Raw genomic sequence first — 48333 nt, 5'->3', positions numbered from 1 at the left:
AAACTAAATGTGTTACTTTCAATCTTTTGGTGCAAATTCCTAATAAATATCAGGAAAAATACTCAAAAGTAAAAACAAACAAGTTGAGGCTAGACATTGAAGAAATTATCTTTACTAATATTATTAATGTTATCTCCTATCTTATCTTTTTCAAAAGCACCAGATTGCCACAATTGGCCTATGAATATGACTAAAGGTTGGTTAAAAAATGCTAACATTACCAATATCTATAATTTAGATGTATCTAAAACAAAAATAACTTTATTAGCTTCAGAGAAAAAAGAAAAGGATTTATATACTCAAATTTACCATTTTGTTTTTTATGATAAAAAAGGAAAATCATATGAAGTAATCACCAAGAATGAAGCTTCAGATGAAGAATGTTCTATGAGTCAAGTAAATAGCTATCTAATTTCCAAAAGAGACATTAATTACTGAATTCAAATATTCAAAATCTACTTAGGCTCTAAGTATTATCATTTTGAATTAAGTTAAGGTGTTAGCTTACTAACAAATCAATTGGGATTATAGAAATTACAAAACTCTTTATAAAAATATTGCTAGCAATATTTTAAGAGGACTGCACAAAGATGAACATAAACAAATTAAGGTACATAATGGAAAAACTATTTACAATAATATTGTTGAGTATACTTCCTACCTTATCCTTTGCAAAAACACCTGATTGCTACAATTGGCCTATGAATATGACCAAAGCTTGGTTAAAAAATGCTAACATTACCGATATCTATAATTTAGATGAATCTAAAACAAAAATAACTTTATTGGCCTCTGAAAAAAAGAAAAAAGATTTATATATAGAAATTTACCATTTTGTTTTTTTTGATAAACAAGGAAATACTTACGAGGTAATTACTCAAAATGAAGCTTCACAGGAAGAATGTTCCATAAGTGATGTAAATAGTTATTTAATATCTAAAAGCCATACCCATTAGTAAATTTGATATGATTTTTCAGGCAAGATGTCCATTAGACGGTAACATAAACTTGTTACTTTCGATTTCTTTGATTAAAGAGGTGAGATAGTGAAATGAAAAATTTCCCTTTAATAATGTTATTAGCCATACTCCCTACCCTATCTTTTGCAAAAGCACCTAATTGTTACTCTTGGCCTATGAATATGACCAAAATGTGGATGAGAAATGCGAGAATAGTTGACTTCAAAAATTTAGAAGAATCAAAAACCAAAATAACTTTATTGGCCTCAGAGAAAAAAGGAAAGGATTTATATACTCAAATTTACCACTTTATTTTTTACGATAAAAAAGGAAATACTTACGAGGTAGTTACCAAAAGTGATTCTTCATATGAGGAATGTTCAATAAGTGATGTAAATATTTATTTAATATCAAAAAATTATACAAGCTTCTAAAATAAAAATAAATATTTTAAAAAACTTTCCAAGGGGCAGATATTTGTACAGTTCCTGATCATGGTTATTTACTGCAAGTTTAGGATTTATTTTTGGTAAAAACTAAATGTGTTACTTTCAATCTTTTGGTGCAAATTCCTAATAAATATCAGGAAAAATACTCAAAAGTAAAAACAAACAAGTTGAGGCTAGACATTGAAGAAATTATCTTTACTAATATTATTAGTGTTATCTCCTATCTTATCTTTTTCAAAAGCAACTGGTTGTCATTCTTGGCCTATGAATATGGCCGAAGCTTGGATGCAAAATGCTGAAATTGTTGATATCCCGAGTTTAGATGAATCAAAAACTAAAATAAAATTATTAGCCTTAGGAAAAAAGAAAAAGGGATTATATACACAAATTTATCATTTTGTTTTTTATGATAGAAAAGGAAACTCATACGAAGTAATTACAAAGAATGAAGCTTCAGATGACGAATGCTCAATGAGTGATGTAGATAGCTATTTAATATCTAAAAGCCATATCCATTAGTAGATTATACATAAATCTTTCAGGAAAGATGTACATTAGAAGGAATAGAACAGCCTCACATGGATGTATTATTTATTTTAGACTTGGAGTATCGTCTAAAAATATGGGACAATAATGATAGAAAATTGAGGTAATAGAATGAAAAAAATCACAACTATGATATTATTGGGAGTGTTTCCTATCTTTTCTCTTGCAAAAGCATTTGATTGTCACTCTTGGCCTATGAATATGGCTGAAGTTTGGATGAAAAATGCTGAGATTGTTAATATCCAAAGTTTAGATGAATCAAAAACTAAAATAACATTATTGGCCTCAGAGAAAAAGAAAAACGGACTATATACACAAATTTTTCATTTTATTTTTTATGACAAAAAAGGGAGATCATACGAAGTAATCACGAAAAATGAAGCTTCTGATGACGAATGTTCGATGAGTAGTGTAAATAGTTATTTAATATCAAAAAGTGATATTAATTACTAAAAAAGCCTTTCCAATAAACTGTATAAATAAATATCATTAAACCAGCGTTGCCTTAAACCTATGTATTGGAGAAAATCTGGAAAAATAATGATAGACTGCTTGAGGTGATAGAATGAAAAAAAACTTATTAGCAATATTATTAGGAGTTTTTCCTATAGTGTGTTTGGCAAAAGCACCTAATTGTTTTTCATGGCCCATGTCCATGACTGAAGTCTGGATGAAAAACACTGAAATAGTTGATATCAAAGATTTAGACGAATCTAAAACTAAAATAACATTAATGGCAACAGAAAAAAAGGGGAAGGATTTATATACTCAAATTTATCATTTTATTTTTTATGATAAATATAATAATTCTTATGAGATAATTACAAAGATGGATTCTTCACATGAAGAGTGCTCGATAAGTAGTGTTAATGGATACTTAATATCCAAAAACTTTATCATCTCATGACGATTATTTTTAAATAAAACGAATATGAATTAATTGTTTACAACTCTTTCTATAAAAGAAGCGAGATTATATAATGAAAAATTTTTTAATAATATCATTAGGATTTTTTCCTATCCTATCCTTTGCAAAAGCACCTGATTGCCACAATTGGCCTATGAATATGACTAAAGGTTGGTTAAAAAATGCAAATATCACTGATATCTATAATTTAGATGAATCTAAAACAAAAATAACTTTATTAGCTTCAGAGAAAAAAGAAAAGGATTTATATACTCAAATTTACCATTTTGTCTTTTTTGATAAACAAGGAAACACTTACGAGGTAATTACTCAAAATGAAGCTTCACACGAAGAATGTTCAATGAGCAGTGTCAATAGCTATTTAATATCCAATAGACGTATTCTGTACTAAAAATATAAATACCGATATTAATAGAGTTGAATAAGTTTTTAAAAATTATTTATAGCTAAGAGTGAAATTTTCCAGATCATTTTTCAGCTGTGGACGTTCCTGAGCATAGGAAGTTTCATAGCAAGAATGTTCCAATAAGTAGTATTGATAACTATTTAATATCTAAAAGCTATATTCATAAATAAATTCGATATTGATTCTTCAGATAAGATGAGTAGCTAGACAAAAATAAATTTTTTCGATTTCTTTATTAAAGAATTACGGTATAAAATGAAAAAACTTCTCTTAACAATATTACTAGGATTCTCTCCTATTCTATCATATGCAAAGGCACCAGATTGCCACTCTTGGCCGATGACTATGGCCGCGATGTGGATGAAAAATGCCAATATAGTTGACATAGCAGATATAGATGAACCCAAAAGTAAAATAACATTATTAGCCTCAGAGAAAAAGAAAAAAGGCTTATATACACAAATTTATCATTTTGTCTTTTATGACAAAAAAGGAAATACTTACGAAGTAATTACAAAAAATGACTCATCATATGAGGAATGCTCAATGAGTAGCGTAAGTAGCTATTTAATCTCAAAAACTGATATCAGCAATTAAAAGAAAAATTCGTCTTCTTGTAATTGCTGAGCTTTAATCGCCTTTTTAGAAAACAAGTTGATTGTATCTGATTTCTAAACATAGGAAGCTTCCACTAATAGGATTATCTAAGGCAGTATTTAACTATACAAACACACTGCAAATAAATTAATCCCTATATCAAATAACTATATATTCGATAATTTGGTTTTTAATGTGTGCCAATAAAATTTACAGATTTGTATAGCTTCTAATGGCTATATATTTTAGAATAATAGTTATAGAGAACAACTTTAGAAATCATCGATACGCAAGTAGAGATTATAAAATGAAAAATCTTTTCTTATTAATATTATTAGGTATATTCCCTACCCTATCTTTTGCCAAAGCGCCAAATTGCCACTCTTGGCCCATGAATATGACTGAAATGTGGATGAGAAATGCAGGAATAGTTGATTTCAAAAGTTTAGATATACCAAAAACAAAAATAACTTTATTAGCTTCTGAGAAAAAAAAGAAAGGATTATATACACAAATTTATCACTTTGTTTTTTATGACAAAAAAGGGAATACTTACGAAATAATTACAACAAATGAAGCTTCACATGATGAATGCTCTATGAGTCAGGTAAATAGTTATTTAATCACTAAAAAAGATATTAATTACTGAAATAAATTCAAATATTCAAAATCTGATAAGCTCTAAATATCATTATTATTTTGAATTAAACTAAAAGCATAGGCTGTATGGGCTTGTTAATATTCTCGGGTTGATACAAAACTTTCCCTTTTAACAAACTCGGCTTTAATGATTTTAAATGCCGCTTCTGACACTGCATTATCATACGGGGGCTTTGAATGTTGGTTATGCTGAAACACGTTTCTAACGACTAATTATCAAACTCCTTTCTTCTTCTGAATAAAATAAATTTAATCAGAATAGCGGCTGCTTAATTTGGCTTGATGCCGACATCACCAAAACTGCTGCTTTATATTGTCCGACACTATAGCTGGCTGTCTCTGAATTAGATAAATTCAGTAATTCACATAAATAATTTCAGCCGTAGTTAATACGGATATAAGCTATATCTGCCACTATAATCTACCTTATGGTATCCATATTAATTGACGCTACAATTGATTAGCCATTGCAGCACTATTGCTTGCCATCTGATGTACCCGATAACATTTAACCGTATACTTTGAAGTCAGTGATAGCGTCTTCATTACCCAGGCAATATAATAAGAAGAAACTCCGATGCCAGCTTAGTGTAAGGCAAAGCGGATTCATCTTATTTTATTTGATTAATAGCTGCCGTTAAAATAGTCAATATCTTAATAATATTATAATATGCGCCAATTTTTGCTTAGTTACTTTGCACTGCTAATATACAGAATGTCTGAATATCTTTAAGTAGCATCATAATTATGCTTCGACATAACGATGTCAGTTTGTTTTCAGGATGTTGATTTTGCCCCATCATCACGGAGGTAAGTAGCGGTATAGCAGCAGGCTACTTAAACAAAGATACCGGAAAAGTAGAGAATTACACCATAGTGGTGCCGTTTCGGTTTGTGGTACTGGATGTACCACAGAAGAAAATAATGATTATTTTTTCTGAAGATAACGCTTTTTGATCACTGCAATTTCAGTACCCTGTGAAGCATCAATACATTTCATTACAGTTAGCTGTACACCTTCAGTATAACTTTTATAAGAACGCTTCAGATAATCGTGTACAACCTGCACAGCTTCTTCATAGGCTTCAGCGGGATAGCGACCACGTTCAACATAAGCTCCTACGGCAGCTTTAGCTTCCCGCTGTAGAATTTCACCAAAGTCACTTTGTGCCAGACAATAGCTAAGAGTGAAATTTTCCAGATCATTTTTCAGCTGTGGACGTTCCTGAGCAGATGCCGCAGAAATACTGAGCATCAGTAAGCTACTTAATGCTATTAGTTTAAAATCCATAATTAGACCTCTTTTGCTACGTCATAATAACATTTATCGGAATAACCAGAATCATCCCATAGTGTGTTGTGACTTGTCGCATCGACCCAAGAAATACTGAAAACAACCAATCCATTTTCCTTTTATAACACACTCATATCAACTTTTGATTTTGCTGTGATGTAAGGTATTTACACCAATAAAATTTGGCTTAATCTACATTAAACTCTATCATAAAAATCTTGCTAAATCCTTCCCAGTTAGATAACATAAATTAACTATAAAAAGCAAAATTACTAGATTAATTTGCGATTAATAGTTAATAAATTAAATAAATTTAAACTTTATGGAATGTAGTGATGAAAGAATATAAAGTAATTATCTATCAGGAAAGCATGCTTTCTTCATTGTTTTTAGGTTCAGCCAAAGTTGATCCAATTAAATTTTCAGAATTTTTAAATAAACATGCTCAGCAGGGATGGCGCGTGGTAACAACTGAAAAAGATATGCGCCGTATGCTGCTCTTTTGGAGTCGAGAAGCATATGTAGTTATTATGGAGAAAGATCGTATGTAAATTCAGAGAAATTTTTTTGCTTCAGGTTCTATTGTTGTCATCAAAATATTAGGTTATATTAAACATATTAACTTCAGTGAAACAAACAGCCTGAGATTAAAATTTCTTTGCTGAAACATGGGCAACATGTAGTTATTCAGGAGTATGATTATGTTTATCTATGGCGTCTTACTTTTAATATTGATGCTTATGATTGCTGTTGTCGGCCTGATTTTATATTTGTTACGAAAAGATTATCTACAAGACAAAGAATTGAAGGAAAAAGGTTATTTAGAGTAATACAAAATCGAGAGTACGATTTTTTCGTGTGTACTCTCGATTTAATTGTTTTATTGACCTGGATAGATATTTGATCCCATCCCATATTTTGTGTATTTGCTAGTTAAAAGTGACGGTTAACTCTGGCACCAAATTCTATAATAAAAATATACTCAGATTGCCCCAACTTCTGCGCCAGAATTGGCTAATATAACGATAATTTTCATCCCTATACGATTCAAAGTAAGTTTGTAGCCACCCCCTAAAATAGTACAACCCAAAAATAGAAAATTCTCTTCATTAATCACAGAGGATTTAAATATGAAAAAATGACTGAACATCAAATCATATCTATTTTAAAAAAGCTGAAACCGGTATCCCTGACAAGAACTTTGCCGTAAATATAGCATCGGCAATTCGACTTTTTATAAATAGTAGATATTTGCTGAGGCAAGTTTAAAATCTCAGTTTCACGGGGGAATCATAAAAAGCTCTAGTGCCTATCAACGAACGTAAAGCCTGGGCTCTGCAGTTACAAGAAAGTCATCCTTTTACTATTGTAATGAGTAGCTCTATTGTTGGCCTAAGCCGCTGTGCTTACTATTATCAACCCAAGTTACCGGATGATTCAATGATTATGTCAGTACTAAGTGCTATTACCGATAAGCATTTACGCTGGAGCTTTCCCAAATGTTTTAATCGCATCAGAAAGCTCGGCTATAAATGGAATCATAAACGTGTGTATCGGGTGTATTGTGAATTAAAGCTTAATCTCAGAGTAAAGCGTAAACAACTCATTCCTCCTCAAAGCCCAGAAAGGCTATCAGTACCGAATAAGCCAGGTGAATGCTGGACAATGGATCTTATGAGTGACAGCAATCGAAATCAACGGCATTTTAGAACTTTCAATGTGATAGATGACTTTAATCGTGATGGGCAAAATCACATTGTATAACTATAGATTACATTAACCTCGGCAGTCCATATCAAAATGGGTATTAGGAGAGAGTAGCATTCCATCAAACGTACTTGTTCAGATGGGTTCAATTGGTGTTCATATGCTATATTTATTATTTAATTAAAAAAATCAATAATTTGAAAACAACTTTACAGATAAAAATAGATAAGCAGCTAACACGAATGTAGAAAAAATTGTTAATTCTGCTTCTTTAGGTAATAGCATTATTGCTGGTAGTGGTTCAATAATTCACAACATCAGCACCACCCACCACACGACGAAAACAATTACCAAAGTTAAACCTGGTGAAGAACATATAATCAATGAACAGACTGCTTTACTTCAATTATTCGTGAATGAAGTTACTGTATGTGAAAAGTATGTTAAACAAAACCCGCGTAACCATTGGGCTATTTGGTCAATATTAAATATGCATATGAAAGTACCTAGTTATCGTCTAATAAAAAATAAACTGTTTGAAAAAGCAGAAAAATATTTAAGAACTACAATCGGCCGATTGAATAGCCAAAAATCTGCAAAAACTAAACTACCCAATTATGATTGGCACAATCGTAAGTAATCTACTACAGCAAAAGCATTAGTTATGGTAAGAGCAAATACAAGGTTTAAGAATATCATAAACTTAATATAGTTAGTTTGTATAGCAAAATCTAAAGGTTTTTTACATAAAAAGTGCCTGTTCAACATTGGTTTAAAAACCAAAGAACAGGCACTTTTAGATTAATTAACTTTAAGTATTTACTGATTTACTCGGTTTATATCATCCCCTGAGCTTTAACGCGCGGCTGACTATCCAGTTTGTTCAGGGCTGACAGATAAGCTTTGGCACTGGCAACAAGAATATCAGTATCGGTGCCCTGTCCACTTACCAGATGGCCTTCACGAGATAAACGCACGGTAACTTCTCCCTGACTTTCTGGACCGGCAGTAATGGCATTAACTGAATACAGTTGTAAATCTGCGCTGCTATGCGCTTCAGACTCAATAGCTTTGAATACCGCATCAATCGGTCCTGAACCATGTCCACTAGCACGTTTTTCGTTTCCGTCCAGATTAAAGACGATTTCTGCCACTGGTTCTTCACCAGTTTCACTGCGAATGCTTAGTGATATGTATTTGTAACGATCGGGAGCACGGCTTTCCAGTTCATCAGATACCAGTGCATGCAAGTCTTCATCAAAAATTTCACGTTTTTTATCGGCCAGTTCCTTAAAGCGGGCAAAGGCCGCATTGAGTGCTTCTTCACTATCGAGCTCAATACCCAGCTCCTGTAATTTGGTGCGAAAAGCATTGCGGCCGGAAAGTTTGCCCAAGGTCAGCCGATTAGTACTCCAGCCAACTGATTCGGCAGACATAATTTCATAGGTTTCACGGCATTTCAGTATGCCATCCTGATGAATGCCAGATTCATGTGCAAATGCATTGGCACCAACAATGGCTTTGTTCGGCTGAATCGGATAACCAGTAACCGTAGAAACCATTTTCGAGGTTGGCACGATTTGCGTGGTATCAATATTGGTTTCCAGCTCAAAAACATCGTGGCGGGTTTTCAACGCCATAACCACTTCTTCCAGACTGGCATTGCCAGCCCGTTCACCCAGACCATTGATGGTACATTCCACTTGCCGTGCACCGCCGCTTACTGCGGCCAGTGAATTGCCAACAGCCAGCCCCAGGTCATTGTGACAGTGTGCCGACCAGATAACTTTATCACTACCCGGGGTTTTCTGAATCAGTTCGCGGAAGAATGCTTCAGTTTGAAATGGAATGGCATAACCAACTGTATCAGGAATATTGATGGTAGTCGCACCTGCTTCAATCACCGCCTGACAGATTTCAGCAAGAAAATTGATATCACTGCGCAGTGCGTCTTCACAGGAAAATTCTACATCATCGGTATATTCACGCGCTATTTTCACTGCCTTAACCGCAGTTTCCTTAACCTGCTGCGGTTTCATACGCAATTTATGTTCCATATGCAATGGGCTGGTGGCGATAAAGGTATGAATACGTTTGCGTTTTGCTGGTGCAATTGCTTCGCCGGCTTTGCGTACATCACGCTCATTAGCGCGTGACAGGGAACATACGGTAGCATTTTGAATAATTTCAGCAATGCTGTGAATGGCATCAAAATCCCCCGGGCTGGCAGCAGCAAAACCAGCCTCAATCACATCTACGCCCAACTTTTCTAACTGGCGTGCAATGCGGATTTTTTCTTCTTTGGTCATAGCTGCCCCTGGCGACTGCTCTCCATCGCGCAGGGTTGTATCGAATATAATGACTTGATTATTGGTAGTGGTCATTCTTGGTCTCTCCAGGGTAGTGTTCTTGTATTGCATAAAGGCATTTATATCCAGAGGCTTGTCCTGCTTCTCAGCCATCAGAATAATTTTTTGTAACTGATTTAATGGCAATGAACCTCGCTTGCGCCATTTATAGATAGCAGCGGTAGAAGCGGCACTATCTGGATAATGTTGCTTGAGCGCTTCGGCCAAAGCGTTTACACCACCAAAATAGGCAATTAAGCGGTATATATTCAATTGCATAACCGACCTTTTGTCCAATTTATTCATTTCATCAAGCTACACTATATTTTATTGAGCTAATATACGTAAAATTGGACAATAAAACAAGCTAAATTTATTTATTATTTTTATTATATACGCCAAATTTAGACATTATGTACAACAGTTTGGCATAATAATTTATGCAGGTTTTAATCACTCAATGCATATAATTAAACCGCCGGATTATCTTGAGCGGGATAAACGGCGGCTATGTGGCAGATAATCGTGTTTTTAATTGGCTAAATCGCCTTTCAGAGCAACACCAGCAATCACACCACCCGCATGACATTCATATACTTTTGTACTGGCCATGCTGTTTTTCTTATAATAGCTGACAATATTGGTTACTTTAGTAGCATTCTGAGCAGTAGCTTGCTCCTGCAACTGTTTAACTGCTGCCAAAAATGCCCAGCGACAGGCAACTTCGTCTGATTTGCCAACACTGCTGGTTTTACGATTGGTAATCAGACCAACTTTTCCTATCAGCCTTGGCTATGATACTGTCGCTGCAATACAGCAGGAAATTCACACAGTACAGTAATAGCTTGCGCTACTATCACAATGCCGTCAGATTCAGCTTTTTCTAGCATAAAAGTCAGATAGTGTTTTACCCTTATAAACGCATTGTTTACTCTAACACTGTCCCCTATCGGCATCATTTTCAGTTACAGGCGTTGATTATTGCTAGCTGTACCTTTTCAGCACTTATTTTTAGTCAAGCCAGATTGCACTTAGCATACGTCCGGTTTGCCCGTCACGCCGATAGGAAAAATAACGTTCGCGCTGTAAAACTGTACATTCTGTGCCACCATAAACCTGATGTATACCCGCATCAGCCAGAGCTAGCCGCGCCAGCGCATAAATATCTGCCAGATAATGGTCATTACCAATATCGGTAAAGGCTGCCTGTGCCTTGGGCTGGCGCAGGCAAAATGCTTCCCATACTTCTGTTCCAACCTCAAAGGCTTCCGGCCCGATTGCCGGCCCCAGATAAGCAAGAATTTCCAAGGGATTGACCTGCATGGCCTCTACCGTATTCTGCAATACCCCATTTGCCAGCCCGCGCCAGCCGGCATGCGCCGCAGCCACTACAGTACCGGCACGGTCGCACAGCAATACCGGCAGACAATCCGCAGTCATAATGGCGCAGGCTACTGCTTCGCCCTGACGGCAGAAGCTGGCATCGGCAGCTTCCGGTTTACCTACCTGCAATGCAGTTAATGCCGACATAGCATCTGTTACCTCGGCACTGTGTATCTGACTCAGATAGGCCAGCGGTTTTGCCACCTGCTCCTGCACCAGTGCACGATTATGCTGTACAGCCTCAGAATAATCACCAACATGCGCGCCAACATTTAATGAAGCAAATGGCGGCCTGCTCACACCGCCCTGACGCGTAGAAATCAAGGTGTGTACATTAGCCGGTGCCGGCCATTCTGCCTCAAAAAAGGATTTTTTGTCCTGAGTCAGACCAAGTGCCTGATTCATGTCCCACTGGTTCATCGTACTGCCTTATTCGCGTACATAAATAACATCCACATCATAATCATCGTCATCCCAGTCTTCATCTTCCGCTTCGGTACCCAGACGCTGCTGCCACTCATCTGCGGTTTTAATGGCAGAATCCATGCCTGCCTGTAAACGCAGTACAGAGAGCAAATGATAAATATCAGCTGGCAACGGTGCTTCAAACTGTACGGTTTCTTGTGTTTGCGGATGAATAAAGCACAGACGATAGGCATGCAGTGCCTGACGCGCTAACGCTTTAACCGCTGCCTTGACTTCAGCTGTAGCCGGATGGCGCGGGTTGCCGTAAAGCATATCTCCGGCCAGTGGATGGCCAGCAGCTTTCATATGCACACGAATCTGATGGGTACGGCCGGTTTCCAGCTGGCATTCGATATAACTGAAATCAGCATAACGTTCCAGTACCTTTACATGGGTAATGGCTTCCTTACCGCCAAAAGGCACAACAGCCATACGGGTGCGATTATGCGGATCACGCCCAATCAGGGTTTCAATTTTGCCATCAAAGGGTACGATACCATCGGCTACAGCACGATAGGTACGTTTTACAGTGCGTGCCTGTAACTGGCGTACCAGCTGCGTTTGCGCTGCCACAGTTTTGGCTACTACCATCAGGCCACTGGTATCCTTATCCAGCCGGTGCACGATTCCTGCTCGCGGCACCTGTGCCAGCGCCGGGCAATAGGCAAGCAGTCCGTTGAGCAGCGTGCCCTGCCAGTTGCCCGCAGCAGGATGTACCACCAATCCGGCAGGTTTATTCAGCACCAGTACACTATCATCTTCATATATAATGTCCAGTGGCATGGGTTCGGGTGTAAAAGCCAGCTGGCTCTCATCCTGCTGAATGGCTACCTGTATAGTTTCACCACCAATTAACTTATACTTGGGTGGCACCACGTTACCGTTAACGGTAACATGGTTATCCTTTATCCACGCAGTCAGCCGGCTGCGGGAAAATTCCGGCGCCAGTTTTGCCAGCGCTGCATCCAGACGCAAGCCGGCCAGATCATTAGGTACTGTCCAATTTTTATAACTTTGTGCACTATCATCTGCCACAAAGGGCAAATCATCGTTATAATCGTCATCATTCTCTAACAAAGAAGTGTCTTTCATGAAAAATTTGTTTTCGGCGGTGGCCTTAGGCGTGTTACTGAGTGCCTGTGCCAGCACAAGTACGGTCGATAAAGATTCCCAGATTACCCAGGACTGGTCTGTTCAGCGTCTGTACAATGAAGCACATGACGAGCTGATGCATCGTAATTATACGCATGCTGAGAAATTATACGAAATTCTACAGGCACGCTTCCCTTACGGTTCCTATGCGGAACAGGCACAGCTGGATACAGCCTATGCCTATTATAAGGACGATGAGAACGACAAGGCACTGGCTGCAATCGAGCAGTTTCAGCGCCTGTATCCGCAGCATCCAAATATGGATTACGCGCTGTATCTGAAAGCACTGATTCAGCTGAACGAAGACAAATCCTTTGTCAGCAAACTGGCTAAACAGGACTGGTCTGACCGTGATCCGAAAGCCAATCGCGAAGCCTATACTACTTTCGCCCAGCTGGTGCAGTATTTCCCCCAGAGTAAATACGCCGATGATGCCCGTGCCAAAATGCAGAAACTGCTGGAAGCACTTGGTGGCAATGAACTTTCAGTGGCGCGCTATTACATGAAACGCGGCGCCTGGTTGGCCGCAGTGGGACGAGCACAATCAGTGATTTCCCAGTACCAGAATACACCCAATGTAGAAGAAGCACTGGCAATCATGATTTCAGCATATGCAAATTTGGGGGAGCAAAAGCTGAGCGACGACACAAAACGTGTACTGGCACAGAATTTCCCGGATAGCCCCTATTTGCAGACACCATGGCAGGATCATAGTGCCATTCCGTGGTGGCGTTACTGGAAGTAATCGCTGCGACTATATTGTCTCAGACAGGCTAATCTTATGCTATCAGGCCAATATCAGCTGTATTGGCCTGATATTTTTGCATATACAGCATTCACTATACTACCGGCAAGCTGCGCTGTATATGGACTATAACCTCATGTGAGCTAATAGTTTTAGCACTAAATTCTATATTATGAACAATAAATTAAAGCTAAAATATCAAGAAACTCATTTAATGATTTATAACTTACTAATTTCAAATTACCAAAACCGTTTTGTGAACAGCATATGAAAGCACTGATTTCAATTGATTACACCAATGACTTTATCGCCACAGATGGCGCACTAACAACCGGATTGGCTGGACAATCAATTGAAAAAGAAATAGTGAATGTGGCCAGAACATTTATTGAGCAAGGCGATTTTGTGGTATTTGCCATTGATGCCCATCAGGCAAATGATCAGTATCATCCAGAAAATAAATTATTTCCTCCACATAACATCATCGGCACAGAAGGCCAGAATTTATATGGTTCATTAAAACAACTGTACACAATAAACCAATCTAATCCGCAAGTTTACTGGTTAAACAAACGTCATTATTCAGCGTTCAGTGGCACTGATCTGGATTTACGCCTGCGTGAAAGAAACATCACAGAAATACATTTAACTGGTGTATGTACCGACATTTGTATTTTACATACCGCAGTTGATGCTTATAACCTTAATTACAAAATAGTCATCCATCAACATGCCGTTGCCAGCTTTGACGCTACAGGACACATCTGGGCTTTAAAGCATTTTCAAAATACTTTAGGAGCAACCCTAATCTAATTATTCTGATTAGCTGATAAATTATGTTAAAACAACAAACAGCCATATTATTTAAGATTTGTGTAGATACAAAAAACTGACCAATGTGTAGTTTAATTCACCACACTATCAAATAACGATTCTTGGTGAGTCTTGAACGCTTCGAACGCTCGCCCAATGGCATAAGCGATTAAAATATCCTGTACTCCACAAGGTAAGTACCGATAATCAGAACCTAATACTTTCACACTCCACCATCCATAAACCAATAAACTCTTATTTATCTTTATCATTTTTTACACTAAATCATTCACACAGTTAATTAATTACAACAAAAACTGCTTACAAATAAATATATTAATATATAAACAAATATCCATATTGTAGGACAGTTAAAATATTTTTTTCAGATAAAACATTAATTAATGAATTAATGCAGATGATAAATTTAAGGAGGTATAGGCGTGGAAGAAGCTTACTGGTCTGCCCGAATGTAAGATGTACTTCAGCATCTGCCTGATATCACAGGTGCTGCCGTAGAAATAGCCTACTATACGACTATTATTACTGTAACCAGCTTTCTAACACTGGATGTAAATACCCCAGAGTTAGTACAAAACTGACATAGAAAATTATGCTGCTTATTCTAGGGTCTTATATTCAATTAGCATAACATTACTCAATGCCTCATGAAATCTTTCAGTATTATAAATCGTTAGCCATTTTTCGATTACCTTCCTTGCTTGTTTCAGATTATTAAAAAGATATAAATCCATTACCTCTGTGAGATAGGTACGATTAAATTGTTCAATATAGTCATTTTGATAAGGGCTACTGGAGTTGATGTACTTTATAGTTATACAATGTGATTTTTCCCAGTTAATGAACGTATTTCCGGTAAATTCCGGCCCATTATCCACTCGTATTTTTAGTGGATAACCATGATATTCGGCCAGTTTATCCAGATAACGGGTAATTACACCTACTGGTAAACTAACCGCAATATCAATGCCTAATGCCTCACGATTAAAGTCATCAATCACATTGAAGGTTCTAAACCCACGTTGATTTCGACTGCTGCCACTCATAAAATCCATTGACCAGCATTTACCTAGCTTATTGGGTACCGATATTTTGTCGTAACCATATCCATGGCGATTGCAGCACTTTATAGCCTACATGCATAGGCCAACACAGGAAATTTAAACCAGACTGTCAGGAATAACAATGCAAACTAATCTAATCCCGTTTTATAACCCCTTATTAAGCTACGAAGACAACTATCAGCATGGCCCGTTTGGTGATTTCAGCAATGCAGCACCATCCATAGGACAAAATAAGCATACTGAGCGCTTTCTCAATCTGGAAGTTAACCTGCCCTTTGGCATCCCTGCTGGGCCGTTATTGAATGCCAACTTTATCAAAGCTGCATTCAACCATGGTTTCGATTTATGTGTTTATAAAACCGTGCGCACCCGCGCTCAGGCCAGCCATGCCTTACCCAATGTGCTTTCCATTCATCCTGCTGGTCAATTGTCAGCCAACATTGATACGGTACTGGCCGATACCAACTACACAGCACCTTTGTCTATCACCAATTCCTTCGGTGTACCTTCATTTAATCCCGATATCTGGCAACCTGATTTGGCTGATGCTGTTAATGCTGCGCAAAAAGGCCAATATGTTATCGGCAGTTTTCAGGGCACTGCCTGCAATGAGGCCAGCATAGAAAAAGATTATGCCTGTGCTGCACGCCTGGTAGACGAAACTGCTGCACCGATTTTAGAGGCCAATTTAAGCTGTCCAAACGAGGGCGTAAACAAATTATTGTGTTTTGATTTTGATAAAGTAGAACGGATAGCCAAAGAAGTCAGAAACGCTGTACCTGATAAGCCGCTGTTTCTGAAACTGGCCTACTTTGCCGATGACGATGCTATCTTCCCGCTTTTAAGCAAGCTGGATGGCATTGTTGATGGTTACAGTACGATTAATACCTTATCAGCCAGACCAGTTACAGCAAATGGTGAACCTGCGCTGGGGCTGGATCGTCCTACTGGTGGCGTCTGCGGTGAGGCCATTCGCTGGGCGGGGCTGGAAATGGTAGATCGTCTGGCCAGATTAAGAACTCGCCTGAATAATCATTTTGCGATTATTGGTGTTGGCGGAGTAAGCAGTGCAGCACATTATCAGGCTTACCGCTCAGCCGGAGCCGATGCAGTAATGAGTGCTACCGGTGCCATGTGGAATCCGCAACTGGCTTTGGAAATTAAAAGCAGCCTGAATAGATAAAATTCCTGCTGGTGGCCTAAACTGAATCTGGCTACCAGCACCACCCTTCACTATTATCAGAACATGAAGTTTCAGCGCGCAATACGATAAGGTTCATCCATGGCAATGAAATCTTTTTCTTCAAGTGCCTGAGCAATCCATGCTGCTACAGCCTCAGTAGCACACAGAGTATTAATATAATTGGCCAGTACTTCTGAAGTGTGAATCTGGAAACCTTTTAACCTTAAACACATCGGGGCATAAAAAGCATCAGCAATACTGAACTCTCCAAACAGATATTTTCCCGCCGATGCAGCAAGCAGTGATGACAAATGCTGATCGAGAAAATCGATTTCCTGTTTTACAGCAGGAAAATCTCGCAGCACAATCTGGCCAATTTCTGGTAGCACCGCCTCAATATTCATTGGAAAATGCCGGCGTATATGATTAAACCCATTATGCATTTTGGCTACCACACTTCTGGCTCTGGCACGTGCTTTATAATCTTGTGGCCATAAGGGTAATTGCGGATGCCGTTCAGCCAGATATTCACAAATGGCCAGAGAATCACTCACCACCAAATCATCATCAGTTAAAACCGGCACGGTACCATAGGGGTTCAGTGGCAATATGGTTTGCTTAAAAACTGAATCAGCTGCAAAGCTGTCAAAACGCACCAGTTGTTCTGTAAAAACAATTTGAAAATGCTTCATCAACACCCACGGCCGCATAGACCAGGTGGAATAATTTTTATTACCAATATAAAGAGTGTAACTCATGGCCTTTATCTTTCTTTGTAGAACTATTGTATTAATCACAGTACATCATAACTGATTTACTCCTTGCTCTCTGTATAAATCTGAAAACAGGTTTAGTAAATGCTGCTTATGCTGATTTTTTTGCCCATACACATAAATTCGGTACAATAACAGTTTAAGTTCATCAGTTTTTACAGCAGCCACTTACACATGCTCAGCTATCGTCATGCATTTCACTCCGGTAATCACGCCGACATTCTCAAACATTACTGCCTGATGGCAGTACTGGAATACTTCAAACTGAAAGACAAACCATATTGCTATATAGATACCCATGCAGGAGCAGGCCTGTATAACCTGATTAGCAATGAAGCACAGAAAGTAGGCGAATACCGTGAAGGGATTGGCCGCATTCTGGCTGCAACCAGTCTGGACGCCAGTCTGCTACCGTTTCGTCAGGCAGTAACCGCCTGCCTGCCCGATGCTGAAAACTATTATTGTGGTTCCCCGTGGCTGGCTCAGGCACTGGCACGGGAGCAGGATCGTCTGCGGTTGTTTGAATTACATCCAGCCGACGCCGAATTATTGCGCAGTAATATGCGTAGCATTAAACAGCCTAACCGCGCACAGGTATTCTGTGATGATGGATTCAAAGGCCTGTTATCGATGCTGCCGCCTCCCAGCCGGCGAGCTGTGGTATTAATAGACCCACCTTATGAATTAAAACAAGATTATCAGCAGGTAGTGGATACGCTTAAAGCTGCACTGAAAAAATTTTCCAGTGGCTGCTATATGGTCTGGTATCCATGCCTGAGTCGCGCAGAAAGCCAGAAACTGCCACAAAATCTGCAAAAACTGGTTCCAGATAATTTCGTTCAGGCAGAACTCTATGTTCATGCGCCGCGCCCAGATGGATTTGGTATGCACGGCAGCGGCATGTTCATCATCAATCCGCCCTACTCTTTACCGCAGCTACTGACTGAAGTATTACCGCCAATGACACAGCTACTGGCTCAGGATGACAGCGCACATTTTGTCCTGCAATCAAAAATTGCCTGAATTCACACAGGCAAAACACATCAGCCTGATTGACTGCAACGGCTTTTCAGTCTGGCTGACAAGGCTATTGTATAATGGTACCGAATTTTAAAAGGGAGTATTTGCATGTCCGTTTTACTGTCTGATTATCTGCAACAGCAACAACAAAACTATGCTGTTACACCGTTTTTACCTGAAGTCATCACCAGCATCAGTCAGGCATGTCTACACATCAACCGCGAAATCCGTTTGGGTGCGCTGGATAACATTCTGGGCAGTGCACATACAGGCAACATTCAGGGAGAAGAGCAGAAAAAACTGGATGTACTCTCCAATCAAATTATGATTGACATCCTGTCAGCCAATCCGGCTATTGCCGGCCTTGCCAGTGAAGAAGAAGATTCATTTGTTACAACCAATAATGATGGCCGGTTTCTGGTGTTATTCGACCCGCTGGACGGTAGCTCCAATATAGACGTTAATATATCCATCGGCACCATTTTTTCAGTATTGGCCAAACCAGACGGCACCCTCAATACTGAAAGCTTTTTACAGCCCGGCCGGCAGCAGCTGGCCAGTGGTTATGTACTGTATGGGCCACAAACCATTCTGGTGCTGACATTGAAACATGGCATAGCCATGTTTACCCTTAATGAGCAGAATCAGTTTCAATTAACTCAGGAAAATCCGCAGATACCTGCCGCCACTGCTGAATTTGCCATCAATATGTCCAACCAGCGCCATTGGCAACCCGCGATGCAAAACTATATTGCTCAGTTACTGGCCGGCAAAACAGGCTGTCGTGGTAAAGACTATAATATGCGCTGGGTTGCTTCCATGGTAGCCGAGGTACATCGTATTCTCATTCGCGGCGGTATTTTTACCTATCCGCAGGATCAGCGTAATCCCGACAAGCCGGGCAAACTGCGTTTAATGTATGAAGCCAATCCAATGAGTTTGCTGATTGAGCAGGCACAAGGTGCGGCCACCAATGCCCGGCAGAATATTCTGGATATTCAGCCAGAAGGATTGCACCAGCGTGTGGCCGTTGTACTAGGCAGTAAAGAAGAAGTTGACTACGTTACCGCTATGCACAATGCAAGCTAACCGTTGCAGACAACACTGCAAATTTTTTTGTTTCACTCCCATCAGGAGATACCAATGATTAAATTAACTACCAATTTTGGCGTTATCGGCATCGAACTTGACCATGACAAAGCGCCTAAAACCGCTGCAAACTTCGAACGTTATGTGCGTGAAGGCTTTTACGATGGCACAATTTTTCATCGCGTGATTGATAATTTCATGATTCAGGGCGGTGGCTTTGACAAAGACATGCAACAGAAACCAACGCATGAGCCGATTGAAAACGAAGCCAATAATGGTCTGAAAAATGATCGTTATACCATTGCCATGGCTCGTACCATGCAGCCCCATTCAGCCAGTGCGCAGTTTTTTATCAATGTAAAAGATAATGATTTCCTCAATCACACCAAACCGGATTTACACGGCTGGGGCTATGCTGTATTCGGCAAAGTAGTCGAAGGCCAAGATGTGGTTGATCAAATCAAAGGCGTTAAAACCGGCAATCATGGCGGCCATCAGGACGTTCCGGTTGAAAATGTCATTATTGAAAAAGCCGAAATCGTTTAACCGGTATTTTGCAGCAGGCAGCCCTACAGGCTGCCTGTTTTTTGTGTGTAAATGCTGCGACTTATTCTGGGCGTAAAAGAATTTGAGTAAAAAAATACCCTGCCAAATTTAACAGGCAAGGTATTTTTATCCATACACAATTATTGCAACGGCTTCATATTCATCACTTCCATCAGGAAGTTGGTAAATGCCGGATTGGCCGGTTTGGTACGCATTACCGGCCAGCGCTGCTGCCAGCCAGCCAAGGCATTCTGAATATAAGCCTTGGACTGCGCCGTATCAATTGAACCTTGCTGGCTTTGTACAGCACTACGCAAATAAATGGCATACATATCATCGTCTACCATATTATGCCCTACCTGAGCTATGCGGAACTGATCAAGCAACTGCGCAGCCTGAACCTTGGTGATACTGCCCTGAGAAACCTGAAAACTTAAGCGAGTAGCCTCATCACGAATTTTGGCCACATCAGACCAATGACTGCTGGCTAAACGGTATTCGGCACTTGCAGCAGCACCATCCACTACTTGCACCGGCTTTATTTCCTTATTGCCACGCTTTTTAGGCATATCCAAAGATGAACAACCACCTAAAAAGGCTGCTACGACACATAATGCTAATGTTTTTTTCATCATTTGTTTACTCAACGTATATTACTTAAAACAAAAATCAAAGCCAGCTAGCTCAAGCGTGTGGCTGTACATATATTCACAATGATTGTACCACAGCCTTGACTGCAAGAAAAAACCGAACCAGTTTTCTGATTCGGTCTCAGTCATACAAAGTGAGATTTAAGCCAGATCGGCAAATAATGGTGTTGACAGATAACGTTCTCCGTAAGAAGGAATCAAAACCACAATCAGTTTATTTTTGTTTTCAGGTCTTGCTGCCAGCTGCAAGCCTGCCCACACTGCTGCACCAGAAGAGATGCCTACCAGAATACCTTCTTTCGATGCCATGGCACGGGCGGTATCAAAACATACGTCATTAGGCACCTGAATGATTCCATCATACACATGGGTATTCAAAATTTTAGGTACAAAACCTGCGCCAATACCCTGTATCGGATGTGGTCCTTTGCAACCACCAGACAATATCGCTGAAGCTTCAGGTTCTACTGCATAAACCTCCACTCCGGGTTTCTTTTCTTTCAATACTTCACCCACGCCGGTAATCGTACCTCCGGTTCCTACTCCGGCGACAAAGATATCAACCTTGCCATCAGTATCATGCCATATTTCCTGAGCAGTAGTTTCACGATGAATTTCAGGATTGGCCGGGTTTTCAAACTGCTGCGGCATAAAATATTTCTGCGGGTCAGAATCCACCAAAGCCTGTGCATGGGCAATAGCACCAGACATCCCTTCTGCTCCGGGTGTTAAAACCAGTTCAGCCCCGAATGCACGCAACAGCATGCGCCGTTCTTTACTCATCGTTTCCGGCATAGTGATGACCAGCTTGTATCCCCGAGCCGCACACACCATAGCCAGACCAATCCCGGTATTACCGCTAGTTGGCTCTACAATCACAGTATCAGGATGGATTTTGCCCGCTTTTTCCGCTGCTGCAATCATGCTTGCAGCAATTCTATCCTTAACACTGTTGCCCGGATTAAAAAATTCCAGCTTGACCACCAGCTTGCCGGGCAAACCGGCGCTCAAACGATTAAGCTGTACCAGCGGAGTATTACCAATCAGGTCAGTGATACTAGAGGCGATATTCATTTTTTATCCTTCGTCATTGAGAGATTGTCTTTATCATCATAGATTAAAACCAGAATCAGCCAAAATAATTTATCAGCGTGTTGATACAATTAATATTTATATAGGCATTGAGCAGATTTTTGGCATGGTTTTAAAAGCCTAATTTTATTCATTTTATTGCAATAAAATGTGATAAATCATTATAGCAGTAATACGAAAATTTATTCATACAACCTCACACTTCAACCGAAAGTTAACCAAATCTTCTGTCTCCAGACCTGCTATTACATGCATATTCTGATTCAGCGTATATAAAAAAGGACTACCCTTACGGTAGTCCTGTTGTAGCAAGACAGTCAATACTTTGTCTTAAGCGTTAACTTTAGCTGCTACATCAACATAGTCCTGAATTTCATTGAAGTTCATATAGCGATAAATTTCAATACCTTTATCATTGATAATGGCAATATTTTCACGATATTCTTCAATACTCGGGATATGTCCCAATTTGGAACAAATTGCCGCCAGTTCAGCCGAGCTCAGATATACATTGGTATTTTTGCCCAAACGGTTGGGGAAATTACGGGTGGAAGTGGAAACCACGGTTGAACCTTCACGCGCCTGCGCCTGATTGCCCATACACAATGAGCAGCCCGGCATTTCCATCCGCGCACCTACTCGCCCAAGAATACTGTAATAGCCTTCATCCGAAAGTTCTTTGGCATCCATTTTGGTTGGTGGTGCTACCCACAAGCGTACTGGTAAATCGGTTTTACCATCAAGCAAGGCAGATGCTGCACGATAATGGCCAATATTGGTCATGCAGGAACCAATGAATACCTCATCAATATGCGTACCGGCAACATCAGAGAGGATTTTCACATCATCCGGGTCATTCGGACAGGCCAGAATAGGCTCTTTGATTTCATCCATATTGATATCAATAATGGCAGCGTATTCGGCATCAGCATCGGCTTCGAGCAATTTCGGTTGTGCCAGCCATTGTTCCATTTTCTGAATACGGCGTTTCAGGGTACGGGCATCCTGATAGCCATCTGCAATCATGTTTTTCAGCAACACAATATTGGATTTCAGATATTCTTCAATTGGCTCTTTATGCAATTTCACGGTACAGCCAGCAGCGGAGCGTTCAGCAGACGCATCAGTCAGCTCGAATGCTTGTTCTACTTTCAAATCCGGTAAACCTTCGATTTCCAGAATACGACCAGAGAAAATATTTTTTTTGCCGGCTTTGGCCACAGTCAGCAAGCCTTCTTTAATGGCCTGTAAAGGAATGGCATTAACCAGATCACGCAAGGTGATACCCGGCTGCATGGTACCGGAGAAGCGCACCAGTACAGATTCAGGCATATCCAGTGGCATGACACCGGTAGCAGCAGCAAAGGCCACCAGACCAGAACCTGCCGGGAAAGAAATACCCAGCGGGAAACGGGTATGCGAATCACCGCCGGTACCCACCGTATCCGGCAACAGCATGCGGTTTAGCCACGAGTGTATAATACCGTCACCCGGACGCAGAGCAACACCTCCACGTGAAGACATAAATACCGGCAATTCTTTGTGGGTTTTTACATCTACAGGTTTCGGATAGGCTGCGGTATGACAGAAAGACTGCATTACTAGGTCAGCACTGAAACCCAGGCAGGCAAGGTCTTTCAGTTCATCCCGGGTCATTGGGCCAGTGGTATCCTGCGAACCAACAGTAGTCATACGCGGTTCACAATAAGTACCCGGCCTAACACCCTGTCCCTCAGGCAAGCCACAGGCACGGCCTACCATTTTTTGTGCCAGCGTAAAACCGGCCGTGCTCGGTGCGGGAGCCTGTGGCAAGCGGAAAACTTCTGAATGTCCCAGACTCAGGGCGTCACGTGCTTTCGCAGTCAGGCTGCGGCCAATAATCAGATTAATACGGCCACCGGCCTGAACTTCATCAAGAATAACCTGAGATTTCAGTTCAAATTCGGCAACAGTTTCGCCGTTTTTAATAATTTTGCCTTCATATGGCAAAATATCAACTACATCACCCATTTCCAGTTTAGATACATCAACTTCAATAGGTAACGCCCCTGAATCTTCCTGAGTATTGAAAAAGATTGGCGCGATTTTGCCACCCAGACATACGCCGCCAAAGCGTTTGTTCGGTACATAAGGAATATCCTGCCCGGTATGCCAGATTACTGAATTGGTAGCTGATTTACGTGAAGAGCCGGTACCAACCACATCACCTACATACGCTACCAGATTACCTTTGGCTTTCAGTTCAGCCAGTTGTTTGATTGGTCCAACCTCGCCAGATTTATCCGGATTAATACCTTCACGTGGATTTTTCAGCATAGCCAGAGCATGCAGAGGAATATCCGGACGGCTCCAGGCATCAGGTGCTGGTGATAAATCGTCAGTATTGGTTTCACCCACTACTTTAAATACGGTAACAGTGATTTTTTCCGGTACTTTTTCACGGGTTGTGAACCATTCGGCATTTGCCCAGGATTCAATCACTTCACGCGCATACTGATTACCGGCGCGCATTTTTTCTTCCACATCATGGAACGCATCAAACATCAGCAAAGTATGTTTTAAGGCATTGGCGGCAGTAGCAGCCAGCTCTTCATTATCCAGAAATTCTACTAGCGGCTGAACGTTGTAGCCACCCAACATGGTACCAAGCAGTTCCACTGCAAATGTAGGCGTGATTAAAGGACTGCTAACAGTTTTTTCGGCAACGGCAGCCAGAAAAGATGCCTTGACCTTAGAAGCATCATCTACGCCTGGCGGCACACGATGTGACAGTAAATCAACCAGAAACGCTTCTTCTCCTTTGGGAGGATTTTTCAATAATTCAACCAATTCTTCTGTTTGCTTCGCTGTCAGCGGCAAAGGTGGAATACCCAGTGCTTCACGTTCAGCGGCGGCTGCGCGATAGGCTTCTAACATCTTGAACATCCTTAATGTAATGGTTTTTTAAATTTTTCTTGTAAATTTATTATGCATTACCAATGCAATAATATGAATGATAACCGAAAACACGGGCGATTGAAACAATTTGTAGTCTGATGTAGTCAACATCAGAAAGTGTAAAGATTAAAATAAAAGCAGCCTGTTACAGGCTGCCATACAAATATAAATAAACTGGATTTAACATGAAAATTTATGATTATAATCAAACATTTCCATGCAATTGTGCTGATTCAGTCAGTTTCAGGAACGATTTTTCTTTTTGGCTGTGCTCTTGCGAACATTATTGGCTCCTGAGTATCTTGCGCTCACATTTGGCTTTTGCCGCGTGATATTATTTTGTTTAGCCTGTTCATAAACGGGTAATACTTCAGGTAACATTTTTTTCAGTGCCGTAATGCGCGCATCATTACTTGGATGGGTAGATAACAGGCTCGTACTACTATTATTGCCAAAAACCTTATTCATTTTTTCCCATACCGTAATGGCTGCATGCGGGTCATATCCTGCCTGTGCCATCAATTGCAAACCACCAGCATCAGCCTGGTTCTCCTGATGACGTGAAAAAGGCAGAGTCAGGCCATACTGATTTAATATATCTTTATAGAGCCCCACACGGTCTGGACTAACACCTGTTTTTGACTGCAACGCAGCACTGCCTACTGCAAGAGCAGTACTGGTGAGGATTTGCTGCCCTGCGGCTTTTTTACTGTGTTCCTGTAGAGCATGAGTCATCTCATGGCCCACAATCGCCGCGATTTCATCATCGCTGAGATTCAGACGCTGAACAATACCAGTATAAACCACCATTTTGCCACCCGGCATGGCAAAAGCATTAGGTTCATCGCTGCGAATAACATTAAGCTGCCAGTCAAATGGCACCCCTGTCTGATTGGCAGCATTGGCATACGGTACCAGACGCTGAAAAACGGCACGTACACGTCTGGCCACGGGTGTATTGGTTTCAATCGCACCTTCAGCCTTGGCCTGTCCCATCATTTGGGTATAGCTTTTAGCCGCGCTGGCATTAAGCGTTTGTGTATCATAACCCATTACATCAGCTACCTGAGCACAACCACCCAGTGCCAAATAAATTGCCGCCAGAGTTATTAATTTAGATTGCCGCCTGATTGAATACATAATTTATCCATGATCAAAAACTAATTGAAAAAAATTATCACTTCTTAGGGTTTTACATTCAGCTATAAATGTAAAACATGGTTTTATTATATTGTATTAAATTAATTTATTCGCACAGTTTTTAACAAAATAAAAACCCCTCAAGATGATCGTCGTTTCTCCGTAGTGTCAATATGGCTCAATATCTTTTCAATGCTGATAAAATTCATATATTTAAACCTTGCTCCCTTAGCCAAACCAGTGACACATATAGCATATTAAATAATATGGTTAATCTAAAGTTGTGTAGCGGTTTTACACCAATATTTGCACCTGAGAGTACAAAGGCTACAATGCAGATGATTACCACTGAGGTGATGTAAATAACGTGAAAATATTGATTCTTGGCTGTGGACAGGTAGGCTCGACCATTGCCAGCAATTTGGCCAGAATGACCAATAATGATGTTACCATTATTGATATCAACGAGAATGCCTTACAGAAAATCAATCAGCGTCTGGATGTGCAGACAATTGTAGGTAATGGCGCCTGGCCTTCCGTCTTGTCTGCCGCCGGCGCTCAAGACGCAGACATGATTTTGGCCTTAACCCAGAGCGATGAAACCAATATGGCCGCCTGCCGCATTGCCTATGCCTTATTCAACACCCCTAGCCGCATTGCCCGGGTACGTTACAGTGATTTTGTTGAATTTGAAACCGGTAACAATAATTATAAAACCAGTCTGGACTTATTCAATATTACCGAGGCCATTAGCCCGGAGCAGCTAGTAACCGAGCAAATCGTCAATCTGTTGCTGCACTCCAGTGCCTTGCAAATTCTGCGTTTTGCACACGATAGAATTCGTCTGTTGGTCATCCGTGCCCAGAATGGAGGCATGTTGATTAATCAGCCCATCAGCACCCTGAAGCAGCATCTGGAAGAAGGTGTGGATTGCCAGATTTGTGCTATTTACCGCAATAATCGCCTGCTTGTGCCCACCGGCAGCACCGTATTGCTGGAGGGTGATGAAGTTTTTGTTCTGACACCTACTGCATATCTTGAAAATATCATGCGCGAGCTGCGGCCAATCAACAAACGCACCCGCCGGATTATGATTGCCGGCGGTGGTAATATTGGCTATCGCGTGGCCAGACAACTGGAAACACGTCTGGATATCAAAATTATCGAGCGCAGGCAAAACCGTGCTGAATGGCTGGCAGAAAACCTCAACAATACCCTTGTGCTGGTAGGCAATGCCTCGGATGAAAGCCTGCTGGAAAATGAATATATTGATGAAATTGATGTTTTCTGTGCGCTTACCAATGATGATGAAAATAATATCATGTCAGCGATGCTGGCTAAAAACCTGGGCGCTAAACGGGTAATGGCGATTATCAATCGTTCAAGTTACGTTGATTTATTGCAGGGAAGTGCCATCGATATCGTGATATCTCCGCATCTGATTACCATTGGCTCAATTTTAACGCACGTGCATCTGGGCGATATTATGGCGGTTTATCCATTGCGCCGAGGTTCGGCGGAAGCAATTGAAGTAGTTCTGCATGGTGACCGCCATACCTCTAAGCTGATAGGACGTACCATGTCGCAACTACGTCTGCCGGGTGGCTGTTACTTCGGTGCCGTAGTTCGAGATGAAAAAATTATTATGTATCATACCGATACAGTACTTGAAGATGGAGACCATGTAATATTTTTTGTGGCTCGGCGCAGAGCTGTTCAGGATCTGGAAAAAATGATTCAGGTCAAACTGGGCTTTTTTGCCTAAGGCAGTATCATTATGAATCACTTTACCAACCGTTTTACCTTACGGCACAAGGAATCAGGTTTTATCAACAAAATTGCGCCAACTGCACACATTGTGGCTAAAACCGGCTTTCTGTTTTCCATGTTGCTACTGGCGCCAACGGTTGTCTCTTTACTATACATGGATCACGTGTTTCCAGCCTTCGCCTTTACTGCTGGTATCAGCATGAGTGTATGTGCAGTAACCTGGCTACTGACCATGCGTTATAACCGTGAACTGCGTCCGCGTGATGGCTATACACTGGTGTTCATGTTGTGGATTGGCTTTGCTCTGATTGCCTGTCTGCCGTTTTACATTTACTTGCCCGGGCTGGGCTTTACCAATGCTTATTTCGAAGCCATTTCCGGCCTGACAACCACTGGCGCTACTATTATCACCAGTCTGGATACACTGGCACCATCATTAAACTTCTGGCGCCATATGCTCAACTGGTTGGGCGGTATGGGCATTATTGTACTGGCTGTGGCAATTATGCCAATGCTGGGCGTTGGTGGCACACAGTTATTCAAGGCCGAAATACCGGGGGTGAATAAAGACAGCAAAATGGCGCCGCGTATTTCGGAAACAGCCAAACGCTTATGGGGTGTTTATGTACTTTTTACCATAATCACCCTATTGGCTCTGCGTCTGGCCGGCATGAGCTGGTTTGATGCAGTATGTCATGCCATGGCAGCGTTTTCACTTGGTGGCTTTTCCACTCACGATAACAGCATTTCCTATTTTAATTCAGTTCCGATTGAAGTTATTCTCAGCATGGCCACCCTTTTGGGTGCAATAAATTTCAGTAATCATTTTAATGCTTTACAAAAAAGATCATTGCGCTATTACTGGCGCGACGAAGAAGTCAGGGTATTGCTGTGTGTACTGTTTTTCAGTATTCTGGGCATTAGCCTGTATCTGTGGTGGCATAGCTTTTATTCGTTTGCCGAAGCATTTCGTTATACCAGTTTTAATCTGATTTCAATCGGATTGGCTAATGGCTACTCTAATACCGATTTTGCCAAATGGCCTTTAATAGCCTCATTATGGATGTTTTTTTTGTCGAATATTCTTTCCAATGGGGGGTCTGCCGGTGGTGGTATCAAAACTGTACGCGCCATTGTGCTGTTCAAATTCAGCCTGCGTGAAATGCTGCTGATGCTGCATCCCAATGCAGTCAGCATGGTAAAAATCAATGGCAGCAATATTCCCGACCGGCGTGCGCTAACGGTAATGGCCTTTGTGTTTGTATACGTGATTACCATCATTTTATTCAGCTTTGCCCTGATGATGAGCGGATTGGATTTTCTGTCTGCACTTACAGCGGCGATTAGCTGTATCACCAATGCAGGCCCCGGGCTAGGTGCAGTTGGCCCGACAAACAATTTTGCTTTCCTTTCAGATATCCAAAAGTGGTTATGCATCGTCATCATGCTGCTTGGACGTCTGGAAATTTTTACTGTTTTTATTCTCTTTACACCAGCCTACTGGAAAAAATAAATTACATTATGAGAAAAATTGAAGGAAAAAAATTGATTAAGTACTTAATGAAGCTGAAATCAAAGCTGTCTGTTCAACAGCATTATCTCATTTCAGGCGCTCTGCTTCTGATGACAGCATGCAGCAATCAGCAAGAAGTAGCTCTTCAGCCGATTAACAAGAATACAGGCAATGCTATTTTGCCAGGCACCCAAGCTACAGAAACACCGGATAAAGTCATCGGCAGTTTCCAGCAATATCAGAATGCGCTCAAAGCAGCAAAAAACGGCGACGACGTGCTACCGGCACAATTTCTTGCCCAGCAGCCAGCCAGTGCAATGAGTAACAGTATCCGCAATATCTGGTTACAACAGTTAGGTAAACGCGGAAACTGGCAGGTCTTCAGCCAGCAATATGCATTACTGGACAAAAATTTTCGTGAACAGGAAACACGCTGCTATGCTGCATTGGCTGGAATAGATAATGATTCGGATTTATTGGTCAGTCTGAGCAGGGAAACAGGTAATCTTCCGCAAGGGTGCGACCGCTGGTTGGAACAGGCTGCGGCCCGTCAGCAAATCAGCGCGCAAAATGGCTGGCGCCGTGTGCGATACTTATTGGCACTGAATCAGGTTTCCAATGCACGCAATCTGGCTCAGGCACTGGGCAGCCCTTTACCCGACTCACTCGGTAGCAGCACGGGTGGCAGTCAAGGTGCACAGGAAGCATTGCTGTATCAGGTGATTAACAAAGAAAATCGCGGCAAAGACAGTGCGGCTGCCAAATTACAACAGTTATCGGCCAGCCTGACAACAGAGCAAACTGGTTTTGGCTGGGCGCAACTGGGGCTGGCACAGGCTTATAACCTCAATGCGGCCAAAGCGCTGAATTATTTTGATCGTGCCGACTCGGCACAGATGAGTAATGAAATGTGGGAATGGTATGCCCGTTCAGCCCTGCGCTTACAGCAATGGCAAAAACTGAGCAACATTATTCGCAGCATGCCGCAGGCACTCCAGCAACAGGTTACGTGGCAATACTGGCTGGCGCGCAGTTACCGTGCATTGGGGCAAAATAGTCAGGCTCAGGAAATATTCGAGCAGACAGCACAACGCGGACGCAATTTTTATTCCCTGCTGGCAACAGAAGCACTGGGCAGAAAGGCAAATACCCAAAGTACTGTAGCCAAAAGCAGCCAGCAGGTACAAAGTAAAATAGCAACAGACGGCAATATCCATCGTGCCATAACCTTGTTTAAAGCCGCACAATCAGAAAATAACTGGCCGATGCGCCGTCAGGCACAACAGGAATGGCGCTATGCCACACGCAATTACAACGATGATACGCAAATTGCTGCCGCAACGCTGGCTGAAAATACCGGCTTTTATGAAATGAGCATCTATAGCGCAGACAAAGCCGATGGCCAACTGAACTATGAATTACGCTATCCTGCCCCATTCAGAGAATTGACTGTTCCTTATGCCCAGCAGGCTGGTATCGACCCTGCATGGGTTTATGGCTTAATCCGGCAGGAAAGCCGCTTTATGATTGGTGCTCGCTCAAGTGTGGGTGCCACCGGCCTGATGCAGGTTATGCCCGCCACAGCCCGCGATATAGCCAAACGGCTGGGCATGGACAGCAGCGAACTGTATACCATGCGCGGCAATATCCGCATGGGTACATGGTATATGAGCAATGTACGCAACCAGTTTGCTGATGAAGTACTGGCTACAGCCGGCTACAATGCTGGGCCGGGTCGAGCCCGGCGCTGGCAGGCGAATATTCCACTGGAAGGGGCAATTTACGCCGAGACCATTCCCTTTGATGAAACCCGTACCTATGTCAAAAACGTAATGGCTAATGCCACTTATTATGCCAATCTATTCGGTGAACCCCGTACCACACTGACAGAACGCATGGGTACCGTGCCTGCGCGCTAACGAGTCTGCCCGGATTAACCTGAGTTAACTTTTAGCTGCATACAAATACAGCATAATTGACATGCAGATTACTCAACCATTAGTGAAAGCAAACCATGTTGATAGACAGCAAACGCTCCGCAGTATTAATGATTGACTTACAGACACGCCTGTTACCAGCCTTGAATAATGCAGAAGAATTGCTGGCCAATAATGTATGGCTGGCTGGACTGGCGCATGATATGGCTATTCCTACCTTAATCAGCGAACACTGTGTAGACAAAATTGGCGCAACCCGAGAAGAAATCATGACCGCCGCGCCACAAGCCAGAATCGTACAGAAACAGAGTTTTTCCGTATTTTCCGCCGGTGTGCTAACTGAAGATACCCTGCATCAGGCCAACCAGATTATTATTTCTGGTATAGAAGCCCATATCTGCGTATTACAGACTGCTTTAGACTTGCGCGCACATGGTTACGAAGTTTTTGTGGTTGCAGACGCGGTCAGCTCGCGCCGGCAACGTGACGTTGAATTGGGGCTAGCACGCATGCAGGCCGGCGGTTGTGAAATCGTTAGTCGTGAAATGATTGCATTCGAATGGCTAGGTAGTGCAAATAACCCGAAATTCAGAGAGATTCATAAAAAATACATCCGTTAACCCAGCCAGTATATTCGGAAATAAAACCGCACTTTTATTTAAATCAATAGTGCAGTTTGATTGTTGCACAGTCAGCATAATATTCACAACAATACCAACCAAAAAGCTGAATCTGTTTTAAAACAGATTCAGCTCTTATTTATATAAAACCCATAGAAAATTTCGAAAGCTTAACTGCTGCCGAATTATTCATTCGAACCAATTGGCCTGATTAACCTTAACTATTGGCTTCACTTCTAATAATCAATAATGGCAGATTGGTTTCGCGCATAACAGTTTCTGCAAAACTGCCCATCAGTAAATGCATCAAACCGCTACGCCCATGAGTACCCAGAATAATCAGATCGCTACCATTCCCATCAGCATAATCAACCAGCATCTGAGCCATTTCTTTTGCCCCCTTATTGGCAATCAGCAAATGACGATGCACTTTGCCTGCCGGCAAGGCAGCTTCGGCTTTTTCCACCGCAGCGTCCAGTACCGTATTACCCTCTGACAAGGCAGCAGCTTCATAACTTTCATGCTGCAAAAACTCGGGAGCCAGAGCCATATATTCAGTTGGATTGGCCACATTGACAACAGTTAATTCCGCATCTTCACCCTTAGCCAGACCAATAGCATGATCTAAAGCATTTTCTGAAGTATGGCTGCCATCTACCGCCACCAGTAAATGTTTATACATGAAACTCTCCTTATCCTTTTTAGCAATTCGAATCATTTAGCAGATACAGTATAATACCACTACCTGCTTAAAACGGCTTTCTGGATTTTATTACGTGTCGCAGATATTCAATTTTTCAGCAAACTATCAACGCCGCTTCGGTGGCATCGCACGATTGTACGGCGAAGACTGCCTGCAACGTTTCGCTTCGGCACATGTCTGTGTAGTTGGTGTGGGCGGCGTGGGCTCATGGGCAATAGAAGCACTGGCGCGCAGTGGCATCGGTGCACTAACACTGATTGATCTGGATAACGTGGCCGAATCGAATATCAATCGCCAGCTGCCAGCTTTAATCAGCCTGATCGGCAAGCCTAAAGTCGAAGCTCTGGCAGAACGCATTGCCGATATTAATCCCGAATGTCAGGTCACCTGTATAGAAGATTTTGTTGATACAGACAATCTCAGCCAAATATTCAGCCAGCCTTTTGATTTTGTCATTGATGCCATCGATCAGGTACGCGTAAAAGCAGCGATGGCTGCTTTCTTTAGCGCCCGGCGCCAACCTTTTATTGTGTCAGGAGGCGCTGGCGGACAAAAAAATGCCGGATTGATTCAAAGTGCTGATTTAAGCCGGGTAACCAACGACCGCATGCTGGCCAATATGCGTTATACATTACGTAAACGACATGGATTCAGTCGCCAGCCAGCCGATAAAATGCACATACCCTGCATCTATTCCAGCGAAAATATTACACCGCCGCAGACTGGTATCTGCCATAGCGAACAAACTGCCCCGCAAGGCCTCTCCTGTGCCGGCTATGGTGCTGCCATGGTTGTGACAGCCAGCTTTGGCTTACGTTGTGCTCAAGCCTGTCTGGAACATCTGTGCAAACAATGAACGCAGGCATGAGTACAGTAAATACCGCGGAAAAAACTGTAGCTGTACTTTTCGGACAGCCAGTTACTGAGATTCCGCACGACCTGTTTATCCCCCCTGATGCCCTGCAAGTCGTTTTACAGAGTTTTGAAGGCCCGCTGGATTTACTGCTGTATCTGATTCGCAAACAGAATATTGACGTACTTGATATTCCCATGCTCACAGTAACCGAACAATATCTGTCCTATATCCATCAAATGCAGCAGCACGAACTGGATTTAAGAGCCGAATATCTGTTAATGGCAGCAGTACTGATTGAAATTAAAACCCGTTTACTTCTGCCCACCCCGCCAGCCAGCGAGGAAGAAGCAGCCGATCCGCGTGCCGAACTGGTACGCCGCCTGCTTGCCTATGAACAGATGAAACTGGCGGCTGCCGAACTGGATGCCTTACCCCGTGCAGGACGTGATTTTGCCTGGGCGTGGCTACCCGTAGAACTGGTTGCCATTACCCAGCCACCGCAAGTACAGGTAGCAGATTTAACTCGTGCATGGCTGGCGATTCTGGCACGCTCCCAGCACAAGCGCAGCCATAATGTCGTCAAAGAAACCTTATCCGTACGCGCCCAGATGACCGCCGTTTTACGCCATCTGCAAACCCGTCAGCACTGTTACTTTACCGAACTTTTCGGCCGCAACGACAGTTTGGCACTGGTAGTCACTACTTTCATCGCATTGCTGGAACTGGCCAAGGAAGGACTGGTCTACATTACCCAGCACAGCACTGAAGACCCAATTGCCATTCAGACTGCTGGTGTGGAAGCCGGCACCGATTCAACACCGGTTAATGAATCAGCTCCATAGTGACAAGCACAGTGAAAAACCCTAATATAACAATTAATATTTACATCAGGATATCCTTATGCCTGCCCAGCCCGGGTTATTTAAAACCCTGTTTAATCATTATCTGAATTTACCGCATTGCCGCTGGTTAAAAATTTATGGAGACTGTAGCTCCACTGAACCGGTTATATCTGTTGACTGGCGCGATGAACTACTTGAAAACACTGACAGCGGCAATATTCATGGCGGTGTAATCACTACACTTGTTGACATGGCTTCTGCCTGCTCACTGGCCGCATTGTTTCAGCAGTTTGAAACCACAGCCACACTGGATATGCGCATAGATTACCTGAAATGGCCTACAGCCAATCAATCAATTCATGTTCGTGCGCATTGTTATCGACAGGAAGGACAGATTGCCTTTATTCGTAGCCATTGCTTTCAGGAAGATGAAAATCAGCCCTTTGCTCTGGGTATGGCCACCTTTATTCATACCCCGCTATCTGAAACAGAACTACAGGCATTACAGGCATACCTGCAACAGGAGCAGGTCAAATGAATCCAAATATTTTCCAGCTGGATACACAATTAACCAGCAAAGCTCATCAGCTTATGCCTTATAGTGCAGCAATTAATCTGAAAATCGGTACAGACAGCCAGAACAAACGTCTTTACTGCCTGCCTTTTGCTCAACAGAATATTGGTAATATATTCCTGCCCGCACTTCATGGCGGCCTGATTGGCGGCTTTTTACAAAGCTGTATTAATTTATATTTGCTGGAACAGCAAAACCTGTCTGAACCCGCCCGGATAATTGACTACTCAACAGATTATTTACTTAGTGGTAAGGCACTGGACAGCTATGCCCAATGTCAGATTCTGCATGCCGGTAAGCGCATTTCACACGTTACCGTAACAATGTGGCAAAACCAGCCAGATAAACCTATTGCTTTTGCACGTGCGCACTTGCAAATGCCTGCAATAGCCGAATAAAAAAAGTAAACTGCTAGCCTATACCAGAAATCTGTATAAATACTTTTCTGGAATAGCATTACAACTGCATTTATTTTCAAGAGTTAAACCAGCGATATGGCCATAGATACCAACCGTCCGCCAATTATCCAGTCCCTATTGGATACAGATTTATATAAATTCACCATGCTTCAGGTTGTCCTGCATCAGTTTCCTCAGGCTACTGGTGTCTATGAGTTTCGCTGTCGTAACAACCATGAAACAGAATATCCGCTAGGCGATATTCTGGAAGAACTAAACTGGGAGCTGGATCGTCTTTGCCAGATGAGATTCACCCCAGACGAATTGCAATATCTGCGCAGCCTGCGCTTTATCAAGAGCGACTTTGTCGACTATATGGAACTGTTTCAACTGAAACGCCGTTTCATCAAAACATCCATAGACAGCAACCAATACCTGAATATCCGTATCGAAGGCCCCATCATACAGGCAATGTTTTTTGAAATATTCGTTCTTTCCATTGTCAACGAACTATATTTTCACCGTCTGGAAACTCCCGAGATACTGGCCGAAGGCGAGCGCCGTCTACAGGCAAAAGCTGAGCTGATACATCACTATGCATCAGAACAGCAATATTACAGCTCACCATTTATCGTTTCTGATTTTGGTACTCGACGCCGTTATCGTTATTCATGGCAAAAACATGTCGTAAAAACCCTTCACCAAGCTGCCCCCAATGTTTTTCGCGGAACCAGCAACGTACATATTGCCAAAGAGCTGGGTCTGATTCCCATTGGTACCATGGCCCATGAATTCTTACAAGCCTTTCAGGCGCTGGATGTGCGCTTACGAGATTTCCAAAAGGCGGCATTGGAAGCATGGGTACATGAATATCGTGGCGATCTGGGCATAGCCTTAACCGACGTAGTCGGCATGGATGCCTTCCTGCGCGATTTCGACCTGTATTTCGCCAAACTGTTTGACGGACTGCGCCATGACAGTGGCGATCCCTATATCTGGGGAGAAAAAGCATATGCCCATTATCAGAAACTTAAAATAGACTCACGTACCAAAATGTTGACCTTTAGTGACGGCTTGGATCTACAGCGCGCATGGGATTTATATATCCACTTTAACAGCCGTTTCAAAACCAGTTTCGGAATTGGTACCAATTTCACTTGCGATATGGGCTTAACACCATTGAATATTGTATTAAAACTGGTTGAATGCAACGGACAATCTGTAGCCAAAATATCTGATTCTCCCGGTAAAACCATGACAGACAACAACACATTTCTGGCTTATCTGCGGCAAATCTTCGACATACCAGACAGCACTGCCGTAAAAGCGGATTAAAGCAGAACAACAAGCGCAAATTTCTGCCATAAAATTGCTAAATAATTCAATCTGTCATTTATCAGCACTTAAGATAAATACAGATAATCATCAGGATGGATATACATTAATGAGTAAAAACAACAATATCAGCACAACAAGCATGCGTCTGGATAAATGGCTATGGGCAGCAAGATTTTTTAAAACCCGTGCTCTGGCACAAAAACATATTGAATTAGGACGCGTTCAGGTCAATGGCGCCAAAGTCAAAAACAGTAAAAACATCCAGATTGGTGACATCATCGACTTAACCCTCAATTCCCTGCCCTATAAAATTCAGGTACAGCAGCTTAATCAAATGCGTCGTCCGGCACCGGAAGCGCGTTTACTTTATAGCGAAGACAGTAGTATCGCCACCAAACGGGAAGAAATGAAAGCCCTGAATCAGGCCAGCCAGATAAGTGCCGCATATCCTGATGGCAGACCCACCAAACGTGACCGCAGAGCACTTGATAAAGTAAAAAGACATTGGGAAGAATAAAACTCAGCGTACTGGCTTCATGTGTGCAAAAAACTCTTTTCATATTCGCGATAATTGACTTTGAACAGCTTTAAATAGCGTGGTTAAAACATTTTCATTATCTATATCAACAAACATTGCATAATGATCAGGCCAATTAACATCAATGCATCAGCATATAATTATTTGGTCTGATATAGCTACTTTTAACAAAATTATTTTTCTTAAGAGCCTTGGCAACCATCTCTTTATCGAACGGGACATGTAAAACCGGAACCTGAGTTTTTAAATGCTTGAATATGGGTAGTTTATTCCAGTAATAATGTAATTTAAAATTTACATTGTTTTTTCCAGTAACCAGCATATCCTTTTTTTCATGCAATTCAGTATAAATCACAATAACCGGTAATTTAAGATATCCAATACCATATTCAATCTCCTCTTTCACACTCCGCGATTGAAAAGTATCTTCACTCAAAATCAAAATCAAATTATCAGCATGGTTCAAGCGTTCTCTAATGCGTGGTTTTAAAACACTTTCCCAATCACTACCGTCACGGACATCATATTTTTTATCATGGACATCATTAAACGGAAAAAGTGCATCCAGACTTTTCCAAGTTCTCAACTGCTTATAATAAAAATAATCTTTCTGAATTAACGCACCAGCAGTAAATTCATTAAAAGGTTCTTCTACATAAAAAACACAGTAATTTTTAGGCATAGACTTCCTCTAACGTACTTATTACAGGAAAAACGTTAAAATAACAGATACTACCTTAAATAAAAACAAAATACCACATAAAAACTTTAATATACAAATACATATATTCAATCGTAATAATATATAAAAACCCGCATCTTTCAGAATACGGGTTAAATCAGCATAACAATCAATATTATTTAACTGAAGAAGCAGCCTCATGCATGGCTTCAGATAATGTCGGATGAGCATGAACAATGCGGGTAATGTCTTCACTGGATGCCTTAAAGTCCATAGCCATCACAGCTTCGGCAATCAGTTCAGAAGCCACAGGTCCGATGATATGCACACCCAGCACACGATCCGTATCTGCATCCGCTAGAACTTTAACAAATCCCTTGGCCTGTCCCATACCAAGAGCACGGCCGTTAGCAGCAAAACTGGACTGACCTTTTTTATACTTCACGCCAGCAGCTTTTAACTGCTCCTCAGTCTGGCCAACCCACGCAATTTCCGGATGAGTATACATAACTGCCGGAATAGTATTCATATCCACAAAAGGTTTTTGTCCAGCAATACGCTCAGCCACAGCCACACCCTCCGCAGAAGCTTTATGCGCCAGCATCGGGCCACGTACCACATCACCAATCGCCCACACATTTGGCAGACTGGTACGGCACTCATCATCAACCACAATAAAGCCGCGTTCATCTTTTTGCAAGCCAACACCTTCGGCATTCAGGCCATTGGTATTGGGAATACGGCCAATTGCAATAACAAGCTTATCAAAGGTTTCCGTTTTTTCTTCACCGGCAACAGTGTATTTAACAGTTACACTGTTTTCACCCTTAACAATTTCATTAACCGTTACACCAAGATGGATATTCAAGCCCTGTTCTTTAGTGAAAACCTTGAAGGCTTCCTTGGCAACCTGCTGATCAGCAGCAGCAAGGAACGTAGGCATGGCTTCCAGAATGGTAACCTCCGCGCCCAGACGGTTCCATACAGAGCCCATTTCCAGACCAATCACACCAGAACCAATCATACCCAGTTTGGCTGGCACAGCTTCAAGATTCAGTGCACCTTCATTATCCAGCACATTAACATTATCAATCTCAGTTAAAGGCAGTGGACGTGGCAGAGAACCAGTAGCCACGATTACATGCTTGGCAGTAACCAACTGTTTAGTACCATTGGTATCCACCTCTATCTGCCATAAACCATCAACCTGGCCTTGCAGAGAACCTTTACCAAAAATACTTTCTACTTTTTCTTTTTTGAACAGAAAGCCAATACCATTAGTCAACTTGCTAACAATAGCATCTTTACGTTCAATCATTTTCTTGGCATCAAAGCCTTTAACCTGAATATCAATACCATGTTCAGCAAATTCAGTTTGCGCTGCATGGTAATTTTCACTGGTCTGCAACAAAGCCTTGGAAGGAATGCAACCCACATTCAGGCATGTACCGCCCAATGCTGGTCCATCACCTTTTTTATTCAAACCAGCATCAATGCAGGCTGTCTTAAAACCCAGCTCAGCAGCACGAATAGCAGCAACATAGCCACCAGGACCAGCACCAATTACCACAACGTCAAATTGAGACATCAAAATTCCTTTCAATCATGAATATTTCTGACTGATAAAATAAAACCGCAATGTGGCACAAACGCCATTTTATCCGCTGTGGCCATCATTACGGTTATCATCCTCAGACTGCACTGTTACTTACAGCAGTCAGTCAATTTTCTTACAGCTCCAGCAGCAAACGTGCAGGATCTTCCAGAGCATCCTTAATGGCTACCAGAGTCAATACTGCTTCACGGCCGTCAATCAGACGGTGGTCATAAGACAGAGCCAGATACATCATTGGACGTACCACAACCTGACCATTTTCAACTACAGCGCGTTCTTTGGTAGCATGCATGCCCAAAATGGCTGATTGAGGCGGATTGATAATTGGCGTAGACATCATTGAACCGAAAGTACCGCCATTGGTAATACTGAAAGTACCACCAGTCAGATCTTCCAATGCCAGCTTACCATCTTTGGCTTTTACCGCATAATCATGAATTGCCTGTTCGATGTCAGCAATACTCATCTGATCAGCATCACGCAGAATCGGCACCACCAGACCACGAGGACTGCCAATAGCAATACCAATATCAAAATAGCCATGATAAACAACATCAGTGCCATCAATAGAAGCATTTACAACAGGGTATTTCTTCAAAGCAGCAACCGCAGCTTTAACGAAGAAAGACATAAAGCCCAGTTTAACTCCATACTCTTTCTGGAACTGTTCTTTATAACGGTTACGCAAATCCATAACCGGTTTCATGTTTACTTCGTTAAAAGTAGTCAAAATGGCATTTTCATGCTGTGACTGCAATAAACGTTCAGCAACACGGGAACGCAGACGTGACATCGGTACACGTTGCTCTACACGGTCACCGGCAGTAGCAGGTGCAGCAGCCTTAGTGGTAACCATTGTAGGAGCAGCAGCCAGAGCAGATGCAGCAGCGGCAACATCTTCTTTCAGTACACGACCATCACGGCCTGAGCCCTGAATAGTAGCTGTATTCACACCTTTTTCCGCAGCCAGTTTGGCAGCAGCAGGCATAGCAACACCAGCCTGAGACTGATTAGCCGGTGCAGCATTTACAGGGGTAGCAGCAGGAGCAGCTTCCTGTGCTGCCGCAGCCGGAGCAGCGGCTTCAGCAGTAGCTGAAGTATCAATTTTAGCCAGCAACTGACCTGCAGTCACAGTTGCACCATCAGCTTCAATAATTTCCACCAGTTTACCCGCCTGCTGGGCTGGCAATTCCAATACAACTTTATCCGTTTCCAAATCAATCAGGTTTTCGTCACGCTGTACGAAATCTCCCACTTTTTTATTCCAGGTCATCAGAGTGGCTTCAGTCACACTTTCTGGAAGCATGGGAACGGTTACATCAATAATCATGGATTACTCCTAAAAAAGGCCGGAGGCCACCACCCAGGTGGCCAGTTATTCAGAATGGATTCGGATTATTTCAATTCCAGAGCATCATCTACCAGTTGTTTCAGCTGGGCAACATGTTTACTCATATAGCCCACTGCTGGTGAAGCGCTGGCCGGACGACCAGCAAAAATAACTTTTTGCTTGCTGCCAGCAATCTTTTCAATACGATGACGAATCTGGAACCATGCACCCTGATTTTTTGGCTCTTCCTGAGCCCACAGAATTTCAGTTGCATTAGGATAGCGGCTCAATTCAGCAGCCAGCTGTTCGTATGGGAACGGATACAGCTGTTCCACACGCACAATCGCAATATCTTTGCCAAGATCACGTTCCAGACGCGCTTTATTGATATCGTAGTACACCTGACCGGCACACAGAATCACCCGTTTAACGCTGCTTTCATTACCTTCAACCTGATCGCCGATTACCGGACGGAAAGCATGACCTTCAGTGAAATCACTGAGCTGGCTCATGGATTCATTGAAACGCAACAGGCGTTTGGACATGAAAATAACCAGCGGTTTGCGGTATGGACGCAGTACCTGACGGCGCAATACATGGAACATCTGAGAAGCTTCAGACGGCATAACAACCTGAATATTTTCTTCAGAGCACAATTGCAGCCAGCGCTCCAGACGACCAGAAGAGTGTTCAGGGCCCTGACCATCATAGCCATGAGGTAAAATCACCGTTAAGCCACACAAACGGCCCCATTTAGTTTCACCAGAAGTAATAAACTGGTCAATTGCTACTTGGGCGCCATTAGCAAAGTCACCAAATTGTGCTTCCCAGATAACCAGTTGATCAGGTGCACTGCAAGCAAAGCCATATTCATAAGCCAATACAGCTTCTTCATTTAAGATTGAATCAATTACCAGGAAAGAAGCCTGATTTTCACTCAAATTGCGTAGCGGCACATAGGCACCAGCATCGCTTTTTTCGCGTTTCTGGTCGTGCAATACAGCATGACGGTGAGAGAAAGTACCACGGCCGGAATCTTCACCTGAAATACGCACACCATTGCCATTGCTTACCAGACTGGCATAAGCCAGTGTTTCTGCCATGCCCCAATCAACAGGCTGTGTACCTTCAGCCATGGCAACACGATTAGCCAGCATTCTCTTCACAGTATTATGTGGTGTAAAATCTTCTGGCAGCGTAGTAAATTTTGCAGTCAGACGTTGAATATCTGCGGCAGGAATACCGGTTTCAACCGGATGGTTCCAGTGAGTGCCCATATAAGGCTTCCAGTCTACTGCATATTTATGGTTGTAATCAGTCAGCGTAGTCTGTTCAACATGTTCACCTTTATCCAGCGCATCACGATAAGCCTGAATCAGCCCATCCGCCTGCTCTTTAGTAATCACATTTTCGCTTACCAGACGCTCTGAATACAGTGCACGTGTTCCCGGGTGCTGATGAATCTTGTTATACATCATTGGCTGCGTCAGCATTGGGTCATCACCTTCGTTATGGCCCAGTTTACGGAAGCAAACAATATCTACTACCGCGTCTTTACCAAATGACTTGCGATAATCCATCGCCAGACTTACAACATAGCTTACAGCTTCAGGATCATCACCATTCACATGGAAAATTGGTGCGTCAACCATTTTAGCCAGATCTGTACAATACACAGTTGAACGTGTATCACGCAAATCAGAAGTGGTAAATCCAATCTGGTTATTGATCACAATATGAATAGTGCCACCAGTAGTATAGCCACGGGTTTGGGACAGATTGAAATTAGCCTGATTCACACCCAGACCGATAAACGCAGAATCACCATGAATCAATACCGGCAACACAGCTTGGCGGCCAGACTCACCACGACGTTTCTGCCGTGCACGGACGGCACCTTCAACTACCGGATTAACAATTTCCAAGTGAGAAGGGTTGAAAGCCAGTGAAACGTGCAACGGACCATTACCAGTAGCCAGATCAGAAGTAAAACCCATATGGTATTTCACGTCACCGCTAGGCAGAGTGGTTGTATATTTACCCTCAAACTCGCTAAATAAATCGCGTGGTTCTTTACCAAGGATATTTACCAGCACATTCAGACGACCACGGTGAGCCATACCAATCATGACTTCTTCAACGCCCTGATTGCCACAATGCTGCGTCAGATAATCCAGAGCAACAATCGTACTTTCGCCACCTTCCAGTGAGAAACGTTTCTGGCCAACATAGCGGGTATGCAAATAACGTTCCAGCGTCTCGGCAGCAGTTAACTGTTTCAGAATACGACGTTTATGTTCAGGAGTAAAACTGCCAGCTGATAAATCTTTTTCTACCCGCTCCTGAACCCAATTACGTTCATCCGGGCGGGTAATGTGCATATATTCCACACCTACCGTACCGCAGTAAGTCTGATCCAGCTTATTGATAATTTCGCATAAAGGCAGCTTCTGACTGCGTGCAAAATCACTACCAGTATAGAATCTGGTAGACATATCAGCATCCGTCAATCCGTATTGTGCCGGATCCAGTTCAGCCAGATATTCTTTAGAACGACGTTTTAACGGATCCAGATTAGCATTGCGGCTACCCAGAATACGATAAGCATTCATCAGGTTTAATACTGATACCTGCTTTTGCAACATATTTAAATCAACACTGCCCTGCGCAGCGGTACCATGCTGTCTGGACAGATTGGCAAAAGATTCCTGAATCGGTAATTGCGGGATATCTTTGGCAACATAGCCTGGCAATGCAGCTACTTTGTCAAAATAATCTTTCCAGTATTCATCAACTGAATCTCGATCTTTCAGGTAGTTCTCATACAGCTCCTCAATGTAAGGAGCATTGGCACCATATAAATAAGAAAGACTGGTTTGTTCTTCCATCATGGTAAAAACCCTTTTTTACCTTAAACTAATAAAACAGGAATATCACTATCCCCTACCAATATTCAATTCGAGAATCGAATGCCGATTCCAGATTACCGCATATCAACATACCGATTCCAGATCACCACGTGCATACATAGGGATGAAGCATCAGTATGTTTCAGGCAGCTTATAAAGCTGCCTGAACACACAAATAATTAGCGTTTATCTACAGGTAGATAATCGCGCCGGCCAGAACCAGTATATAGCTGTCGTGGACGGCCAATTTTCTGATTCGGGTCAGCAATCATTTCGTGCCAGTGTGATACCCAGCCTACGGTACGGGCTAAAGCAAACAGCACAGTGAACATCGTGGTCGGAATACCCAATGCACTTAAAACAATACCGGAGTAAAAATCAACGTTCGGATACAGCTTGCGTTCAATGAAATACGGGTCTTCCAGAGCAATTTTTTCCAAAGCCATTGCCAGCTTGAATTTAGGACTGTCTTGTAATCCCAGCTCATTTAATACTTCATCACAAGTCTGTTTCATAATCTTGGCACGTGGATCCATGTTTTTGTATACACGATGCCCAAAACCCATCAGACGATAACGTTTTTCTTTAACTCCCTGTATAAATTCTTCAACACGGGATACATCACCAATCTCATCCAGCATTTTCAACACTGCCTCATTGGCACCACCATGAGCCGGCCCCCAAAGGCAGGCAATACCCGCGGCAATGCAGGCAAAAGGATTGGCACCAGACGAACCAGCCAAACGCACAGTTGATGTGGAAGCATTCTGCTCATGATCTGCATGCAAAATGAAAATCCGATCCAGAGCACGTTCCAGCACAGGATTGACTACATAGTCCTCAGTTGGTTTAGCAAACATCATATGCATAAAGTTGCCGGTATAAGACAAACTGTTACGCGGATAATTAAATGGCAAACCTTTTGAGTAGCGATAACACATTGCAGCCAGAGTTGGCACCTTGGCAATCATGCGGTATTCAGCAATCCGGCGGTGATCAGGATTATTAATATCCAAACTATCCTGATAGAATGCCGCCAGTGCACCTACTACCCCTACCATCATTGACATCGGATGAGCATCACGACGAAATCCCCGGAAAAACCAGGTTAGCTGTTCATGCACCATATTATGACGCAAAACACCCAGTTCGAATTTCTGTTTTTCGACTGCATCAGGTAACTCACCATATATCAGCAAATAGCAGGTTTCCAGATAATCACTGTGCTCCGCTAGCTGTTCAATGGGATATCCACGATAATATAACTGCCCCTTTTCACCATCGATAAAGGTGATTTTCGATTCGCAGGATGCTGTTGATGTAAACCCTGGGTCAAACATAAACATGCCTGTACCAGCATACAGCTTATTAATATCAACTACATCCGGCCCCAAACTGCCAGACAATACCGGCATCTCAAAAGACTCTTGTCCTTCAATGTTTAGTATAGCGTTCTTGGCCATCTCCAACTCCTTAATTTTCACTTTTTCTATTTAAATAAACTAAACTAAAAAACATTAACGAAAGAGAAGCATTTACAAAAATTGAGCCTGCCTGATTTTCTCCAGAACAGGCTCAAACTGGACACTTTTACAGTTTCCAGACTGATTGATCAATGCCAGAATTTCCGGGTCAGGTAAATCCATTAACGCCACAAATGCATTCAACTCATCATCTGATAGCTGATCAAAGGTATGAGACATAAAGCGACCTAAAATAATATCCAGCTCCAGCAGGCCACGACGGGTTAACCAGCGTATGCGACGTTTGGCATTATCATCAAAATGCTGCATCAGATTGCTCTTCTTAACATTAAATCTTTAATCTTACCGATAGCCCGCGTTGGATTCAGATGTTTCGGACAAACATCCACACAATTCATAATTGTATGGCAACGGAACAGCCGGTAAGGATCATTCAGATTATCCAGACGTTCATTAGTGCGCGTATCACGAGTATCAGCAATAAAACGATAAGCATTCAACAAACCGGACGGGCCAACAAACTTGTCTGGATTCCACCAGAACGAAGGACATGAGGTAGAACAGCAGGCACACAAAATACATTCATACAGACCGTCCAGCTCTTTGCGTTCCGCCTGCGACTGTAAACGCTCCCCTGTCGGTGCCGCCGTGTCATTAATCAAATAGGGTTTAACCGAATGATATTGATTAAAGAACTGCGTAAAATCAACAATTAAGTCACGAATAACAGGCAAAGCTGGCAGTGGTTTCAAAACAATTGGCTGCTTCAAACTGCGAATATCAGTCAGACAGGCCAAGCCATTCTTACCATTAATATTCATCCCATCAGAACCACAAATGCCTTCACGGCAAGAGCGGCGAAAAGACAGGCTGTCATCCTGCGCCTTAAGCTTAATCAGCGCATCCAACAGCTTCACATCTGTAGGTTCGATTTCGAGTTCATAATCTTTCATGTACGGCTTGGCATCCACATCAGGATTGTAGCGGTACACTTGGAGGCGGATTTTTTCCATCTTGATAGTTCCTTAGTAAACGCGTTCAGCCGGTTTTATATATTCCACACTCAAAGGTTTAGTATGTACCGGCTTATATTCCAGATGCTGGTCTTCTGCATAATATAGTGTGTGTTTCATCCAGTTTTCATCGTCACGGTTTGGATGGTCATCTGAAGCATGGGCGCCGCGTGATTCTTTACGTGCAGCAGCAGAAACCAGCGTAGCCTGAGCCACTTCAATCAGATTATCCAGCTCCAGTGCTTCGAGTCGTGCTGTATTCCACACTTTACTCTTGTCATGAATCTGCGTTTTGGCTACGCGTTCAGCAATTGCATTAATTTTCTCAATGCCATCCTGCAACAAAGCATCGGTACGGAACACACCTGCATGCGACTGAACACACCGTTGCAAGTCATTACGTACCTCAGATACTTCTTCACCATTAGTCTGATTATCCAGACGGCTAAGGCGTGCAAGTGTTTTCTCGCCCACATCAGCAGGCAACTCACGATGCGCACCCTGTTTCTTAATATAATCAATCATATGATCACCAGCCGCCTTACCAAACACCACCAGATCAAGTAATGAATTGGTACCCAGACGGTTAGCACCATGCACCGATGCACAGGCACATTCACCTGCTGCATAAAAACCAGGCACCGGAGCTTCCAGATCATCACCTTTGGCCATTACTACCTGACCATGATAATTGGTAGGAATACCCCCCATCATATAGTGGCAGGTTGGCACCACCGGAATCGGATCCTTAATCGGATCAACACCAGCAAACTGAATGGAAATTTCGCGAATACCCGGCAATTTTTCCATAATTTTTTCTGCACCAAGATGATCGACTTTCAGCAGAACGTGGTCCTTATTCTTACCAACACCACGGCCTTCATGGATTTCAATGGACATAGCCCGCGAAACCACATCACGGCAAGCCAAATCTTTCACAGTAGGTGCATAACGCTCCATAAAACGCTCACCCTCACTGTTCAGCAGAATTCCGCCTTCGCCACGTACTCCCTCAGTAATCAAAACTCCGGCACCAGCCACACCAGTAGGATGGAACTGCCAGAACTCCATATCTTCCAGAGGAATACCAGCACGCGCAGCCATACCCAAACCATCACCAGTATTCATATAGGCATTGGTAGAAGAAGCATAAATACGACCCGCGCCACCTGTAGCAAATAACACCGCTTTGGCATGCAGAATGAAAACTTCACCAGTTTCCATTTCCATGGCGATAACACCAATAACCACACCCTCGGAATCACGAATCAGATCAAGAGCAGCCCATTCAACAAAAAACTGAGTTTCTGCATGTACATTTTGCTGATACAAAGTATGCAGCATCGCGTGGCCGGTACGGTCTGCCACAGCACAGGCACGCTCTACCGCACGTTTACCGAATTCGGCTGTATGTCCGCCAAACGGACGCTGATAAATCTTGCCAGATTCAACACGGTCAAACGGCATACCCATGTGCTCCAGTTCCACAACAGCATCAGGTGCACGGCGCGTCATAAATTCAATCGCATCCTGATCACCCAGCCAGTCAGAACCTTTAACCGTATCGTACATATGCCAGTTCCAGTGGTCTTCCTGCACATTGCCAAGAGAGGCAGAGATACCACCCTGAGCGGCTACCGTATGAGAACGGGTTGGGAAAACCTTGGACAACACCACTGTATTCAAACCTGCTTTAGATAATTGCAGAGCCGCACGAAGCCCTGCACCACCGCCGCCAACGATTACTGCATCAAAACGACGTACCGGTAAACTCTTGGGCATACTCATGCTAACCCCCAAATCACTTTAACAGAATAAATCAGACTGCCAAGCAGCCATAAAATTGTGGCGACGTGCAAAAACAGGCGCAAACCTACCGGTTTGATATAGTCCATCCACAAATCACGAATGCCAACCCAGGCATGTAATACCAGCGCCAGCACAAAAATCTGTGTTATCAGACGTACCCAGGTTTGGGCAAAGAAACACTGCCATTGCTGATAACTGTGCGGTAAGCAAATAATCATGATTAAAAAAAGTACTGAATACACCAACATGACTACTGCGGTGATACGCTGCATAATCCAGTCGCGCAAACCATAGTGCGCGCCAGCCAAGTTACGATCAATCATGATAATAAGCACGCTCCATAAATAATAACGGTCAATACAATTGCGCAAACAACTACTGCTTTGGCAGAAGTTCGTGCTGTTTTCAACTCTGTGCCTTTATGAATATCCAGCA

At 42.4% G+C, this 48333-nt stretch carries 49 protein-coding genes (1 of these 49 cut by a window edge); 27 read left to right on the top strand and 22 right to left on the bottom strand.

The annotated features are described in order from the left end of the window. The first annotated feature begins 96 nt into the window (after positions 1 to 96). The 9 genes from BGI33_RS11820 to BGI33_RS11780 all read left to right on the top strand — a co-directional run bounded on the left by BGI33_RS11820 (position 97) and on the right by BGI33_RS11780 (position 4534). Positions 97 to 438, top strand: a complete 342-nt coding sequence (locus tag BGI33_RS11820) for a hypothetical protein (protein ID WP_100089924.1) — start codon at positions 97 to 99, stop codon at positions 436 to 438. A gap of 179 nt (positions 439 to 617) precedes the next feature. Next, positions 618 to 956, top strand: coding sequence for a hypothetical protein (locus BGI33_RS11815; RefSeq protein ID WP_100089925.1), 339 nt, complete (start codon positions 618 to 620; stop codon positions 954 to 956). A gap of 95 nt (positions 957 to 1051) precedes the next feature. Then, positions 1052 to 1393 (top strand): hypothetical protein, encoded by a 342-nt coding sequence (locus BGI33_RS11810; RefSeq protein ID WP_100089926.1) that lies wholly within the window; start codon positions 1052 to 1054, stop codon positions 1391 to 1393. Between the two features lie 195 nt (positions 1394 to 1588). Beyond that, a complete protein-coding gene (locus BGI33_RS11805; RefSeq protein ID WP_100091373.1) occupies positions 1589 to 1927 on the top strand; it encodes a hypothetical protein in 339 nt (112 codons plus the stop codon). 138 nt (positions 1928 to 2065) lie between these two features. After that, positions 2066 to 2407, top strand: a complete 342-nt coding sequence (locus BGI33_RS11800; protein WP_100091372.1) for a hypothetical protein — start codon at positions 2066 to 2068, stop codon at positions 2405 to 2407. Positions 2408 to 2519: 112 nt separating this feature from the next. Continuing rightward, on the top strand, positions 2520 to 2861 hold the full coding sequence (locus tag BGI33_RS11795; RefSeq protein ID WP_100091371.1) for a hypothetical protein: 342 nt from the start codon (positions 2520 to 2522) through the stop codon (positions 2859 to 2861). 73 nt (positions 2862 to 2934) lie between these two features. Continuing rightward, on the top strand, positions 2935 to 3273 hold the full coding sequence (locus tag BGI33_RS11790) for a hypothetical protein (protein WP_100091370.1): 339 nt from the start codon (positions 2935 to 2937) through the stop codon (positions 3271 to 3273). Positions 3274 to 3543: 270 nt separating this feature from the next. Continuing rightward, the gene (locus BGI33_RS11785) at positions 3544 to 3885 is read left to right on the top strand and encodes a hypothetical protein (RefSeq protein ID WP_100091369.1); all 342 of its coding nucleotides are present in this window, start codon (positions 3544 to 3546) and stop codon (positions 3883 to 3885) included. A 307-nt stretch (positions 3886 to 4192) separates the two neighbouring features. After that, positions 4193 to 4534 carry a hypothetical protein gene (locus BGI33_RS11780; protein WP_100091384.1) on the top strand — a complete coding sequence of 114 codons (342 nt, stop codon included), beginning with the start codon at positions 4193 to 4195 and terminating at the stop codon, positions 4532 to 4534. Between the two features lie 939 nt (positions 4535 to 5473). Here the strand turns inward: BGI33_RS11780 and BGI33_RS11775 are convergent. Further along, the gene (locus BGI33_RS11775; protein WP_100091368.1) at positions 5474 to 5836 is read right to left on the bottom strand and encodes a T6SS amidase immunity protein Tai4 family protein; all 363 of its coding nucleotides are present in this window, start codon (positions 5834 to 5836) and stop codon (positions 5474 to 5476) included. Positions 5837 to 6174: 338 nt separating this feature from the next. Here BGI33_RS11775 and BGI33_RS11770 point away from each other — a divergent pair, with 338 nt between their 5' ends. Continuing rightward, the gene (locus BGI33_RS11770; protein ID WP_100091367.1) at positions 6175 to 6390 is read left to right on the top strand and encodes a DUF4177 domain-containing protein; all 216 of its coding nucleotides are present in this window, start codon (positions 6175 to 6177) and stop codon (positions 6388 to 6390) included. A 754-nt stretch (positions 6391 to 7144) separates the two neighbouring features. Further along, the gene (locus tag BGI33_RS11765; RefSeq protein WP_144236272.1) at positions 7145 to 7603 is read left to right on the top strand and encodes a transposase; all 459 of its coding nucleotides are present in this window, start codon (positions 7145 to 7147) and stop codon (positions 7601 to 7603) included. Positions 7604 to 8382: 779 nt separating this feature from the next. On the opposite strand, the gene BGI33_RS11760 is transcribed toward BGI33_RS11765, so the two are convergent. From BGI33_RS11760 to rluD, 4 genes are all read right to left on the bottom strand, one after another. Next, a complete protein-coding gene (locus tag BGI33_RS11760; RefSeq protein WP_100091365.1) occupies positions 8383 to 10173 on the bottom strand; it encodes a 2-isopropylmalate synthase in 1791 nt (596 codons plus the stop codon). Between the two features lie 252 nt (positions 10174 to 10425). Then, a complete protein-coding gene (locus tag BGI33_RS13305) occupies positions 10426 to 10596 on the bottom strand; it encodes a hypothetical protein (RefSeq protein WP_180297040.1) in 171 nt (56 codons plus the stop codon). Positions 10597 to 10905: 309 nt separating this feature from the next. After that, positions 10906 to 11697 (bottom strand): peptidoglycan editing factor PgeF, encoded by a 792-nt coding sequence (gene pgeF, locus BGI33_RS11755; protein ID WP_100091364.1) that lies wholly within the window; start codon positions 11695 to 11697, stop codon positions 10906 to 10908. Positions 11698 to 11706: 9 nt separating this feature from the next. Next, a complete protein-coding gene (rluD, locus tag BGI33_RS11750) occupies positions 11707 to 12834 on the bottom strand; it encodes a 23S rRNA pseudouridine(1911/1915/1917) synthase RluD (protein ID WP_100091363.1) in 1128 nt (375 codons plus the stop codon). On the opposite strand from rluD, the gene BGI33_RS11745 reads away from it, so the two are divergent. After that, positions 12833 to 13639: an outer membrane protein assembly factor BamD gene (locus BGI33_RS11745; RefSeq protein ID WP_100091362.1), complete on the top strand. Its 807-nt coding sequence runs from the start codon at positions 12833 to 12835 to the stop codon at positions 13637 to 13639. The two genes, rluD and BGI33_RS11745, sit on opposite strands and share 2 nt — an antisense overlap. Before the next feature lie 267 nt (positions 13640 to 13906). Then, positions 13907 to 14452 (top strand): cysteine hydrolase family protein, encoded by a 546-nt coding sequence (locus BGI33_RS11740; RefSeq protein ID WP_100091361.1) that lies wholly within the window; start codon positions 13907 to 13909, stop codon positions 14450 to 14452. Between the two features lie 620 nt (positions 14453 to 15072). Here BGI33_RS11740 and BGI33_RS11735 read toward each other — a convergent pair. Continuing rightward, the gene (locus BGI33_RS11735) at positions 15073 to 15564 is read right to left on the bottom strand and encodes an integrase core domain-containing protein (protein WP_257379116.1); all 492 of its coding nucleotides are present in this window, start codon (positions 15562 to 15564) and stop codon (positions 15073 to 15075) included. Between the two features lie 94 nt (positions 15565 to 15658). On the opposite strand from BGI33_RS11735, the gene BGI33_RS11730 reads away from it, so the two are divergent. Then, complete coding sequence (locus BGI33_RS11730) at positions 15659 to 16720, top strand: dihydroorotate oxidase (RefSeq protein WP_100091359.1); 1062 nt, start codon at positions 15659 to 15661, stop codon at positions 16718 to 16720. A gap of 71 nt (positions 16721 to 16791) precedes the next feature. On the opposite strand, the gene BGI33_RS11725 is transcribed toward BGI33_RS11730, so the two are convergent. Continuing rightward, positions 16792 to 17478 (bottom strand): glutathione S-transferase family protein, encoded by a 687-nt coding sequence (locus tag BGI33_RS11725; RefSeq protein ID WP_100091358.1) that lies wholly within the window; start codon positions 17476 to 17478, stop codon positions 16792 to 16794. Positions 17479 to 17667: 189 nt separating this feature from the next. Between BGI33_RS11725 and BGI33_RS11720 the strand changes: the two genes are divergently transcribed. The 3 genes from BGI33_RS11720 (at position 17668) to BGI33_RS11710 (ending at position 20148) form a co-directional block, all read left to right on the top strand. Beyond that, positions 17668 to 18516: a 23S rRNA (adenine(2030)-N(6))-methyltransferase RlmJ gene (locus tag BGI33_RS11720; RefSeq protein ID WP_100091357.1), complete on the top strand. Its 849-nt coding sequence runs from the start codon at positions 17668 to 17670 to the stop codon at positions 18514 to 18516. A gap of 105 nt (positions 18517 to 18621) precedes the next feature. Then, positions 18622 to 19602: a class 1 fructose-bisphosphatase gene (locus tag BGI33_RS11715; protein WP_100091356.1), complete on the top strand. Its 981-nt coding sequence runs from the start codon at positions 18622 to 18624 to the stop codon at positions 19600 to 19602. A gap of 54 nt (positions 19603 to 19656) precedes the next feature. Beyond that, on the top strand, positions 19657 to 20148 hold the full coding sequence (locus BGI33_RS11710) for a peptidylprolyl isomerase (RefSeq protein ID WP_100091355.1): 492 nt from the start codon (positions 19657 to 19659) through the stop codon (positions 20146 to 20148). A gap of 140 nt (positions 20149 to 20288) precedes the next feature. On the opposite strand, the gene BGI33_RS11705 is transcribed toward BGI33_RS11710, so the two are convergent. From BGI33_RS11705 to BGI33_RS11690, 4 genes are all read right to left on the bottom strand, one after another. Next, positions 20289 to 20780 (bottom strand): prokaryotic membrane lipolipid attachment site family protein, encoded by a 492-nt coding sequence (locus BGI33_RS11705; protein WP_100091354.1) that lies wholly within the window; start codon positions 20778 to 20780, stop codon positions 20289 to 20291. Positions 20781 to 20939: 159 nt separating this feature from the next. Continuing rightward, on the bottom strand, positions 20940 to 21872 hold the full coding sequence (gene cysK / locus BGI33_RS11700; RefSeq protein ID WP_100091353.1) for a cysteine synthase A: 933 nt from the start codon (positions 21870 to 21872) through the stop codon (positions 20940 to 20942). A 348-nt stretch (positions 21873 to 22220) separates the two neighbouring features. After that, positions 22221 to 24806 (bottom strand): bifunctional aconitate hydratase 2/2-methylisocitrate dehydratase, encoded by a 2586-nt coding sequence (gene acnB, locus BGI33_RS11695; RefSeq protein WP_100091352.1) that lies wholly within the window; start codon positions 24804 to 24806, stop codon positions 22221 to 22223. Positions 24807 to 25070: 264 nt separating this feature from the next. Continuing rightward, complete coding sequence (locus BGI33_RS11690) at positions 25071 to 25967, bottom strand: M48 family metallopeptidase (protein WP_100091351.1); 897 nt, start codon at positions 25965 to 25967, stop codon at positions 25071 to 25073. A gap of 367 nt (positions 25968 to 26334) precedes the next feature. Between BGI33_RS11690 and trkA the strand changes: the two genes are divergently transcribed. The 4 genes from trkA (at position 26335) to BGI33_RS11670 (ending at position 31807) form a co-directional block, all read left to right on the top strand. Beyond that, positions 26335 to 27732: a Trk system potassium transporter TrkA gene (trkA, locus tag BGI33_RS11685; RefSeq protein WP_100091350.1), complete on the top strand. Its 1398-nt coding sequence runs from the start codon at positions 26335 to 26337 to the stop codon at positions 27730 to 27732. 12 nt (positions 27733 to 27744) lie between these two features. After that, positions 27745 to 29250 (top strand): TrkH family potassium uptake protein, encoded by a 1506-nt coding sequence (locus BGI33_RS11680; protein WP_174828874.1) that lies wholly within the window; start codon positions 27745 to 27747, stop codon positions 29248 to 29250. 110 nt (positions 29251 to 29360) lie between these two features. Then, positions 29361 to 31169 carry a lytic transglycosylase domain-containing protein gene (locus tag BGI33_RS11675; protein WP_257379110.1) on the top strand — a complete coding sequence of 603 codons (1809 nt, stop codon included), beginning with the start codon at positions 29361 to 29363 and terminating at the stop codon, positions 31167 to 31169. Between the two features lie 95 nt (positions 31170 to 31264). Next, positions 31265 to 31807 carry an isochorismatase family protein gene (locus BGI33_RS11670; protein ID WP_100091349.1) on the top strand — a complete coding sequence of 181 codons (543 nt, stop codon included), beginning with the start codon at positions 31265 to 31267 and terminating at the stop codon, positions 31805 to 31807. A gap of 217 nt (positions 31808 to 32024) precedes the next feature. Here BGI33_RS11670 and BGI33_RS11665 read toward each other — a convergent pair whose 3' ends face one another. Next, positions 32025 to 32489 carry a universal stress protein gene (locus BGI33_RS11665; protein WP_100091348.1) on the bottom strand — a complete coding sequence of 155 codons (465 nt, stop codon included), beginning with the start codon at positions 32487 to 32489 and terminating at the stop codon, positions 32025 to 32027. A gap of 103 nt (positions 32490 to 32592) precedes the next feature. Here BGI33_RS11665 and BGI33_RS11660 point away from each other — a divergent pair, with 103 nt between their 5' ends. The 6 genes from BGI33_RS11660 (at position 32593) to BGI33_RS11635 (ending at position 37035) form a co-directional block, all read left to right on the top strand. Further along, positions 32593 to 33366 (top strand): tRNA threonylcarbamoyladenosine dehydratase, encoded by a 774-nt coding sequence (locus BGI33_RS11660; protein ID WP_100091381.1) that lies wholly within the window; start codon positions 32593 to 32595, stop codon positions 33364 to 33366. Next, the gene (locus BGI33_RS11655; protein WP_100091347.1) at positions 33363 to 34208 is read left to right on the top strand and encodes a segregation and condensation protein A; all 846 of its coding nucleotides are present in this window, start codon (positions 33363 to 33365) and stop codon (positions 34206 to 34208) included. The genes BGI33_RS11660 and BGI33_RS11655 overlap by 4 nt, the downstream gene beginning before the upstream one ends. A 58-nt stretch (positions 34209 to 34266) precedes the next feature. Continuing rightward, entirely contained in the window at positions 34267 to 34746 is a 480-nt protein-coding gene (locus tag BGI33_RS11650) for a PaaI family thioesterase (RefSeq protein WP_100091346.1), read from the top strand. Next, positions 34743 to 35180: a PaaI family thioesterase gene (locus BGI33_RS11645; RefSeq protein WP_100091345.1), complete on the top strand. Its 438-nt coding sequence runs from the start codon at positions 34743 to 34745 to the stop codon at positions 35178 to 35180. Before BGI33_RS11650 ends, BGI33_RS11645 begins: the two co-directional genes overlap by 4 nt. Before the next feature lie 96 nt (positions 35181 to 35276). After that, positions 35277 to 36515 carry a nicotinate phosphoribosyltransferase gene (pncB, locus tag BGI33_RS11640; protein WP_100091344.1) on the top strand — a complete coding sequence of 413 codons (1239 nt, stop codon included), beginning with the start codon at positions 35277 to 35279 and terminating at the stop codon, positions 36513 to 36515. A 109-nt stretch (positions 36516 to 36624) separates the two neighbouring features. Continuing rightward, the gene (locus BGI33_RS11635) at positions 36625 to 37035 is read left to right on the top strand and encodes an RNA-binding S4 domain-containing protein (protein WP_174828869.1); all 411 of its coding nucleotides are present in this window, start codon (positions 36625 to 36627) and stop codon (positions 37033 to 37035) included. A 142-nt stretch (positions 37036 to 37177) separates the two neighbouring features. Here BGI33_RS11635 and BGI33_RS11630 read toward each other — a convergent pair whose 3' ends face one another. From BGI33_RS11630 to sdhC, 10 genes are all read right to left on the bottom strand, one after another. Next, positions 37178 to 37738, bottom strand: coding sequence for a TIR domain-containing protein (locus BGI33_RS11630; RefSeq protein ID WP_100091343.1), 561 nt, complete (start codon positions 37736 to 37738; stop codon positions 37178 to 37180). A gap of 175 nt (positions 37739 to 37913) precedes the next feature. Beyond that, positions 37914 to 39326 carry a dihydrolipoyl dehydrogenase gene (lpdA, locus tag BGI33_RS11625; RefSeq protein WP_100091342.1) on the bottom strand — a complete coding sequence of 471 codons (1413 nt, stop codon included), beginning with the start codon at positions 39324 to 39326 and terminating at the stop codon, positions 37914 to 37916. Between the two features lie 142 nt (positions 39327 to 39468). Next, a complete protein-coding gene (gene odhB, locus BGI33_RS11620; RefSeq protein ID WP_100091341.1) occupies positions 39469 to 40683 on the bottom strand; it encodes a 2-oxoglutarate dehydrogenase complex dihydrolipoyllysine-residue succinyltransferase in 1215 nt (404 codons plus the stop codon). Positions 40684 to 40748: 65 nt separating this feature from the next. Continuing rightward, entirely contained in the window at positions 40749 to 43574 is a 2826-nt protein-coding gene (locus tag BGI33_RS11615; protein WP_100091340.1) for a 2-oxoglutarate dehydrogenase E1 component, read from the bottom strand. A 197-nt stretch (positions 43575 to 43771) separates the two neighbouring features. Next, positions 43772 to 45055: a citrate synthase gene (gene gltA, locus BGI33_RS11610; protein WP_100091339.1), complete on the bottom strand. Its 1284-nt coding sequence runs from the start codon at positions 45053 to 45055 to the stop codon at positions 43772 to 43774. 72 nt (positions 45056 to 45127) lie between these two features. Next, positions 45128 to 45385, bottom strand: a complete 258-nt coding sequence (locus BGI33_RS11605; RefSeq protein WP_100091338.1) for an FAD assembly factor SdhE — start codon at positions 45383 to 45385, stop codon at positions 45128 to 45130. Continuing rightward, on the bottom strand, positions 45385 to 46089 hold the full coding sequence (locus tag BGI33_RS11600) for a succinate dehydrogenase iron-sulfur subunit (protein WP_100091337.1): 705 nt from the start codon (positions 46087 to 46089) through the stop codon (positions 45385 to 45387). Before BGI33_RS11600 ends, BGI33_RS11605 begins: the two co-directional genes overlap by 1 nt. 12 nt (positions 46090 to 46101) lie before the next feature. Then, complete coding sequence (gene sdhA / locus BGI33_RS11595) at positions 46102 to 47871, bottom strand: succinate dehydrogenase flavoprotein subunit (RefSeq protein WP_100091379.1); 1770 nt, start codon at positions 47869 to 47871, stop codon at positions 46102 to 46104. A 2-nt stretch (positions 47872 to 47873) separates the two neighbouring features. Then, positions 47874 to 48221: a succinate dehydrogenase, hydrophobic membrane anchor protein gene (gene sdhD / locus BGI33_RS11590; protein WP_100091336.1), complete on the bottom strand. Its 348-nt coding sequence runs from the start codon at positions 48219 to 48221 to the stop codon at positions 47874 to 47876. Continuing rightward, positions 48218 to 48333, bottom strand: partial view of a succinate dehydrogenase, cytochrome b556 subunit gene (gene sdhC / locus BGI33_RS11585; RefSeq protein ID WP_100091335.1) — the 3' portion only. It continues 265 nt past the right edge of the window; 116 of the gene's 381 nt are visible here — the last part of the coding sequence; its start codon lies off the right edge, out of view; it ends in the stop codon at positions 48218 to 48220. Before sdhC ends, sdhD begins: the two co-directional genes overlap by 4 nt.

Source organism: Snodgrassella alvi (assembly GCF_002777425.1).
GTDB lineage: Bacteria > Pseudomonadota > Gammaproteobacteria > Burkholderiales > Neisseriaceae > Snodgrassella > Snodgrassella alvi_B.
This window is presented reverse-complemented; position numbering and strand designations above follow the sequence as displayed.

Bases quoted from the DNA above. Each gene is read 5' to 3' on its own strand.
- acnB (WP_100091352.1), bottom strand. From the start codon at position 24,806: ATGTTAGAAGCCTATCGCGCAGCCGCCGCTGAACGTGAAGCACTGGGT.
- BGI33_RS11720 (WP_100091357.1), top strand. From the start codon at position 17,668: ATGCTCAGCTATCGTCATGCATTTCACTCCGGTAATCACGCCGACATT.
- BGI33_RS11790 (WP_100091370.1), top strand. From the start codon at position 2,935: ATGAAAAATTTTTTAATAATATCATTAGGATTTTTTCCTATCCTATCC.
- BGI33_RS11725 (WP_100091358.1), bottom strand. From the start codon at position 17,478: ATGAGTTACACTCTTTATATTGGTAATAAAAATTATTCCACCTGGTCT.
- gltA (WP_100091339.1), bottom strand. From the start codon at position 45,055: ATGGCCAAGAACGCTATACTAAACATTGAAGGACAAGAGTCTTTTGAG.
- BGI33_RS11630 (WP_100091343.1), bottom strand. From the start codon at position 37,738: ATGCCTAAAAATTACTGTGTTTTTTATGTAGAAGAACCTTTTAATGAA.
- BGI33_RS11615 (WP_100091340.1), bottom strand. From the start codon at position 43,574: ATGATGGAAGAACAAACCAGTCTTTCTTATTTATATGGTGCCAATGCT.
- BGI33_RS11810 (WP_100089926.1), top strand. From the start codon at position 1,052: ATGAAAAATTTCCCTTTAATAATGTTATTAGCCATACTCCCTACCCTA.
- BGI33_RS11775 (WP_100091368.1), bottom strand. From the start codon at position 5,836: ATGGATTTTAAACTAATAGCATTAAGTAGCTTACTGATGCTCAGTATT.
- BGI33_RS11670 (WP_100091349.1), top strand. From the start codon at position 31,265: ATGTTGATAGACAGCAAACGCTCCGCAGTATTAATGATTGACTTACAG.
- sdhD (WP_100091336.1), bottom strand. From the start codon at position 48,221: ATGATTGATCGTAACTTGGCTGGCGCGCACTATGGTTTGCGCGACTGG.
- rluD (WP_100091363.1), bottom strand. From the start codon at position 12,834: ATGAAAGACACTTCTTTGTTAGAGAATGATGACGATTATAACGATGAT.
- BGI33_RS11600 (WP_100091337.1), bottom strand. From the start codon at position 46,089: ATGGAAAAAATCCGCCTCCAAGTGTACCGCTACAATCCTGATGTGGAT.
- lpdA (WP_100091342.1), bottom strand. From the start codon at position 39,326: ATGTCTCAATTTGACGTTGTGGTAATTGGTGCTGGTCCTGGTGGCTAT.
- BGI33_RS11800 (WP_100091372.1), top strand. From the start codon at position 2,066: ATGAAAAAAATCACAACTATGATATTATTGGGAGTGTTTCCTATCTTT.
- BGI33_RS11745 (WP_100091362.1), top strand. From the start codon at position 12,833: ATGAAAAATTTGTTTTCGGCGGTGGCCTTAGGCGTGTTACTGAGTGCC.
- BGI33_RS11665 (WP_100091348.1), bottom strand. From the start codon at position 32,489: ATGTATAAACATTTACTGGTGGCGGTAGATGGCAGCCATACTTCAGAA.
- BGI33_RS11690 (WP_100091351.1), bottom strand. From the start codon at position 25,967: ATGTATTCAATCAGGCGGCAATCTAAATTAATAACTCTGGCGGCAATT.
- BGI33_RS11770 (WP_100091367.1), top strand. From the start codon at position 6,175: ATGAAAGAATATAAAGTAATTATCTATCAGGAAAGCATGCTTTCTTCA.
- pncB (WP_100091344.1), top strand. From the start codon at position 35,277: ATGGCCATAGATACCAACCGTCCGCCAATTATCCAGTCCCTATTGGAT.
- BGI33_RS11780 (WP_100091384.1), top strand. From the start codon at position 4,193: ATGAAAAATCTTTTCTTATTAATATTATTAGGTATATTCCCTACCCTA.
- sdhA (WP_100091379.1), bottom strand. From the start codon at position 47,871: ATGCCCAAGAGTTTACCGGTACGTCGTTTTGATGCAGTAATCGTTGGC.
- BGI33_RS11815 (WP_100089925.1), top strand. From the start codon at position 618: ATGGAAAAACTATTTACAATAATATTGTTGAGTATACTTCCTACCTTA.
- BGI33_RS11740 (WP_100091361.1), top strand. From the start codon at position 13,907: ATGAAAGCACTGATTTCAATTGATTACACCAATGACTTTATCGCCACA.
- BGI33_RS11730 (WP_100091359.1), top strand. From the start codon at position 15,659: ATGCAAACTAATCTAATCCCGTTTTATAACCCCTTATTAAGCTACGAA.
- BGI33_RS11785 (WP_100091369.1), top strand. From the start codon at position 3,544: ATGAAAAAACTTCTCTTAACAATATTACTAGGATTCTCTCCTATTCTA.
- BGI33_RS11680 (WP_174828874.1), top strand. From the start codon at position 27,745: ATGAATCACTTTACCAACCGTTTTACCTTACGGCACAAGGAATCAGGT.
- BGI33_RS11635 (WP_174828869.1), top strand. From the start codon at position 36,625: ATGAGTAAAAACAACAATATCAGCACAACAAGCATGCGTCTGGATAAA.
- BGI33_RS11705 (WP_100091354.1), bottom strand. From the start codon at position 20,780: ATGAAAAAAACATTAGCATTATGTGTCGTAGCAGCCTTTTTAGGTGGT.
- BGI33_RS11795 (WP_100091371.1), top strand. From the start codon at position 2,520: ATGAAAAAAAACTTATTAGCAATATTATTAGGAGTTTTTCCTATAGTG.
- BGI33_RS11710 (WP_100091355.1), top strand. From the start codon at position 19,657: ATGATTAAATTAACTACCAATTTTGGCGTTATCGGCATCGAACTTGAC.
- BGI33_RS11675 (WP_257379110.1), top strand. From the start codon at position 29,361: ATGACAGCATGCAGCAATCAGCAAGAAGTAGCTCTTCAGCCGATTAAC.
- BGI33_RS11655 (WP_100091347.1), top strand. From the start codon at position 33,363: ATGAACGCAGGCATGAGTACAGTAAATACCGCGGAAAAAACTGTAGCT.
- pgeF (WP_100091364.1), bottom strand. From the start codon at position 11,697: ATGAACCAGTGGGACATGAATCAGGCACTTGGTCTGACTCAGGACAAA.
- BGI33_RS11650 (WP_100091346.1), top strand. From the start codon at position 34,267: ATGCCTGCCCAGCCCGGGTTATTTAAAACCCTGTTTAATCATTATCTG.
- cysK (WP_100091353.1), bottom strand. From the start codon at position 21,872: ATGAATATCGCCTCTAGTATCACTGACCTGATTGGTAATACTCCGCTG.
- BGI33_RS11645 (WP_100091345.1), top strand. From the start codon at position 34,743: ATGAATCCAAATATTTTCCAGCTGGATACACAATTAACCAGCAAAGCT.
- BGI33_RS11715 (WP_100091356.1), top strand. From the start codon at position 18,622: ATGTCCGTTTTACTGTCTGATTATCTGCAACAGCAACAACAAAACTAT.
- BGI33_RS11760 (WP_100091365.1), bottom strand. From the start codon at position 10,173: ATGCAATTGAATATATACCGCTTAATTGCCTATTTTGGTGGTGTAAAC.
- BGI33_RS11605 (WP_100091338.1), bottom strand. From the start codon at position 45,385: ATGCAGCATTTTGATGATAATGCCAAACGTCGCATACGCTGGTTAACC.
- odhB (WP_100091341.1), bottom strand. From the start codon at position 40,683: ATGATTATTGATGTAACCGTTCCCATGCTTCCAGAAAGTGTGACTGAA.